Annotated in this window: 48 protein-coding genes and 2 tRNA genes (1 of these 50 running past the window's edge); 39 read left to right on the top strand and 11 right to left on the bottom strand. The window is 65.7% G+C overall.

Annotated features, from left to right (window positions below):
- Positions 1 to 11: 11 nt before the first annotated feature.
- Positions 12 to 6,524, top strand: coding sequence for a DUF5979 domain-containing protein (locus D9V34_RS17860; protein WP_121689096.1), 6,513 nt, complete (start codon positions 12 to 14; stop codon positions 6,522 to 6,524).
- 76 nt (positions 6,525 to 6,600) lie between these two features.
- Positions 6,601 to 6,984 carry a VOC family protein gene (locus tag D9V34_RS13860; protein WP_121687186.1) on the top strand — a complete coding sequence of 128 codons (384 nt, stop codon included), beginning with the start codon at positions 6,601 to 6,603 and terminating at the stop codon, positions 6,982 to 6,984.
- Between the two features lie 57 nt (positions 6,985 to 7,041).
- On the opposite strand, the gene D9V34_RS13855 is transcribed toward D9V34_RS13860, so the two are convergent.
- Positions 7,042 to 8,379: an LCP family protein gene (locus tag D9V34_RS13855; protein ID WP_245991811.1), complete on the bottom strand. Its 1,338-nt coding sequence runs from the start codon at positions 8,377 to 8,379 to the stop codon at positions 7,042 to 7,044.
- A 104-nt stretch (positions 8,380 to 8,483) separates the two neighbouring features.
- Between D9V34_RS13855 and D9V34_RS13850 the strand changes: the two genes are divergently transcribed.
- Together D9V34_RS13850 and D9V34_RS13845 are read left to right on the top strand one after the other, a co-directional pair.
- Positions 8,484 to 10,280: an ABC-F family ATP-binding cassette domain-containing protein gene (locus D9V34_RS13850; RefSeq protein ID WP_121687185.1), complete on the top strand. Its 1,797-nt coding sequence runs from the start codon at positions 8,484 to 8,486 to the stop codon at positions 10,278 to 10,280.
- Positions 10,277 to 11,005, top strand: a complete 729-nt coding sequence (locus tag D9V34_RS13845; protein WP_183091794.1) for an endonuclease III domain-containing protein — start codon at positions 10,277 to 10,279, stop codon at positions 11,003 to 11,005. The genes D9V34_RS13850 and D9V34_RS13845 overlap by 4 nt, the downstream gene beginning before the upstream one ends.
- Before the next feature lie 141 nt (positions 11,006 to 11,146).
- Here the strand turns inward: D9V34_RS13845 and poxB are convergent, their stop codons facing one another.
- Positions 11,147 to 12,880, bottom strand: coding sequence for a ubiquinone-dependent pyruvate dehydrogenase (gene poxB / locus D9V34_RS13840; protein WP_121687183.1), 1,734 nt, complete (start codon positions 12,878 to 12,880; stop codon positions 11,147 to 11,149).
- Between the two features lie 102 nt (positions 12,881 to 12,982).
- On the opposite strand from poxB, the gene D9V34_RS13835 reads away from it, so the two are divergent.
- The 5 genes from D9V34_RS13835 to D9V34_RS13815 all read left to right on the top strand — a co-directional run bounded on the left by D9V34_RS13835 (position 12,983) and on the right by D9V34_RS13815 (position 17,723).
- On the top strand, positions 12,983 to 13,657 hold the full coding sequence (locus D9V34_RS13835) for a GntR family transcriptional regulator (protein ID WP_121687182.1): 675 nt from the start codon (positions 12,983 to 12,985) through the stop codon (positions 13,655 to 13,657).
- Positions 13,654 to 14,856, top strand: coding sequence for an MFS transporter (locus tag D9V34_RS13830; RefSeq protein ID WP_121687181.1), 1,203 nt, complete (start codon positions 13,654 to 13,656; stop codon positions 14,854 to 14,856). The genes D9V34_RS13835 and D9V34_RS13830 overlap by 4 nt, the downstream gene beginning before the upstream one ends.
- A gap of 104 nt (positions 14,857 to 14,960) precedes the next feature.
- Positions 14,961 to 15,866, top strand: coding sequence for a MetQ/NlpA family ABC transporter substrate-binding protein (locus D9V34_RS13825; RefSeq protein ID WP_121687180.1), 906 nt, complete (start codon positions 14,961 to 14,963; stop codon positions 15,864 to 15,866).
- 160 nt (positions 15,867 to 16,026) lie between these two features.
- On the top strand, positions 16,027 to 17,055 hold the full coding sequence (locus tag D9V34_RS13820) for a methionine ABC transporter ATP-binding protein (RefSeq protein ID WP_121687179.1): 1,029 nt from the start codon (positions 16,027 to 16,029) through the stop codon (positions 17,053 to 17,055).
- Positions 17,055 to 17,723: a methionine ABC transporter permease gene (locus D9V34_RS13815; RefSeq protein ID WP_121687178.1), complete on the top strand. Its 669-nt coding sequence runs from the start codon at positions 17,055 to 17,057 to the stop codon at positions 17,721 to 17,723. The genes D9V34_RS13820 and D9V34_RS13815 overlap by 1 nt, the downstream gene beginning before the upstream one ends.
- Before the next feature lie 107 nt (positions 17,724 to 17,830).
- Here D9V34_RS13815 and D9V34_RS13810 read toward each other — a convergent pair whose 3' ends face one another.
- On the bottom strand, positions 17,831 to 18,325 hold the full coding sequence (locus tag D9V34_RS13810; protein WP_030148377.1) for a MarR family winged helix-turn-helix transcriptional regulator: 495 nt from the start codon (positions 18,323 to 18,325) through the stop codon (positions 17,831 to 17,833).
- Positions 18,326 to 18,476: 151 nt separating this feature from the next.
- Between D9V34_RS13810 and D9V34_RS13805 the strand changes: the two genes are divergently transcribed.
- From D9V34_RS13805 to D9V34_RS13795, 3 genes are all read left to right on the top strand, one after another.
- Positions 18,477 to 18,548, top strand: a tRNA-Gln gene (locus D9V34_RS13805).
- A 63-nt stretch (positions 18,549 to 18,611) separates the two neighbouring features.
- Positions 18,612 to 20,051, top strand: coding sequence for a bifunctional UDP-N-acetylglucosamine diphosphorylase/glucosamine-1-phosphate N-acetyltransferase GlmU (glmU, locus tag D9V34_RS13800; RefSeq protein WP_121687177.1), 1,440 nt, complete (start codon positions 18,612 to 18,614; stop codon positions 20,049 to 20,051).
- 42 nt (positions 20,052 to 20,093) lie between these two features.
- Positions 20,094 to 21,071, top strand: a complete 978-nt coding sequence (locus D9V34_RS13795) for a ribose-phosphate diphosphokinase (protein WP_121687312.1) — start codon at positions 20,094 to 20,096, stop codon at positions 21,069 to 21,071.
- A gap of 82 nt (positions 21,072 to 21,153) precedes the next feature.
- Here D9V34_RS13795 and D9V34_RS13790 read toward each other — a convergent pair whose 3' ends face one another.
- Positions 21,154 to 21,426, bottom strand: coding sequence for a putative antibiotic biosynthesis monooxygenase (locus D9V34_RS13790; RefSeq protein ID WP_121687176.1), 273 nt, complete (start codon positions 21,424 to 21,426; stop codon positions 21,154 to 21,156).
- 92 nt (positions 21,427 to 21,518) lie between these two features.
- On the opposite strand from D9V34_RS13790, the gene D9V34_RS13785 reads away from it, so the two are divergent.
- The 8 genes from D9V34_RS13785 to D9V34_RS13750 all read left to right on the top strand — a co-directional run bounded on the left by D9V34_RS13785 (position 21,519) and on the right by D9V34_RS13750 (position 27,064).
- The gene (locus D9V34_RS13785) at positions 21,519 to 22,145 is read left to right on the top strand and encodes a TetR/AcrR family transcriptional regulator (protein WP_121687175.1); all 627 of its coding nucleotides are present in this window, start codon (positions 21,519 to 21,521) and stop codon (positions 22,143 to 22,145) included.
- Positions 22,146 to 22,203: 58 nt separating this feature from the next.
- Positions 22,204 to 22,764 carry a hypothetical protein gene (locus D9V34_RS13780; RefSeq protein WP_121687174.1) on the top strand — a complete coding sequence of 187 codons (561 nt, stop codon included), beginning with the start codon at positions 22,204 to 22,206 and terminating at the stop codon, positions 22,762 to 22,764.
- A gap of 41 nt (positions 22,765 to 22,805) precedes the next feature.
- Positions 22,806 to 23,078 carry a glutaredoxin family protein gene (locus D9V34_RS13775; protein ID WP_121687173.1) on the top strand — a complete coding sequence of 91 codons (273 nt, stop codon included), beginning with the start codon at positions 22,806 to 22,808 and terminating at the stop codon, positions 23,076 to 23,078.
- Between the two features lie 159 nt (positions 23,079 to 23,237).
- Complete coding sequence (gene manD / locus D9V34_RS13770; RefSeq protein ID WP_121687172.1) at positions 23,238 to 24,476, top strand: D-mannonate dehydratase ManD; 1,239 nt, start codon at positions 23,238 to 23,240, stop codon at positions 24,474 to 24,476.
- Between the two features lie 174 nt (positions 24,477 to 24,650).
- Entirely contained in the window at positions 24,651 to 25,343 is a 693-nt protein-coding gene (locus D9V34_RS13765) for a GntR family transcriptional regulator (protein ID WP_121687171.1), read from the top strand.
- Positions 25,344 to 25,511: 168 nt separating this feature from the next.
- Positions 25,512 to 26,267: a hypothetical protein gene (locus tag D9V34_RS13760; protein WP_147441587.1), complete on the top strand. Its 756-nt coding sequence runs from the start codon at positions 25,512 to 25,514 to the stop codon at positions 26,265 to 26,267.
- The gene (locus tag D9V34_RS13755; RefSeq protein WP_121687169.1) at positions 26,264 to 26,470 is read left to right on the top strand and encodes a hypothetical protein; all 207 of its coding nucleotides are present in this window, start codon (positions 26,264 to 26,266) and stop codon (positions 26,468 to 26,470) included. Before D9V34_RS13760 ends, D9V34_RS13755 begins: the two co-directional genes overlap by 4 nt.
- Before the next feature lie 381 nt (positions 26,471 to 26,851).
- The gene (locus tag D9V34_RS13750; protein ID WP_121687168.1) at positions 26,852 to 27,064 is read left to right on the top strand and encodes a hypothetical protein; all 213 of its coding nucleotides are present in this window, start codon (positions 26,852 to 26,854) and stop codon (positions 27,062 to 27,064) included.
- Positions 27,065 to 27,188: 124 nt separating this feature from the next.
- Here D9V34_RS13750 and gndA read toward each other — a convergent pair whose 3' ends face one another.
- The 3 genes from gndA to D9V34_RS13735 all read right to left on the bottom strand — a co-directional run bounded on the left by gndA (position 27,189) and on the right by D9V34_RS13735 (position 31,498).
- Positions 27,189 to 28,640 (bottom strand): NADP-dependent phosphogluconate dehydrogenase, encoded by a 1,452-nt coding sequence (gene gndA, locus D9V34_RS13745; protein ID WP_030148387.1) that lies wholly within the window; start codon positions 28,638 to 28,640, stop codon positions 27,189 to 27,191.
- Between the two features lie 361 nt (positions 28,641 to 29,001).
- Positions 29,002 to 30,414, bottom strand: coding sequence for a glucuronate isomerase (uxaC, locus tag D9V34_RS13740; protein ID WP_121687167.1), 1,413 nt, complete (start codon positions 30,412 to 30,414; stop codon positions 29,002 to 29,004).
- Between the two features lie 61 nt (positions 30,415 to 30,475).
- Positions 30,476 to 31,498 (bottom strand): LacI family DNA-binding transcriptional regulator, encoded by a 1,023-nt coding sequence (locus D9V34_RS13735; protein WP_121687166.1) that lies wholly within the window; start codon positions 31,496 to 31,498, stop codon positions 30,476 to 30,478.
- Positions 31,499 to 31,619: 121 nt separating this feature from the next.
- Here D9V34_RS13735 and D9V34_RS13730 point away from each other — a divergent pair, with 121 nt between their 5' ends.
- The 9 genes from D9V34_RS13730 (at position 31,620) to pth (ending at position 40,803) form a co-directional block, all read left to right on the top strand.
- A complete protein-coding gene (locus D9V34_RS13730; protein WP_121687165.1) occupies positions 31,620 to 32,972 on the top strand; it encodes a sugar ABC transporter substrate-binding protein in 1,353 nt (450 codons plus the stop codon).
- A 20-nt stretch (positions 32,973 to 32,992) separates the two neighbouring features.
- Positions 32,993 to 34,042 (top strand): carbohydrate ABC transporter permease, encoded by a 1,050-nt coding sequence (locus tag D9V34_RS13725; protein WP_121687164.1) that lies wholly within the window; start codon positions 32,993 to 32,995, stop codon positions 34,040 to 34,042.
- Positions 34,029 to 34,955 carry a carbohydrate ABC transporter permease gene (locus D9V34_RS13720; protein WP_245991809.1) on the top strand — a complete coding sequence of 309 codons (927 nt, stop codon included), beginning with the start codon at positions 34,029 to 34,031 and terminating at the stop codon, positions 34,953 to 34,955. Before D9V34_RS13725 ends, D9V34_RS13720 begins: the two co-directional genes overlap by 14 nt.
- A complete protein-coding gene (locus tag D9V34_RS13715) occupies positions 34,955 to 35,803 on the top strand; it encodes a sugar phosphate isomerase/epimerase family protein (protein ID WP_121687162.1) in 849 nt (282 codons plus the stop codon). The genes D9V34_RS13720 and D9V34_RS13715 overlap by 1 nt, the downstream gene beginning before the upstream one ends.
- Positions 35,800 to 36,966, top strand: a complete 1,167-nt coding sequence (locus tag D9V34_RS13710) for a Gfo/Idh/MocA family protein (protein ID WP_121687161.1) — start codon at positions 35,800 to 35,802, stop codon at positions 36,964 to 36,966. The genes D9V34_RS13715 and D9V34_RS13710 overlap by 4 nt, the downstream gene beginning before the upstream one ends.
- Positions 36,963 to 37,826, top strand: a complete 864-nt coding sequence (locus tag D9V34_RS13705; protein ID WP_121687160.1) for a sugar phosphate isomerase/epimerase family protein — start codon at positions 36,963 to 36,965, stop codon at positions 37,824 to 37,826. The genes D9V34_RS13710 and D9V34_RS13705 overlap by 4 nt, the downstream gene beginning before the upstream one ends.
- Positions 37,819 to 39,234 (top strand): mannitol dehydrogenase family protein, encoded by a 1,416-nt coding sequence (locus D9V34_RS13700; RefSeq protein ID WP_183091806.1) that lies wholly within the window; start codon positions 37,819 to 37,821, stop codon positions 39,232 to 39,234. Before D9V34_RS13705 ends, D9V34_RS13700 begins: the two co-directional genes overlap by 8 nt.
- A gap of 247 nt (positions 39,235 to 39,481) precedes the next feature.
- On the top strand, positions 39,482 to 40,066 hold the full coding sequence (locus D9V34_RS13695) for a 50S ribosomal protein L25/general stress protein Ctc (RefSeq protein ID WP_030148397.1): 585 nt from the start codon (positions 39,482 to 39,484) through the stop codon (positions 40,064 to 40,066).
- A 149-nt stretch (positions 40,067 to 40,215) separates the two neighbouring features.
- Positions 40,216 to 40,803: an aminoacyl-tRNA hydrolase gene (gene pth / locus D9V34_RS13690; protein WP_121687158.1), complete on the top strand. Its 588-nt coding sequence runs from the start codon at positions 40,216 to 40,218 to the stop codon at positions 40,801 to 40,803.
- 69 nt (positions 40,804 to 40,872) lie between these two features.
- Here the strand turns inward: pth and D9V34_RS13685 are convergent, their stop codons facing one another.
- Positions 40,873 to 41,229, bottom strand: coding sequence for a hypothetical protein (locus D9V34_RS13685; RefSeq protein ID WP_147441586.1), 357 nt, complete (start codon positions 41,227 to 41,229; stop codon positions 40,873 to 40,875).
- Positions 41,230 to 41,668: 439 nt separating this feature from the next.
- On the opposite strand from D9V34_RS13685, the gene mfd reads away from it, so the two are divergent.
- Both mfd and D9V34_RS13675 read left to right on the top strand, forming a co-directional pair.
- Positions 41,669 to 45,271, top strand: coding sequence for a transcription-repair coupling factor (gene mfd, locus D9V34_RS13680; protein WP_121687156.1), 3,603 nt, complete (start codon positions 41,669 to 41,671; stop codon positions 45,269 to 45,271).
- Positions 45,272 to 45,374: 103 nt separating this feature from the next.
- Positions 45,375 to 46,946: a glycosyltransferase family 39 protein gene (locus D9V34_RS13675; RefSeq protein ID WP_121687155.1), complete on the top strand. Its 1,572-nt coding sequence runs from the start codon at positions 45,375 to 45,377 to the stop codon at positions 46,944 to 46,946.
- Between the two features lie 51 nt (positions 46,947 to 46,997).
- Here D9V34_RS13675 and D9V34_RS13670 read toward each other — a convergent pair whose 3' ends face one another.
- A complete protein-coding gene (locus D9V34_RS13670) occupies positions 46,998 to 48,176 on the bottom strand; it encodes a Na+/H+ antiporter NhaA (protein ID WP_121687154.1) in 1,179 nt (392 codons plus the stop codon).
- Positions 48,177 to 48,327: 151 nt separating this feature from the next.
- On the opposite strand from D9V34_RS13670, the gene D9V34_RS13665 reads away from it, so the two are divergent.
- The 8 genes from D9V34_RS13665 (at position 48,328) to D9V34_RS13630 (ending at position 55,882) form a co-directional block, all read left to right on the top strand.
- Positions 48,328 to 49,113, top strand: a complete 786-nt coding sequence (locus D9V34_RS13665) for a MazG nucleotide pyrophosphohydrolase domain-containing protein (protein WP_245991808.1) — start codon at positions 48,328 to 48,330, stop codon at positions 49,111 to 49,113.
- 129 nt (positions 49,114 to 49,242) lie between these two features.
- Positions 49,243 to 50,520, top strand: coding sequence for a histidine--tRNA ligase (gene hisS, locus D9V34_RS13660; protein WP_121687153.1), 1,278 nt, complete (start codon positions 49,243 to 49,245; stop codon positions 50,518 to 50,520).
- A 52-nt stretch (positions 50,521 to 50,572) separates the two neighbouring features.
- A complete protein-coding gene (eno, locus tag D9V34_RS13655) occupies positions 50,573 to 51,853 on the top strand; it encodes a phosphopyruvate hydratase (RefSeq protein WP_030148405.1) in 1,281 nt (426 codons plus the stop codon).
- 268 nt (positions 51,854 to 52,121) lie between these two features.
- On the top strand, positions 52,122 to 52,577 hold the full coding sequence (locus D9V34_RS13650) for an FtsB family cell division protein (RefSeq protein WP_121687152.1): 456 nt from the start codon (positions 52,122 to 52,124) through the stop codon (positions 52,575 to 52,577).
- A gap of 42 nt (positions 52,578 to 52,619) precedes the next feature.
- Positions 52,620 to 53,138, top strand: coding sequence for a DUF501 domain-containing protein (locus D9V34_RS13645; RefSeq protein WP_121687151.1), 519 nt, complete (start codon positions 52,620 to 52,622; stop codon positions 53,136 to 53,138).
- 245 nt (positions 53,139 to 53,383) lie between these two features.
- Positions 53,384 to 54,844 (top strand): NAD(P)/FAD-dependent oxidoreductase, encoded by a 1,461-nt coding sequence (locus D9V34_RS13640; protein ID WP_121687150.1) that lies wholly within the window; start codon positions 53,384 to 53,386, stop codon positions 54,842 to 54,844.
- A gap of 87 nt (positions 54,845 to 54,931) precedes the next feature.
- Positions 54,932 to 55,007: transfer RNA gene (locus D9V34_RS13635), tRNA-Leu, on the top strand.
- Positions 55,008 to 55,132: 125 nt separating this feature from the next.
- On the top strand, positions 55,133 to 55,882 hold the full coding sequence (locus tag D9V34_RS13630; protein ID WP_121687149.1) for an ankyrin repeat domain-containing protein: 750 nt from the start codon (positions 55,133 to 55,135) through the stop codon (positions 55,880 to 55,882).
- 48 nt (positions 55,883 to 55,930) lie between these two features.
- Here the strand turns inward: D9V34_RS13630 and D9V34_RS13625 are convergent, their stop codons facing one another.
- Together D9V34_RS13625 and D9V34_RS13620 are read right to left on the bottom strand one after the other, a co-directional pair.
- Positions 55,931 to 56,836, bottom strand: a complete 906-nt coding sequence (locus D9V34_RS13625; RefSeq protein ID WP_183091793.1) for a prohibitin family protein — start codon at positions 56,834 to 56,836, stop codon at positions 55,931 to 55,933.
- Positions 56,837 to 56,950: 114 nt separating this feature from the next.
- Positions 56,951 to 57,349 carry the 3' portion of a DUF5684 domain-containing protein gene (locus tag D9V34_RS13620; protein ID WP_245991806.1) on the bottom strand. Its footprint extends 6 nt past the window's final position, so only the last 399 of its 405 coding nucleotides appear in the window; the start codon falls outside the window, past its right edge; its stop codon occupies positions 56,951 to 56,953.

Here is a 57,349-nt window from a genome sequence, read left to right as displayed (position 1 = left end):
CCTCCCTCCCGGTGGCCGAGGCGTTTGACCTGACCGGACTGCGCTTCAACACGAACCCCGCGGGCATCTCGGTGGTCGTCGCACTGGAGAACGGAACCACCCAGACGGTGCCCGTCGCCGCCGGAGAGCTGACCCTTGCGGCCCCCGCCAATGTGGTGGGATATGAGGTCACCGTGCCGGGGCTTCCCGCGCTGGGTAGCACCAATGTGGCCCAGCGTACGGTGAGTGTGGTGGGCGAGTACACCCTGCGTGATAACCGCCGCAGCGACGGCGAGCGCATCATCGGACCGGCCGCCAACATTCAGTCGGTGCGCGCCACGGCCGATGTCACCAACCGGGTGAGCGATGTGGCCCCCAATGCGCCGACCACCCTGGTTCAGCACACCCACCGCGACATCGTTGTGGCGGCGCTGCTGCCGTCCATTGCCCGCTCCACCGACTGGATTACCGCCTCGGGGGACCGGACCTCGGTCTATGAGTCCGGCGAGGGTTCCACGGTCACCGTGCGCCTATCCAACACCGGCGTGCCCGTGCTCTCCGAGGCGACCCTGCGGCTCACCGCGAACCAGACCAGCCGTACCGCCGACTTCTTCGACTATCAGCAGCTCACCGCGATCCCCGAGGTGGTGTTCCCCGCCGGATCCACCCGGGCGAGCATCCGTTACAACTATGCGACCGCACCGGTGGCCGGTGAGGCGCAGGAGTTTGTTGCCGGTGCGGTGGTGCCCGGACCCGAGGGGGACGAGCGCACGCTGGGGGAGATCATCGGCATCACCATCACGTTTTATGCCACCGACGGCGGCGGGATTAGCGGGAACTGTGCGCTGGATGATGACGGCTGTGCGGCACGGGTGATCCTCAGTTCGGCGCTGCGCGATACCCGGCTTTCCAACGGCCAACCGATCAGCGCGCCCTCCGGCAACCCGGGCACCACCCTGGTGGAGTTTGACGGCACCGTGGTGGCCACCGCGGCCACCGGTGCCCGGATTACCGAGAACCTGCCCACCGCGAGCATCACACTGGTCAAGCCGCAGTTCACCGCCAAGCTCAGCAAAAACCTGGGTTCCGATGCGGATCGGATCGTCTATCCGTTGACCGGTGAGGCACGAGCCGGAGACGTGTTTGACCCCGAAATCGACCCGCAGAACTACCGCGATCACGCGCTGCGGCTGAGCGCATCGACCAGCCCGTCGGCGGGAGCGACCGAGGATCAGGGACCAACCGGGCTCACCATTTCGGACCCGCAAACCACCCCGACAAACGCCAACCTGAAGAGCAACCCGTTTAATACGATCAAACTGTCGGCGCTCTCCTCGCAGGCAGCGGTCTGTACCGATGCGAACGGCGGCACCGTAGCCAGCACCACGAGCTACAAGGTGTGGGTCCTCGGTACCGGAACTTCGCCCACGGTCACCAAGGTTGACTACACGGACGGGATGGAGCTGGACCGGGTGGTGGGATTCGAAGTCACCATCCTTCCGGCCGAGCCGGCCGCGCGCTTCCCGGTGACCATCGACTGTGATCTGCCCGCCGGCACCACCGTCACGTTCCGCAATGAGCAGCTGAGCGGCCCGGTCAAGGTGGACCCCAATCTGATTGGGTCCTCGGACACCCCGGGACTCCTGACCGTGGGAAACACCGCCGAGGTGCGCACCGGGATCAACACCGCGACCGCCACCGGTGGCGACGCGATGTTCCTGCTGGATCTGGCCCGCGCCTCGGTGTTCAAGGACTACGCATCCGGGGCGAAAAAGTACGGCATTCAGGGGCAGGAGTCGCCGACCGCGTTCCTGCTGGCCGGTGTGCCCGAGAGCGAGCGCAGCGTGCGCGTGCGTATGACCGACGGTCCGCACTCGGGGTCCTCACTGGACGTCTTCGCCCTCACCGGTCTGCGTGATGCCCGGGTGGGACCGGACCAGAAGATGACCATCACCATGAATGATATCGACGGGAATCCGATCGGACCCGTGGGTGAGGTTGAAGCCAGCACCAGCCATAAGGGTGAGGAGCTGTCCGCGGAGGATATCGAGGACTCACAGAGTGCCGGATACCTGGATTTCCAGCGGGTGGACCGCGAGATTGAGTGGTCGGGATCCTGGGTTGGATTCGATTCGGCACGCGTCTTTAGCGTGCAGGTTGAGGTCACCCGGGCCGACCCCACCGTTGCGTTGCAGCGCTTCGGGGCGTTCTCGGTGGTGGCCGACATGAAGCTGCGCACGCACCTGCTGACAAACCCCGCGGCGATCGTGAACGGCTCGCTGGCCGGGATCATCAAGCGCAACCGCGCCACACTCACCTCGATGAATGAGCCCGGGGGATGGACCACCGGGATTGTTGGCACGGCCGACTTCACGGTGTACGCCGCCGATCAGCTCTTTGGGGACGCCACCGCGAGATGGCAGGGCACGCTGGCGGAGAACTACCTGGTCGCCCAGCACCAGAGTCCCTCCCATGTGGTGCTCACCGCGAGTAACAAGACCGCGCTGGGCGTGGACGGGGTGCCGCCCGCAAACCAGTGGTCGGCCACCGGCAGCATTGCCGTGGGCGTGGATAGCATCGCCGTGGGGGTGGGGAATGGGCCGGGAACCGCGACCAACGATCCCTTCGCGATCACCGACTTCACCGGTATCGAACTGGTGACCTGGCCCGATCGTGAGGGTGCTCCCAGCTCGGGCGGGCAGCCCGCAAATAACAAGGTAGCGGGCGTGATCCACTACCTCTTTGCCGACGGCACCACCCTGGATGTGCCCGCTCCGGTCAACGCGCAGCCCGCGACCCTGAACCCGCCCAGCGATCGTTTCGCGGACGTGGTCGGGGTGCATATCACCTGGTCCGAGGAGGGCAAGCGGGTGGGTCTCAATCGCCCGACCGCGGTCGTTCAGGGCGAGCTGCGGTTCTTCACGAACCTGCGTGACTACGTCCGTACCGGGTACACCTACCGGTTTGTCGCCGGTGTCCCGGATGAGCTGGCATCGGATCAGAGCATCGATGGGGCCACCCAGATCCCCGGTGAAACGGTAACTCAGCAGGCCAACCTGACCGCCAACTATGCGGCACGGATGGGCAATGTAACGCCGCTGGATCTGACCGTAGACAGCGCCAACCTGGCCATCGATGTGGCGGCCTCCTCGGTGAATGCGGCTGTGTCGGTGACCGGCACGGGAACGCTGAACCGCGACCTGCTGCCCAACCGAACCTGGGTATTGGTTACCCAGAACACCGGAAACATTCCGGTGCGCTCGCTGCGGATGGCTACCGCTGCCGAGTTCCTGGATGGTGCACACTGGCCCTCGGCGGATCCGGACGGATACACCCTTGAGCCCGGATCGGCCCTGGACGCCTTCGATGTCCAGCGAGTCCAGGTGAGATACCCGGTGGGTGCGGTCACGGCCCGGGTCTGGGTGCGGGGTGAGGACGGAAAGTGGAGCGACGCCATCACCGCGGCCGACAACGCCGACCTGACCCTGCCGAGTACCGGCGACGGGCCCAAAACCTGGGCCGAGGCCACCGGTTTCCGGGTGCAGTTCGACGGGGACGAGAACACCCGTCAGCGCATCCTCAAGCGTTCCATCGGTGCGCTCAATATCGAATCCAAGCTGCGCACCCACCTACGCAGCGACCCCACCGAGGTCTCACCGGCCACCGATCTGCCCAGCGGGGCCAGCCAGTGGATCGTGGGGATGACCGGTGGTGGTGCATCCTTCATGGACACCTTCACCGTCCCGCTCGCCGAGGTGACCAATGCGCGCGGCGAGACCCCGATCTATCCGGGAACTCCGGCGCCGCTGGTTCGCAAGTATGCGGGTCGATACGATCCGGTAACCAACACCGGAACCACCACCGCCAACGCGAACCCCGGATCCTGGGTCAACTTCTTTGTGGTGCTTCAGAACAACGCGAACGCCTCGAGTAACCTCTACGACCTCACCGCAATCGATGTGCTCCCACCCGAGCTCGCCTATAACGCGGTGTTCCCCTCCTCGGAGTGGCGGGTGACCTCGGCCCCCGAGGGTGTTTCGCGCACCCCGGAGATGACGCTGGTCCCGGGAGATCGAGATTCGATGCGCTGGACCTGGCCCGCGGATAACGTGCTGCGTCCGGGCGAAAAGATCGTGATCCAGGTGCCGCTGCAGATGAGTGACGGTGTGGCCTCGGGGAGTTCGGGGACCAACACCGCTCGGCTTGTGGGCAGCGGAATCCTCGGGGCGCTGCCGGCCTCGGTGTGCGCCGATGAATCCTCGGCAAACGCCAACTGTGTCTCCACCGCCAACGCGAACTTCCTGCAGAACGACTCGGTGCGCGCGGAGTCCTATATCAACGCGGAGATCGGCGGCTCGGAGACCGAGGCTCGCACCGTGTGTGATCCCTCCACCAACGCCGAGTGGCCCGATGGGGACTGGGTGCGCAATCCCTGCATCGCGCTCACCACGGCGGGGGCAACCCTGACCTACCGGGCGAAGCTGATCAACTCGGGAAACAGTGCGCTCAGCCAGTTCCGGTTTGTGGATGAGTTGCCGGCGATCGGCGACACGGGGGCGGTGCTGGAAACCGCGCGTAACTCGCAGTGGACGGCCGCCCTGGTCCCGGGATCGGTCAGGCTTCTCGGTGGCGCCGAGGCCGAGGCAATCGGTGCCCGTGGGGACGCCGTCATCTCCGCCGAGGGAGTGCGCTATTCCTCGACGGGTAACGCCTGCCGGGTTGCACCCGACGCGTTCGGCGGCGCACACACGCTGGCCTGTGACGCGGGTACCTGGAGCGGCACCGCGAGCACAACCACGCACGCCCTGGGGGCGGATATCGTGTTTGCCGACGATGCTCGGATGCTTGGTGGCGAGTTTGTGGTGGTGGAGTTTGATGTAACCGTTCCGGTGACCAGCACCACCCCTCGGGTGGCCTGGAACTCCGTTGCGGCCACCGGACGTGTCAATACCGCGAGTAGCTGGCTGCCGGCCGCCGAGTCGCCCCGCTCGGGTGCCCGCGCGCAGGACAGCGAGCTCACCCTGACCCTGGACCTGCGAGATGACCCGGTCACCCGCTGGCACCTGGGATCCACCGGCTATGAGCTTGACTACGCGTGTCTGGCACCGGGGGCCGAGTCTCCGGTCACCGGAACCGCGAGCTTTGCGGGGATCAGCGCGGTGGACCAGACGCTCTCGACCACGCTCACCGGGCTGCCGCTCGGTGCATCCTGCTCGATCGTGGACCAGCGCTATCAGCCCACCGGAACCACCGCCCCGGGCCAGTACGGTTCGGTTTCGGCGGGCACTACCGGGTACGGGTTTAGTACCGATCCCGAGGATGCTCTGGTGCTGGGCACCACCCTGGCCGACAACGTGATCGCCACCACCAACGCCTTTGCTGAGGCGGTGGTGACCCTCGCGGTCGAGGTGGATGGTGATGCAACCTTCCTCCCCGCGGACGCGCCGTTCGAGGTGGCGATGAGCTGTACCTTCGCGGGAATCACCGAGAACTATGGGCCCTTCAGCCTGGTTCCCGGAGACACCCAGCGTGTGGACGGGCTGCCGGTTGGTGTGACCTGTACCCCGGCGGAGACCAACTCACGCGGTGCGGCCACGGTCACGGCGACGCTCAACACCGAGGCGGTGCCGCTGGATGCTGACCGAGCCTTTGATGCCGAAACCCTGGAGCCGGGAACCCACGACGTGGTGTTCCTCAACACCTTCAACGCGGGTGGGGATCTGACCGTTCTCAAGCGCGTGGAGACGCCGAGCGTGACCACCACGGTGGGCGATGCACGCTTCACCGTGGTCTGCACCCTCGCCGGGGCACCGATCGCGCTGGGCGATGTGGGCACGTTCACGCTCGCCATCGCCGCGGGGGAGACCACCGCATCCCGGGCTATTGCCGGTCTGCCGGTGGGCGCTGAGTGTGTGGTGACCGAAACCGAGTCGGGCGGGGCGAATATCGCCGCCCCCGAACGCACGGTCACGATCCTGGATGGGGAACCGGTCACGGTCGAGATGCTCAACACCTATTCGCCGGCGTCACTCGAACTCACCAAGGTTCTCACCGGTCCGGGTGCAGGCGAGTCCCGGGTCCCGGGCAGCTTTGAGGCGCGGGCAACGTGTACTCGGGAGCTGACCGTGGGCGGTGCCGCGGTCACGGTGACCGATCACGATGCGCTCACGGTCCTTCGGCCGGGAACCGCCGTGCGGATTGATGCCCTGCCCGAGGGCAGCGTGTGTACGATCACCGAGCCCGATCTGCGGGGTGCGGAGAGCGTGAGCATCGACCCGGTGACTCCGGGGGTTGCCGACCAGCAGTCGGCGGCGAATACCGCCCGGGTTGCACTGGTGGGTCCGGGGGCCGATGGTCATCCGATCCCCACCGCGGTGCGGGTGACCAACACCTATGCGGCGACTCCGGTCGTTGCGGGTCCGGGAGGCTCGGCTCTGGGCTCGACCGGTGCCAACCACGCGCTGGGGCTGGGTGCCCTCGCCCTCGCCACACTGCTGGCCGGGCTCGGAGCGTTCTTCTTCCGCCGCCGCGGCCGCACCGAATAGCCTCCCTCCAAGACGCACGGCCCCGGGTGAGAACCCGGGGCCGTGCGCATGTGCGGGGTGCTGCCATACTCGGAGGATGAGTGGATTTCATCATGTCGAGGTGTGGATCGCGGACCGCGAGTCCCTTGGCGACTGGGCCTGGCTGCTGACCCGCCTCGGTTTCACCCGGGACAGCGTGTGGGCCGAGGGAGAGTCCTGGGGTGCCGGAGGCGCGTATCTGAGCCTCACCACCTCCCCGAACCTGTCCTCGCCCGTGCACGATCGTCGGCGGGCGGGGATCAACCATCTGGCCTTCCACGGTGGATCCCGGGCGGAGGTCGACGCGCTGGTCGCCGCGGCCCCGGCCCACGGTTGGCGGCCGCTGTATGCCGAACGCTATCCACACGCCGGCGGTCCCGACCACTACGCGGCCTGGTTGGAAAACGCAGACGGGTTCAAGGCCGAGGTGGTGGCCGCGTAGCCGGGCATACAAAAAGACCCACGGGAGAAATCCCGTGGGTCTTTTGTGGTGTCGTGACTAGTTCACGCAGGGGATGGAGCCGGCCTGCAGCGGCTCCTTCCAGTCGTGGTAGGTGTTGTCTGCCGGAGCCTCGGAGGACGGTGCGCCCGGGGTGGCCGGAGCCTCGGAGGCGGGCGCCTGCGGGGTTTCCGGAGTCTTCGGGGTCTCGGCGGTGCCCGCGCCGCCGGTGGCGGGGGTTTCCGGGGTGGCGCTGCCGGAGGGGGTGGTGCCGAGCAGCTGGGCCACGGTGGCGTGGATCTGGTCCAGGTCCACCAGGTTCACGTCCTTGCCATCGCGCTTGGCATAGCCGGTGATCGGCAGGGTGGTGAAGGTGATGTTTCCTCCGGCGAGGCTCGATGCCTGCTGGGCGAAGCTCAGGAATTCGAATCCGTCATCCACCGCGATGTACTGCTTGGCGGTGCCGACCAGGCTGGTGATCGTGGCGGGGTTGGTGAAGGTGCCCGCCTGCTTGAGCTTATAGGCGAGGGACACCATGAATGCCTGCTGGCGACGGGTACGGTCAAAGTCGGTCAGCTCCAGACCGGACTTGCCGGTGTCGCGCCGCTGACGCACAAAGCTCATCGCCTGCTGCGCGTCGATCTCCTGCATACCCGCGGGGAAGTTCGCCCCCGAGTACTTGTCCTCGGTGGCCTGGTTCAGGCACACCTGGATCGGCGCCACTGCCTGCGCGACCTGGTAGAAGGCCGCCATGGTGATCTCCACGAAGTGGTCGATCCGCACACCGCCGAGGAAGTTGGACACCGTGTTGATCTGAGCCTGACGTCCAGCGGTACGGGCCTCCTGATAGGCCTCATCGCGGTTCATGCCGCCGCGCACAAGCTCGCGCAGCTTCTCGTCCAGTGCGAGGCCGTAGGCCTCCTTGATCTTGGACATCTTTACCCCGTTGGGGTGACCGGCCAGCTCGGCGTAGTCGTCACGCGGGATCGAGATGCCCTGCGCCCGACCGCCACCGGCGGGGATGTGGATGAGCATCATCACGTTGGCGTTGTATCCGCCATCACCCTGGTCTCCGGCGTGGATCGCGTTGTAGATCTCCTCGGGGAACGGCTTGCCGTTCTGATCCACCCGACTGTCCAGACCCATGATCAGGATGTTGGTTTCATCGGTGTTCTGATCGGTGCCGAAGTCGGGCTTGCCGCTGGGCATCGAGATCGGAGACCGATGAATATTGTTGTTCAGGTCCTGATACACATACAGCGCGAAGGCACCGGTTCCGGCGGTCAGCAGCACCAGGGTGCTCACCACGGCGAGTGCGATCTGGCGGCGCAGACGTTTGCGCGGAGTCAGTCCGGCCGCGTGGCTCACGGCGGCGCGGGAAGAGTTCGGATCGGTCACGAGGCTCCAAATCGGGGGTGCACGGAGAATTCAGCCTATCGCGTGATGTCGAGTAATCTCTGTGACCGCGCGGGGAGAATGCCGGGGACGACTAAGCTTGAGGGGTGGCTCACCTGTTGGGAGCGGAATCGCTCCACCTAGAATTTCCCACCCGCGTAATCTTCGAGAAGGTTACTGCCGGGGTCAATGAGGGCGACCGGATCGGTATCGTCGGCCGTAACGGTGATGGCAAGTCCACGCTGTTGCAGCTGCTGGCCGGCCGGATCGAACCCGATTCGGGTCGGGTCACGCGTCGCCGCGGGGTGACCATCGGCTACCTCGATCAGCGCGACATCCTGGACTCGGACATGACCGTCGCCCAGGCAATTGTGGGCGACACCGAGGAGTACATCTGGGCCGGTGATCCGAAGATCCGCGACGTGATCTCGGGTCTGCTGTCGGATCTGCCCTGGACCGCCGAGATCGGCACCCTCTCCGGTGGTCAGCGACGCCGGGTCGCCCTGGCCGCGCTGCTGGTGGGTGACTGGGACGTGCTGTTCCTGGACGAGCCCACCAACCACCTCGACGTCGAGGGTGTGTCCTGGCTGGCCGGACACCTGAAGAACCGCTGGATCCCGGGCCAGGGTGGCCTGCTGGTGGTCACCCACGACCGGTGGTTCCTGGATGAGGTGTCCACCGACACCTGGGAGGTGCACGACGGCATCATCGAACCCTTCGAGGGTGGCTATGCCGCCTACGTGCTGCAGCGCGTGGAGCGCGACCGCATGGCCGCGACCATCGAGGGCAAGCGTCAGAACCTGATGAAGAAGGAGCTCGCCTGGCTGCGCCGCGGTGCCCCCGCACGCACGGCCAAGCCGAAGTTCCGGATCGAGGCCGCCAACGCCCTGATCGCCGATGTCCCGCCGGTGCGTAACACCGTGGCGATGAGCCAGATGGCGACCTCGCGCCTGGGTAAGGACGTCGTAGACCTGCTGGATGCCGGCGTGAAATACGGCGACCGGACGATCTTGAAGAGCGTGGAATGGCGCATCGCCCCGGGTGAGCGCACCGGAATCCTCGGTGTCAACGGTGCCGGAAAGTCGACCCTGCTGGGCCTGGTAACCGGCGAGGTGCAGCCCACCTCCGGTGTGGTCAAGCGCGGCAAGACCGTGAAGATCGCCGCACTGACCCAGCAGCTCGCCGAGCTGGAAGACATTCAGAACGAGCGCGTCTCGGCCGTGATCGGACGATACCGCACGAGCTATAAGGCCGGCGATAAGGAGATGACCCCGGGCCAGCTGCTCGAACAGATGGGCTTCGCCTCCGCTCAGCTGCAGACCCCGGTGAAGGACCTCTCTGGTGGTCAGAAGCGCCGTCTGCAGCTGCTGCTGATCCTGCTGGATGAGCCCAACGTGCTGATCCTCGATGAGCCCACCAACGACCTCGACACCGACATGCTCGCGGCCATGGAGGACCTGCTGGACACCTGGCCCGGCACCCTGCTGGTGGTTTCGCATGACCGGTACCTGCTGGAGCGGGTCACCGATCAGCAGTATGCGGTACTGGATGGCGACCTGCGTCACCTGCCCGGCGGCGTGGACGAGTACCTGCGCATCCGCAACGCGACGCCCGCGTCGGCGAGTAAGCCCGAGGAGCTGACCTCCCAGGCCAGCTCGGCCCCGGCAAAGCCCGGCCTGAGCGGTGGCGAGCTGCACCGCGCGCAGAAGGAGCTGGCCTCGATCGAGCGTCGGATCCAGAAGGCAACCGCCGCAATCGATGCCGCCCACGCACGCCTGGCCGAGCACGACCAGAGCGACTACGCGGGCCTGGGCAAGATCACCGAGGAGACGCAGAAGCTGTCTGCCGACATCTCCAGCTTGGAAGAGCGCTGGCTTGAGCTTTCGGACCTGCTGGGTTCGTGAGTTTGGCTGTTCCGCCCGCGCAGCGTCTCATCTTTGAGACGCTGCGCGGGCGTTTTGACGCCGAGGGATGGTGGCCGGCGAAGTCGACCTTCGAGATGATGGTGGGCGCGATCCTGGTGCAGAACACCGCCTGGCGCAACGTGGAAACCTCGATTCGGGCGCTGCGGGAGCGCGCACTCTTGGATCCGGCGGCGCTCGCCGCGATTCCGGCCGAGGACCTGGCCGAGGTGATCCGGCCCAGCGGCTTTATGACCGCCAAGTCGCGCTCGGCGGTGGCACTCGCGCGCTGGACGGTGGAGACCGGGGCGCTGGAAACCGGGGCGCTGGATGCCGGGGCGCTGGAGACCGTTGCCGCGGGGAGCACCGAGCCGGGTGGGCGCACGCCCTCGGGCATCACCGACCGCACCGATGCCGACCTCCGCGAGGAACTGCTCGCGCTGCCGGGCATCGGGCCCGAAACCGCCGACGTGATCGGCCTCTATGCCTTTGATCGCCCGGCCTTCATCTGGGACACCTACGCCCGCCGGATGCTCACCGCTGTGGGCTATCCAGTGCCCGGCAGCTACCCGGCCGCCCGTCGCGCGCTGACCGCGACGGTTGAGGCCGCCGGATTCAGCGTGTCCGAGTATCGGGAGTTTCACGGTCTGATCGTCGAGGCGGGCAAACACGCCCGCTCCCTGGGCGGCTGGGACGTGCTGGCGGCAGAGCTGTTCCCCGCGCGCTAAAACACCCGTGGGCACCCCGGTAATTCGGGGTGCCCACGGGCGTACAGTCGACTAGTTGAACAGTCTCCGGAACAGGTTGGTTTCGGCGAGGTCCAGCAGTTCCTCGCCGTTGTCCGGGTGAAGGACTGTATCGTGCGCTGGCTAGTTGAAGAGTCTGCGGAACAGGTTTGTCTCGGCCAGGTCGAGCAGTTCCTCTCCGTTGCCGGAGAGGATTGTGCGCAGCGCGTACAGGGTGAAGCCCTTGGCTTGGGCGGCGGTCACGGTCGGCGGGATCGAGAGTTCCTGACGCGCGGTCATGACCTCAACCAGCGCGGGACCGTCGTGTTCGAACGCGGTGCGCAGCGCGCCCTCAAGCTCGTCGGGGTTTTCCACGCGCTGACCGTGCAGACCGATCGCGGTCGCGACCTCGGCGAAGTCGGGGTTGTCGAGTCCGGTGCCGTAGGTCACAAACCCGGCGGCCTTCATCTCCAGTTCCACGAAGTTCAGCGAGGAGTTGTTGAACACCACGATCTTCACCGGAAGCTTGAGCTGACGCAGGGTGATCAGTTCACCCAGCAGCATCGCCAGCCCGCCGTCGCCGGAGAGCGCGACCACCTGGCGGTCGGGGAAGGCCGACTGGGCACCGATGGCGTGGGGAACCGCATTGGCCATCGTGCCGTGGTTGAACGATCCAATCAGCCGGCGCTTGCCGTTCATTTCCAGGTAGCGGGAGGCCCACACCACGGGGGATCCCACATCGGGGATGAACACGGCGTCCTCGCTGGCCAGGTCGCTGATCAGCTTGGCCACATACTGCGGATGGATCGGGGTGCGTCCGCGATCGTTGGTGGCCAGCTCATCGAGGCCCTTGCGTGCCTTCCGATAGTGCTTGAGGGAGGCATCGAGATGTTTAGAGTCGGTGCGTTCGCGCAGGATCGGGAGCAGCGCCTCGGCCGTGTCCTTGACCGAGCCCACCAGGCCCAGATCGATCGGGGTGTGCTGACCGAGGTTTTCGCCCCGGATGTCGACCTGAATAATCTTCGCCTTGGAGGGATAGAACTGACGGTAGGGGAACCCGGTCCCGAGCATCAGCAGCACCTCGGCGTTCTCCATCGCCCGGTAGCCCGAGGAGAATCCCAGCAGGCCGGTCATGCCCACATCGTAGGGATTGTCGTATTCGATGAACTCCTTCCCGCGCAGCGCGTGCACGATGGGTGCCTTGAGCCTGGCGGCCAGCGCGATGACCTCGTCGTGGGCACCCTCGGTGCCGGCTCCGGCGAGGATCGTGACGTCCTCGCAGCCGTTGAGAATCTCGGCCGCCTGCGCGAGCAGCGCATCGGTGGGCCGGGTGATCCTCGGCGCGTGCACGATGGGGGCCGAGCGGCGGGTATTCGGGGTGGACTGCAGCAGAATGTCGCCGGGGATGACCACCACCGCGACACCACGCAGCTCGATCGCCATCCGCATCGCCCGCTCAATCACAAACGGCACCTGCTCGGCCACACTCACCAGCTCGGTGTAGACCGAGGCCTCGCGGAAGAGTTCCTGCGGGTGGGTTTCCTGGAAGTAGCCGCTACCGATCTCGGCGCTGGGGATCTGGGCGGCGATAGCCAGTACCGGCACCCGACTGCGGTTGGCGTCAAAGAGCCCGTTGATGAGGTGGGTGTTGCCGGGGCCGCAGCTTCCCGCACACACGGTGATTTCCCCGGTGAGGGCGGCCTCGGCTGCCGCCGCGAACGCCGCGGCCTCCTCGTTTCGTACGTGCTGCCAGGCGATGGTGCCGTCCTTGCGCAGGGCGTCGGTGAACCCATTGAGTGAATCTCCGGGGAGCCCGTATACCCGGCTGACTCCCGCATCCTTGATCGTTTCGACGATGGTTTCGGCAATGCTTGGCATTAAAAATCCTCCCGCGCTACATGATCGTTATCCCTTTCCACCCTACTCGCGACCGCTCCCGTTGATGCATGCATCAATGCATGGTTCTGCTAAAGTGGGCGGGTGACCGAATCAATCCTGCTGCCCTGGGAGGGTGATCACGGCCGCTCAGTGGCCATGAAAATCGCCGCCACGACCGCCAAAAGTATCGTCCAAGGCGGGTATGGTCCCGGCGACCTGCTCACCGAGGTAACCCTCGCCGACTCCCACGGTGCCAGCCGAACCCCCGCCCGCGAAGCCATGCTGCAACTGCACACCTGGGGTCTGGTGCGCCTGATGCCCAAAAAGGGTGCCCTGGTCACCGCGGTATCCGCGAAGGAACGGCGGGATCTGCTGGATGTGCGGGCGATGTGCGAGACCCGCGCGGTCGAGCTGTTGGCCGATGATGACGCGGGAAAGCTTGCGCTCCTGGATCGCCTATATGCGTGCATCGCCGCCCAGCAGGAGGCCCTCGTCGAGGGTGACCTGCTGCGCTTCGCCCAGAACGACGTGGCCTTCCATCTGCGCATCATCGAGGCCGGGGGCAACCTGGTGGTGGGGGAGATGCTGAACAGCCTGGGACCGCGCCTGGCCCGTCTGATCTACCAGGCGACGATCGAGCGCCCCGCCGCAGCCGCCGGATTCCGCGAGGAGCATGTTCGCCTGGCTGCGATGATCGCCGCCGGAGACACCGAGAGCTTTGGCACCGCCGTGCGTGCCCACATCGACCGGGGAACCTCCACCGGAGGCGTCGCGTGACCCGTGCACCCTGGTGGCGTGTTGCCCCGGCCGTCTTTTTACTGGCCTGGGGTGGGAACCACTTCACGCCGCTGCTTCACCTCTACGAGGAACTCGGACGCTATGCCGCCTGGCAGGCGAACCTCCTGCTGGGAATGTACGTGCTGGGGCTGGTCCCCGGACTGCTGATCGCGGCCGCCCTCTCCGACCGCTTCGGGCGCAAACCCGTGCTGGTGACCGGGGTTCTGCTGGGAATTGCTGCCAGCGTCATGCTGGGCCTCGGGCTGCACTCGTTTGTCCTGCTGTGTGCCGGGCGTGCGCTCGCCGGCGTGGGGGTGGGCATCGCGATGTCGGTGGGCTCGAGCTGGATCAAGGAGCTCTCGGCACCCGACATCGATCCGAGCGCCGCCCGCGGCTCGGGGGCACGCCGACCCACCCTCACCCTGACCATCGGGTTCGGCCTGGGTGCCGCGGTCACCGGAATCCTGGCTCAGTGGGCCCCGGATCCGTCCCAGCTGCCCTATGTGGTGCATGCCGTGCTCAGCATTGTGGCCCTGGTTCCACTGATTCGCGCCCGAGAAACCCTGACCGCGGGTCCCGAAGCGGGGACCCACTGGTGGCAGGATCTGCGCATCCCTGCCTCGGGTGGCCCGGCATTCCGCCGCGTCATCGTGCCCGCTGCACCCTGGGTTTTTGCCGCCGCAGGGATCGCCTATGCGATCATGCCGGCCATCGCCGCCCGCCAGATGGGGGAGTGGACCACGCTCTACGCCACCATTCTTACGGTCCTGACCCTGGGTACCGGCGCGCTGGTGCAGCCCTATGTGGCCAAGCTTGATGGGCGCACCCGGGGTCAGGCGCTGAGTATCGGGCTGGCCCTGATGTCGCTGGGTATCGTGCTGGCCGTGGTAGCCGCGATCCTCGGGAGCCCGATCCTGCCCTTCTTCGTGGCACCCGTCCTGGGCTGCGCCTACGGGATCACCGTGGTGGCCGGCCTGACCCGGGTGCAGGCGATTGCCACCCCGCAGGACCTGGCCGGTCTCACCGGCGTCTACTATTCGCTGACCTATTCAGGATTCTTACTGCCGGCTGTGCTTGCGGCACTGCTGCCGGTCATGAGTTACACCGTCTCATTGGCGATAGTGGCCGTGATCTGCGTAATTTGCCTCGTGATTGTGTACACCGGAAGCAAGCGGTTCCGCCCCGGAATCACGGGCTAAAACCGGTTCGTGTCTCGGTTTGTTACGGGCCGTTTTCGGCATCCAGCACGAGTTCCCTACGGTTGAGACATCGTGAGAAGTGCTCGCGGAGAAAGGAAGCCCAGATGTCTATCAAGCACAAAATCGCCGGAGTCGTCGCAGGAATGGCCGCGATTGCGCTGCTGGCTGGTTGCTCCTCCGCAGCCACCTCCGAGGGTGGATCGTCGGCAGATGCCGGCAAGACCGTCAAGATCGGTGTTGTTGGCGCCAGCGACCCGTACTGGGAAACCTACAAGGAAGAGGCCAAGAAGGCCGGCATCAACGTCGAGATCGTTGGTTTCACCGAGTACCCCCAGGTCAACCCGGCACTGGCCAACGGCGACGTTGACATCAACCAGTTCCAGCACCTGATCTACCTCGCCCAGTACAACGTGGGTGAGAACAAGGACCTGACCCCGATCGGTTCGACCGCAATCTACCCGCTGCCCCTGTACTCGAAGAAGTACAAGGATGTAAAGGACATCCCCGAGGGCGCGACCATCGCGATCCCCAAGGACGAGTCCAACCAGGCGCGTGCGCTGCTGGCCCTGCAGGGTGCCGGCCTCGTCAAGCTCAAGGATGGCGGCTCGATCGTCTCGATCGCCGATGACGTGGAGTCCGGCTCCAAGGTTAAGGTCATCACCGTGGACGGCTCGCTTGCCGCCGCCCAGCTGGATGACCCGGCCGTCGCCGGTGCCGTGATCAACAACGACTTCGCCACCAAGGCCGGAATCGATGTCAGCTCGGCCATCGCCAAGGACAGCGCCGAGGACCCCAAGTCCCAGGCCTACGTCAACGTGTTCGCGGTTCGCGCCGCCGACAAGGACAACGCCACCTACAAGAAGCTGGTGGAGATCTACCAGGACTCCGAGGCCGTGAAGAAGGGTGTGCAGGAGGCTAACAACAACAGCGCCGTGTTCGCCAAGATCCCGGCAGCCGACCTGGAGAAGACCCTCAAGGACGTCGAAAAGACCGTCAAGTCCTCCAAGTAGTAGGACATTACATACACCCGGGCGGTGATTGGAGACATGCTCTCCAATCACCGCCCGCGGGCGTCTGGGCCGTGATAGCGTCGCCGAGTCCTCGGTGAGTTGAGGCCACACACGTATTTTGGGCGGTTTTGCCGCAACCGCAGCAGCAAGGAGCGCAACAATGGCACTGGTCAGTTTGACCGACGTCACCAAGACCTATCCGGATCCCAATGATCGCAGGCGTCAGATCGCCGCCATCGACGGGGTTTCTCTGGATATTCAGTCGGGCGACGTCTACGGCATCATCGGCTACTCGGGGGCCGGGAAATCCACCCTGGTCCGGTTGATCAACGCGCTGGAATCGGCCAGCTCGGGCAGCATCCTGGTGGATGGGGCCGAGGTCACCACGATGCGCGAGGGCGAGCTGCGTAAGCTGCGTCTGGGCATCGGCATGATCTTCCAGCAGTTCAACCTCTTCAACGCCAAGACGGTGCGGGCAAACATCGCCTATCCGCTCAAGGTCGCGGGGGTGCCCAAGGCCGAGCGGAATCGTCGGGTCGAGGAGCTGCTGGCCTTTGTGGGGCTTTCCGAGAAGGCGAAGTCTTTCCCCGATCAGCTCTCCGGCGGACAGAAGCAGCGGGTGGGCATCGCCCGCGCCCTGGCTACCTCCCCGCGGATCCTACTGGCCGATGAGGCGACCAGCGCGCTGGACCCGGAGACCACCCACGAGGTTCTGGGTCTGCTCAAGAAGGTCAACCAGGACCTCGGCATCACGATCATCGTGATCACCCACGAGATGGACGTTATCCAGCAGATCGCCACCAAGGTCGCGGTGATGGAAAACGGCAAGGTCATCGAAAACGGCGAGGTCTATGAGGTGTTCTCGAACCCTCAGCACGCGGCGACCCGTCGCTTTGTCTCCACCGTGGTGCGCGGGATCCCGGTGGGTGAGGAACTGCAGACGCTGCGGTACCGTCACCCGGGACGCATCTTTACCGTGTCAATTCTGGACGGGGATACCAGCCAGGCTCGGGTGTTTGAGATCCTGACCCAGGCTGGACTCGGGTTTGAACTGATCTACGGCGGCATCAACGACATTCAGGGTCGCACCTTTGGCCACCTGACCCTCGCCGTGACCGGCGACGATGCGGCCATCGAGTCCGCCCTCGCCCAGATTTCCGCGCTGACCGAGATCGTGGAGGCTCGCTGATGGATGGCATCGATAACATTATTCGTAACTTCCCTAAGCTGGTTACCGCCACCGGGGAGACGCTCTACATCGTCGGTTTTGCGCTGTTGTTGGGTGGGTTCTTGGGGCTCGTCCTGGGCCTGATTCTCTATGTGACCCGACCCGGTAACCTGCTGCAGAATCGTCCGATCTTCACGATCCTCAACGTGATTGTGAACATCTTTAGGCCCATCCCGTTCCTGATCTTCCTGATGGCGCTGCAGCCGCTGACCCGAATCGTGGTGGGCACTGGAAACGGCAACACTGCGATGGTGTTCACGATGTCGATGGCGGCAATGTTTGGGATCAGCCGGGTGGTGGAGCAGAACCTGCTGACCGTTTCGCCCGGTGTGATCGAGGCCGCCCGGTCGGTGGGTGCCTCGCGGCTGCGGGTCATCTTCACGGTGATCCTGGGTGAAGCCCTCGGACCCCTGATCCTCGGCTACACCTTCGTTCTGGTGGTCATCGTGGACATGTCCGCGCTGGCCGGCACGATTGCCGGTGGCGGTCTGGGTACCTTCGCGCTGGAGAACGGCTACCGCCAGTTCAAGCCCGAGCTGACCTATGCGGCACTGGTTGTCGTGATCATCCTGGTGCAGCTGATTCAGTTCTTCGGCAACTGGCTGGCCCGCAAGGCCCTGCGCCGATAGATCGCATGCATCACAACGCCCGGGTGGCTTCTGTGGAAGCCCACCCGGGCGTTGCCGCGTTCGGCAGCGGGCACCACCGCGAGTGCTAACCCGGGCGAAGACCGGGGCTACTTGGAATCCACGCCCAGGCGGCGGAGCAGGATCGAGAGGGATTCCTGTTCGCGCTCGGTGATCGCCGAGAGCAGCTGCGATTCGGCGGCCAGCAGCGCCGAGATGGCCGCATCCACGGCGTCGCGTCCGGCGGCGGTCATGACCACCAGGATGCCGCGGCCGTCGTTGGGATCGGTCTCGCGCCGGACCAAGCCGCGGGCGACCAGACGGTCGATCCGGTTGGTCATCGTGCCGCTGGACACCAGGTTCTGGGTGAGCAGGGTTTTGGGACTCAGCGTGAAGGGGGCTCCGGCGCGGCGCAGCGAGGCTAGTACGTCAAATTCCCAGGGCTCCAGGCCCGGCTCGGCAAAGGCCGCGCGACGGGCCGCATCCAGCTGATGGCTCAGCCGATCCACTCGGGAGAGCACCCGCAGGGGCGCGAAATCGAGATCGGGGCGCTCGCGTTCCCACGAGCGCACGATCAGATCGACTTCATCCGGTTGTGCGGGCATCTCACTATTATCTCGACTTCGAGACAGTTGTGGGGGATTGACGGCAAATCCACACGCTTCGTGGCGACCGAAGTTGGCGCTTGTGGGCGTTGTCGTCGGCGACACTCGTCGGAATCTGGCAGACTGGGATCGCACACGTCCTACGACGTGTTCCGCCTTGGTGTAACGGCAGCACGGCAGCCTTTGGAGCTGTCCGGTCCAGGTTCGAATCCTGGAGGCGGAGCGCAGTGCACTCTTAGACGCCGCACTCTCGCAGGGTACGGTGTTCCCTTCAGAAAGGAATCGAGTGACCGATTCGCAGCTCGCCGTCATCGTTCTCGCCGCAGGGCAGGGCACCCGGATGAAGTCCCGTACCCCGAAGGTTCTGCACCCGCTGGGTGGACGCACGGTCGTGGGTCACGTCATCGAAGCGGCGCGCAGCCTGGAGGCTGCTCACGTCCTCGCCGTGGTGCGCCACGAGCGTGACCTGGTGGCCGCTTCGATCACCGAACAGCTTCCCGAAACCATCATCGTGGACCAGGACGAGGTTCCCGGCACCGGTCGTGCGGTGGAACTTGCCGTCGCGGCGCTGCCCGCTGACTTCGCCGGAGACGTACTGGTGCTCAACGGCGATGTGCCGCTGCTGACCGCCGAAACCCTTTCCGCGCTGATCGCCGATCACCGCGGGACCGGGGCCTCGGCCACCATTCTGTCGGCGATCCTCGACGATGCCACCGGCTACGGCCGGATCATCCGCACCGAGGCCGGCGACCTGGACCGGATCGTTGAGCACAAGGACGCCAACGAGGTCGAGCTGGCCTCCCGCGAGATCAACGCCGGCATCTACCTCTTTGGTCTGGCCGCGCTGCGCGAGCAGCTCGCCGCGCTGACCACCGATAACGCCCAGGGTGAGAAGTATGTGACCGACGTGCTCGGCCTGCTGCGTACCGCCGGTTCGGCGATTGCCGCGCTTCCGGTGAGCGACGCCTGGGAGGTGGAGGGCATCAACGACCGCGTGCAGCTTGCCGCCGCCGCCGCGCGCCTCAACACCGTGACCATCGAGCGCTGGCAGCGTGCCGGGGTGACCGTGCAGGACCCGCGCACCACCTGGATCGACGTCCAGGCCACGCTGGCCCCCGATGTGACCCTGAAGCCCGGCACGCAGATCCTCGGACCCAGCGTGATCGAGAGCGACGCCGTGATCGGCCCGGACACCACCCTGTTTGCCGTAGAGGTGGGCGAGGGGGCCGAGGTTAAGCGCACCGAGGCCAGCCACAGCGTCATCGGTGCCGGCGCGACCGTGGGGCCGTTTACGTTCCTGCGTCCTGGCACCGTCCTCGGGGCCAACGGCAAGATCGGCGGCTTCGTCGAGACTAAGAACGCCAAGATTGGCGCGGGCTCCAAGGTTCCGCACCTCTCCTATGTGGGCGACGCCACTATCGGTGAGGAAACCAACATTGGAGCGGGCACAATCTTCGCCAATTACGACGGCGTGAACAAGGCCGCATCCACCGTGGGATCGCATGTTCGAATTGGATCGCACAGTGTGGTCGTCGCTCCGGTTACAATTGGAGACGGTGCGTACTCGGGTGCGGGCACCGTGGTCCGGAAAGATGTTCCGGCCGGGAGCCTCGCCATCAACGTTTCACCGCAGCGCAACCTCGAGGGCTGGACCGAGTCCAAGCGTCCCGGAAGCGCGGCGGCACTGGCGGCCGAGGCCGCCAATTCCCCCACAGCAGATAACTGAATAACGCGAAACGTCGGTCAAGACCGGCAGGAAGCAGGAGTGGTGTCCGGCATTAAAACGAATGGTCAGAAGCGTCTGGTTCTGGTCGCGGGTCGCTCGCACCCCGAGCTCGCTGAGGCAGTAGCCGAAGCGCTCGGGTCCGAGCTCGTCCCGACCGACGCTCGTACCTTCGCCAACGGTGAGATCTACGCGCGGTTCGATGAGAGCGTGCGTGGTTGTGATGCATTTGTCATCCAGTCTCACACCGCTCCGATCAACGAGTGGCTGATGGAGCAGCTGATCATGGTTGACGCGCTCAAGCGCGCCTCCGCTAAGCGGATCACCGTGGTCGCCCCGTTCTACCCCTATGCACGTCAGGACAAGAAGGGTCGCGGCCGTGAGCCGATCTCGGCTCGCCTTGTCGCCGACCTGTTCAAGACTGCCGGTGCCAACCGCATCATGTCGGTGGACCTGCACGCCTCGCAGATCCAGGGCTTCTTCGACGGCCCGGTGGACCACCTGTTCGCGATGCCGGTTCTGCTGGAGCACTTCCGTGCCTCCCTCGACCGCTCCGAGCTGACCGTGGTGTCCCCGGACATGGGCCGCGTGCGCGTGGCCGACATGTGGAGTGACCAGCTGGATGCGCCGCTGGCGATCATCCACAAGCGTCGTGACCCGCTGGTGGCCAACCAGGTCACCGTGCACGAGATCGTCGGTAACGTCGAGGGTCGTGTCTGCCTTCTGGTGGACGACATGATCGACACCGGCGGAACCATCGTCAAGGCGGCTCAGGCTCTCAAGGACAACGGTGCGACCCGCGTGATCGTGGCCGCAACCCACGCCGTGTTCTCGGACCCGGCGAGCGAGATTCTGCAGTCGGCCTGCGTGGACGAGGTCGTGGTGACCGACACCCTGCCGATCCCCGAGCACAAGCGCTTCGACACCCTCACCATCCTCCCGATCGCGCCGCTGCTGGCACGTGCGATCCACGAGGTCTTCGAGGATGGTTCGGTTACCTCGATGTTCGACGGTGCCGCCTAGCATTTAGCCACATCACAAACGCCTCCCGCTCGATGAGCGGGAGGCGTTTGTGATGTGGTGGTGGGCGCTGTGCGTGTCCCCGTTAGTCCGCCAGTTCTGCCGGGGGAATGACCGCGACTGCCGGAACTAGGCCCGCGCGCCTCGACAGAATGCTTCCGTGCGCGCGCAACAGGTTGGGGACCACCAGGTAGACGGCCAGGGGAACCACGGCCGCGGTCAGCACCAGCGTGCGCAAGGGCAGAGGCCAGCCCGCGGAGAGGGGTTCGAGGGCGAACGAGCCGAGGGTGACCAGGGGGAAGATGGCGAGCCAGGTGAGCAGTGCGCGGACGTGGGTCGAGGGTGGTTTCTGTGACATTAATCAATCTCCAACTGTTTGGTTGCAGATTCGACAGTATCGCCTCGATCGGGTATCTGCAACCGTTTAGTTGGAATTGCTAGACTGGGGTCATGGCCTGGGATACCGAACGCACTCAAAAGCTCCTGCTCGATGCCGCGACGGCGTGCTTTAGTGAGTCTGGTTTGGCGGGCACCCGCATCGACGCCATTGCGCGGGCGGCCGGGGTGAATAAGGAGCGCATCTACAGCTACTTCGGCAACAAGGAGGCGCTGTTTGAGACCGTGCTTTCGCGCGAGTTGGAAACCTTCGTGGGGCAGGTGCACGTGTCCGGCGTCGGGGCCGAGGCCGTGGGGGAGTATGCCGGAGCCTTTTTTGATCGCTTCCATCAGAGCCCGCACCTGCCCCGATTGCTGGCCTGGGAGGGGTTGGAGCGGCCCGCCGCCCGGATGGGTGGCCACACTCGGCTGGCGAACTGTGTGGCCAAGGTGGATACCCTGTCCGTGGCCTTGCCCGGTGTATCGCGACCCCAGGTGGCCCAGCTGCTCCTGAGTATCATCATGCTCGCCGCCGCCTGGTGGACCATGCCGCAGATGAATCGCCTGGTGCTCGGTGGGAGTGAGGGGACCCAGGATGATCCCGAAACGGCGGCCGATCGGTTTGGTCGTGACCGGCATCGCCGGGCGGAGCTCGTGGTGCAGGTAACCGGTGCCGCACGCGCCCTCCTCGCGGGCGATTAGCGACACGTTTGATGGGCGCGCTCCATCGCGCCGGCGCACGCGCGTAGCGTGAATGGATGTGAGCGAGATTCGGTTCCGATTCGCGGTGGCCGCGGATGCCCCCAGGATTGTGGCGCTGGCCGCCCGAGTGTTTCGCGGGGCACCCAGTCGCGCGGGGTGGGCGAGCGAGGTGGGTATGTCCTCGTCGCGGCCGACGGATCTTCCGTTGGCGGCGCACTGGATCCGAGCCGAGAATCAGCGGGTGCTACTGGGGGAGGTAGAGGGTGTCCTGGTGGCCGCCGCGCATGTGCAACATGGACGCGGAGACGGAGCCCTGGCGTCTGTGGTGAATCTGAGGACCCAGGGTAATGGAGGGTTGCGTCTGGGGGCATTTTGGGTGACCCCCGCTCGCACTCGATGTGATGTGACCTCGGCGATGGTCGCGGAGTTGGATCGAATGCTGCGAGGCTCGGTGCGCGGGGAGGCTCGCGAACTGGTGATCGTGACTCCCGAGCCCGCACTCACCGCATACTTTCTGCGCCGCGGATTTATCCCCAGCGGAGAAATCTTTGATCTGCCGCCCGCCGGTCTTACTCTCCGGCCCACAAGGTTCGGTGGCGCGGTGGCGGTCGCTACCTGATCGCCCTGGCGGAGGCAGTGAAGCGGGCGTAGGGTGGGCTCATGACAAACGATGTAATCGCAAACGACCCTCAGATCACCATGTACGGTGCCGACTGGTGCCGTGACTGTGTGCGATCCAAAGCCCTACTGGATGCCCGTGGGGTGGCCTACACCTATGTGGATCTGGTTGCTGATGAGACCGGTGCCGAGCGCGCTCAGGCGATCTCCGGCCGGACCCAGATTCCGGTGGTGGTGTTCCCGGATGGATCGCATCAGGTTGAGCCGAGTGACCGCGATCTGGAGGCCAAGCTCACCGAGTTGGGTGTCCTCTAGCGCGTATCTGCCATACCAGCGTTTTCGTAACAGCGCATGCTTTCTCGATAAAGCATGCGCTGTTGTGTGTTCTGCGGCTCGCAATCACACAACTGGTATGGTAGTTTTCTTGTGGGCGGAATGACCGACCCGTCGCATCATCAAAGGAGTTGACCGCGCATGCGTATCGCCAGTGCCGAAATCATCGTCACCAGTCCCGACCGGAACTTTGTCACACTGAAGATCACCACCGAAGACGGAATCACCGGCCTGGGTGACGCCACCCTGAACGGTCGCGAGCTTGCCGTGGTCGCCTACCTGCAGGAGCACGTGGTGCCGCTGCTGATCGGTGCCGACGCGCACCGCATCGAGGACATGTGGCAGTTCCTCTACCGCGGGGCCTACTGGCGTCGTGGCCCGGTCACGATGGCCGCGATTGCCGCCGTGGACGTGGCTCTCTGGGACATTAAGGCCAAGGCTGCCGGCATGCCGCTCTACCAGCTGCTGGGTGGCGCCTCGCGCAACGGCCTGCTCGCCTACGGTCACGCCTCGGGCAAGACCATGCCGGAGCTGTTTGACAGCATCCGCTCGCACCAGGAGCAGGGCTACCGGGCGATCCGCGTGCAGACCGGTGTTCCCGGCCTGAAGTCGATCTACGGCATCGCCTCCAACGACACCTTCGACGCCAACACCGGCGTGCGCTACGACCACGAGCCCGCCCAGCGCGGTGCCTACCCGGCCGAGGAGGACTGGGATACCCGTGCCTACCTGCGCCACGTACCCACCGTGTTTGAGGCCGTGCGGAACGAGTTCGGTCCCGAGCTGCCGCTGCTGCACGACGGCCACCACCGGATGACCCCGATCCAGGCCGCCAAGCTGGGCAAGAGCCTCGAGCCCTACGACCTGTTCTGGCTCGAGGACTGTACCCCGGCCGAGAACCAGGAGGCCCTGCGCCTGGTTCGTCAGCACACCACCACCCCGCTGGCGATCGGTGAGATCTTCAACACCCAGTGGGACTACCAGCAGATCATCCGCGAGCAGCTCATCGACTACGTGCGCTCGGCCGTGACCCACACCGGTGGTATCTCGCACCTCAAGAAGATCCTCGAGTACGCGGCGCAGTACCAGATCAAGTCCGGTATGCACGGACCGACCGACATCTCTCCGGTGGGTATGGCAGCGGCCATGCACCTGGGACTGGCGATCCACAACTTCGGTATCCAGGAGTACATGAAGCACGGGGCCAAGACCGACCAGGTCTTCGAGCAGTCCTTCACCTGGGAGAACGGCTTCCTGCACCCGGGCAACAAGCCGGGTCTGGGTGTCGAGCTCAACAAGGACGAGGCGGGCAAGTACCCGTACGAGCAGGCCTACCTGCCCTATAACCGTCTGGCCGACGGTACCGTTCACGACTGGTAGGTCGCCGTCTGCGGCCCCGTGCCGCCACCCGCGAGATCGTGCATCTTGCGGGACCAGGATTCGATTGGTGGGTGTGGGTTTGCGCCGGGTGCACCCGCTAATCGAACAACTCTGTACACCCGAGGGCTCGGGATGCCGCACGGCATCCCGGGCCCTCCGGCCTAGGATTGAGCCATGACCTCCTCCACCGCTTCGGCACCACGTGCGTCCGCGCGGTCGATCGCCTACACCGAGATCCGCGAGCGGGTGATCCGCGGGACCTACGCCCCGGGCACCGGGCTGAGCGAGGCCGATCTGGCCGGCGAGCTCGGGGTGAGTCGTCAGCCCGTGCGTGAGGCACTGCTGCTGGTCGCCCAGGAGGGGCTCGTGGAGGTGCGCCCGCAGAGTGGGACCTACGTGGCTCGGATCGACTCGGCCGTGGTGCGCCAGGCGCAGTTCATCCGCGAGGCCATCGAGCTGGCCTCGCTCGAGGCGTGCCGCGACCGCGTGGGGGAGGCCCAGATAGCGCGGCTTCGCGACATTATCGCCCGGCAGCGCGAGGTCGAAGACCCCGAGGACTTCTACCCGCTGGATGAGGAGTTTCACCGCGCCCTCCTGAGCATCCCCGGGCACGAAACCGCCTGGGCAACCGTCGCCGGTGCCAAGGGGCACCTCGACCGCGTGCGCTATCACGGACTGACCGGGTTCCGCTCGGTCTCCGAGTACATCCGTGATCACGAGCGCATCGTCGACGCTCTCGAATCCGGCACCATTCCCGGTGCCGCCGCCGAGCTGCGCTCCCACCTGCGCTTCGTCCTGATCGACCTCGACGGCCTGGAGCGCAGTCACCCCGAGTACTTCGAGCCGGTGGGTCCCGCCCGGCGATAAGGGGCGTTCGTCCGGTGTTCTCGCCGCATTTCGTGGGCAAGAACCCTCCTCCACATAGGTGCGTGTAGACCACGTTCTCCACAGATTATGGTGTTCTCACCGCGCAGCTCTTCTGTCGCAGAGGATTGTGAATGGGGGTGATGAGTGATGACACTTAGGGCGGGCAACGTGCGAGGGGCAGCGCTACGCTTCCTGCTGTCGCCGTTTGCCGAGGCGATGACCTGCGTTGCCATTCTCTTCGGTGGGATGAGTTTCTCCACCGCACGCGGTGAGCCTATCGGCCTGATCATCGGTGGCATGCTGATCGCGATCGGTGTGTGCCCGCTGCTGGTACGAGGGTTCCAGTCCTCAGCCGAAGGCAACCTGTTTCGCATTGCGACGGCACAGACGGGCGATACCCTGACGCTGCTCCGCAGCACGGTTCGTCTGGCCACCGAGCTGGTTGTGATTTCGCCCGCAACTCGATCGCGACTCGGAAAGAATTACCTCGAAGACACCGTTTTCCGGCTGTGGCGCACGCGGTTCCGCGGGGACTCACGAGTGGGCATCGTCCTCTATGTCCTTAGCGAGGATGGGCAATTTTGGAAACCACGAGTGGGCGTCGGTGCCGGAATTTCCGGTGCACGGCTGCCGCCGATGCGCGTGCGTGGGCTCTCCCCGCTGGGCTGGATTGGCGAGATCACGCGGGAGAACACGGAGGGCGTCGTGAGATCACGGCACCGGCGAGACTCCGAACTGGTCATCCCGCTCCGCGCCCCCGACCGCGTTCTTGGTGCCCTGCGCATCATGGGGGTTACGGAGAACGATCACTCAAAAGAATTCCACGTAGCGTTGATGCCATACGCGGAAGCAATGGAATTTGCTATCGTCGCCGCGGAGCATCGGTCAATCGAAAGTAGGAAGGACACGGGACGAAGATCATGAGCGACATCGACGAGCAGCAGCCCGAACTGCAGACGCCTGCACGGGAACCATACTGGGCCGACCACGACACGGCAAAGGACTTTAGCGATGCTATTGAGCGCCAGGTTGCCGCGGGGATGCGCGCAATTGCGTTGGACATTCTTCATCTGCGCTGGCGTGGACTACGAAGGCGCCACGGGATTCACCCCAGTCAGCTTCGGTAGTGCGCGAACCGCGGAAGGCAGCCTGAGCATCCTCCACAGCGCACTCATCGCATCGAAGTTTCCACAGTTTCAACGATCAGGACCGTGGCCGGCTAGACGAAGCGAAAGATAGAGCTCGGAGGTGATTCGAGTGAATCGCGAAGTGCGTTGGGGAAGCAGATCGGTGCGATTCTTGCTGTCCCCGTTTGCCGATGCGCTAACGAGCCTGGCGATGCTGTTTGGGGGCATGTTCCTATCGACTCACGCACTGTTTATGACCGTGCCTTGCGCGTAGCGTTGCGGCCATACCTGGATGCGCTCGCCTACCTCCTTGACTCCGAACCGGTTCATCGAATAGGCGGTGCCCCCACCACTCCAATCCCCTGAGAAAGAGAGGCGACAATGTCCGAGGAAGAGCTTCGGGAAGACCTTGACACATCGATCATTGACGATGAGTTCCCCTACGAAGAGGCCAGCATCGAGGAACTCCGCGAGCGGTACCGGAGAGAACGAGACGAGCCGTTTGCGGCCTTCCTGGCCGACATCCTGCTCTTTCGGTGGCGCGGGCTACGGGAGCGTCATGGTTTGCAACGGGTCGGCTGGAAGGGCCGTTGAATTCGGAGCAAAAACGCGGCCCCGCCCGATGGGGCGAGGCCGCGAGATTACCCGTTTGCCAGTTCCAGAACCTCGATCCGGCACAGAACCTCGATCTGGCAGATGAGGGTGATGAGAACCGGAACTAGTGCGAGTCGGTGGCGCTGATCTCGGTACGGTCTCCCGACCACAGGGTGTGGAAGGTTCCCTCGATGTCGACGCGCTTATAGGTGTGAGCACCGAAGAAGTCGCGCTGACCCTGGACCACTGCGGCCGGCAGACGCTTGGCACGCAGACCGTCGTAGTAGGCCAGCGAGGAGGAGAACGCCGGGGCGGGGATGCCGGTCTGGGTGGCCGAAACCACAACCCGACGCCAGGCTTCCTGGCCCGCGGTGATCGCGTCCGAGAAGTACGGTGCGGTCAGCAGGGCGGCCAGGTTCGGCTGCTCGGCGTACGCGTCGGCGATGCGGTTGAGGAACTGGGCGCGGATGATGCAGCCCCCACGCCAGATGCGCGAGACGGCACCCAGGTCGATGTTCCAGTTGTACTCGGCGGCACCGGCGCGGATCGCGTCGAAGCCCTGCGAGTAGGCGACGATCTTCGAGGCGTAGAGTGCCTGGCGGACGTCCTCGATGAAGGCGTCGCGGTCGGTCACGGCCACCGGGTTTGCCGGACCCGGCAGACCCGCGGCGGCTTCGCGCTGCTCGGGGTGCGAGGAGAGCGAACGTGCAAACACGGCCTCGGCGATACCCGACACCGGGACGCCCAGGGCCAGTGCGTTCTGCACGGTCCAGACGCCGGTTCCCTTGGAACCTGCCTGGTCCAGGATCACGTCAACCAGCGGCTGGCCGGTCTTGGCATCCACCTGGCGCAGAACCTCGGCGGTGATCTCGATCAGGTAGCTCTCCAGCTCACCCTTGTTCCACTCGGTGAACACGTCGGCGATCTCGGCCGGGGTCAGACCCGCGTTGTAGCGCAGCAGATCGTACGCCTCGGCGATGAGCTGCATGTCGGCGTACTCAATACCGTTGTGGATCATCTTCACGAAGTGGCCGGCACCGTCGGTACCCACGTGGGTCACGCAGGGCTCACCCTCGGCGACCGCGGCGATCGAGGAGAGGATCGGACCCAGGGTCTCATAGGCCTCGGCGGTTCCACCGGGCATGATCGACGGGCCCTTGAGTGCGCCCTCCTCGCCACCGGATATCCCCGCACCCACAAAGTGGATGCCGGTCGGGCTCACGGCCTTTTCTCGGCGGATGGTGTCGGTGTAGAGGGCGTTGCCGCCGTCCACGATGATGTCGCCGGGCTCGAAGCGCTCGGTCAGCTGGTTGATTACGGCATCGGTGCCGGCGCCCGCCTGCACCATGATGATCGCGGTGCGCGGCTTCTGCAGCGAAGCCACAAACTCATCGATGGTCTCGCTGGCCACAAAGCCGGCCTCCGGGTGTGCCTCGACAACACCGCGGGTGCGCTCGGGCGAGCGGTTGAAAATTGCGACGGTGTTACCCTCGCGGCTCGCCAGGTTACGGGCGAGGTTGCTGCCCATGACCGCCATTCCGATCACGCCAATGTTTGCCTGTGCTGCTTCCGTCATGGTTACTCCAATTCGGGGATTATGGAAAGGGGATGCGCTGGACATGCCTGGAAGAGACGCAGAAACGCGCGGCTCCGAGCATGGGTTGTGATCAACTTAGCAAACCTCACATGCCCGGAAACGGTTTTGCCCATGCACCTTTGTTCAGTGCTGTGGGCGACCGTGCGGACCCCCGGAATACCGGGGATCCGCACGGTGTTGTCCGCCCACCGCAGAATCAGATGCGCACACCTGTGCGCCCGAATCGGCCAGGTTGAGATCCTGCCGAGAGGCGGAAGACCTCGCGCGGGACCCCTGGTGTGGACTGTTCGGTCTAGAGGCGGAAGACCTCGCGCGGGACCCCTGGTGTGGACTGTTCGGTCTAGAGGCGGAAGACCTCGCGCGGGATGCGGTCCGTGAGATCTCGGATCAGCACCGCCGCCTCATCCTCGCCCAGCTGATGGGTGGCCACCAGTCCGGCAAGGAATGCGGCATCCGCGCGGCGGGACATGTCGTGGCGGGCGGGGATCGAGCAGAACGCGCGGGTGTCGTCGATGAACCCCGAGGTTTTGGCAAAGCCGGCGCTGTCGGTCACGGCCGAGCGGTAGCGGGCGATGGCCGCCGGGGTGTCGATGAACCACCACGGCGCCCCCGCATACACCGAGGGGTAGAACCCGGCAAGCGGGCCGATTTCCCGGGAGAACACCGTCTCGTCCACGGTGAACAGCACCAGGCGGAAGGTGTCGTTGGTTCCGAAGTCCTGGAGCATGCGGCGCAGGGGGCGGGTGAAGGAGCCCTGGTCGGGGAGGTCGTGTCCGGTGTCGGGGCCGAAGCGTTCCAGGGTCGGCGTGTGGTGTCCGCGGATCACACCGGGGTGCAGCTGCATCACCAGGCCGTCCTCGGCCGCCATCTCGGCATAGCGGTAGAGCATGTTGCGGCGGTAGGCGACGGCGTCGGCCTCGGTCGCGGTTCCGGCCAGGGCGGCGGCGTGGATGCGTTCGGCCTCGGCGAGGGGGAGCGGCTCGGCGGTGGGTTCAAGCACGCCGGTGTCGGTGGCCGTGGCACCGTGGGTGATGAAGTGTGCGCGGCGGTTCCGCAGCGCGGCGATCAGGCCCGCGTAGGTGCCGGTGTCGATATCGGCGGCCTCGGCGATCGCGGTGAGGGCACCGCGCCAGGCCGGAGCCGAGGGATCCATATAGCGGTCGGCGCGGAAGGTTGGCAGCACGCGTCCGTGGAAGGTGGGATCCTCGGCCAGGGCGCGGTGGGCATCCAGCGAGTCGGCGGGATCATCGGTGGTGGCCAAGACCTCGATGTTGAAGCGTTCAAACAGCGCCCGCGGCCGCCACCCGGGCTGCGCCAGTTTGGCTGCGATCTGCGCATAGATCGAGTCTGCAGTGTCGGCGGAGGGGACCTCGGTGATCCCAAACACATCGTGCAGTTCGGTTTCGAACCAGTAGCGCACCGGGGTTCCGGCGAAGTGGTGCCAGTGGCTGGCGAACCTGCGCCAGATGTCGGATCCGCTCGCGGTGGAGGCCACGCCGCGGTCGGCCAGTCCCAGATCACCCAGGGCAACACCGTGGGCGTGCAGTAGCCGGGTGACGTAGTGGTCCGGGGTGATCAGCAGCTCGGCGGGATCCCGGAACGCCGCGTTTTCCAGCAGCAGGGTGGCATCCACGTGCCCGTGTGGGGAGAGGATCGGCGCACCCGCCACCTCCCCATAGAGTCGCCGGGCGATCGCGAGTGTGGTGGGGTCTGCCGGAAGCAGACGATCGGGGTGTGGGGTGAGCTGAGTCACGGGTGTCTCCCTGTCTTCATTGGCTGGGGTCGGTAACGCGGTGGTGCAAAACTGTGGGTGGCTAGTGCTCCCGGGCGGGGCCGGTGGACTTGCGCACGGTCAGGTGGGTGGGCAGCAGCATCGGCGGGGGCGGCGGAGCGTCCGCACCGGCTTCGAGCCGGGACAGCAGCATCGAGACGGCCATCCGGCCCGCGCGCTCGATCGGTGCGGTGAGCGTGGTGAGCGGGGGATTGCAGAAATCGGCCCCGAAGATGTCGTCGCAGCCGACCACGCTGATGTCCTCGGGGACGCGGACGCCGCGCTCGCGGAATCGCTCAAGCATCCCGATCGCGATCAGGTCGTTGAACACCACGCAGGCGGTGGATTCGCTGTTGATCATCGCCTCCGCTGCCGCCGCACCCGAGGCCATGCTCGGGGCGTATTCGCGGGTGCGCACGGGGTGGACGCCGAGCTTCTGCGCGGTCTTTTCCAGGCGCTGCCAGCGGCGCTCATTGGACCAGGACATATCGGGTCCGGACACGTAGGTGATCCGGCGGTGGCCGAGGGAGGCGAGGTGGTCGAGGGCCTGATCGATTCCGAACGGGGTGTCGATGATGACCGCGGGAATCCCGGGCACATGACGGTTGATCGCGACCAGCGGCATCCGCTCGGCGAGCGAGAGCAGCTGCTGGTCGGAGAGCCGGGATGCGGTGAGGATTGCCCCGTCGGCCGAGCGGCGCAGCGAGTCGATGGTGGCCGCCTCGGAGTCGCTGGACTCGGCGGTGTCCACGAGCATCTGCAGGTAGTTTGCCGCCTTGAGCTGCTGCTGTGTGCCACGAATCAGCCCGAAGTAAAACGGGTTGGTGATGTCGGAGACCAACACCGCGATCGAGCCGGTCTGCCCCGAGGTGAGGGCGCGGGCCTGGGTATTCGGGGTGTAGTTGAGGGCCCGGGCAATCGCCACGATCTTCTCCCTGGTCTGGGCATTTACTCGGCCCGGATTGGAGAGCGCGCGCGAAACGGTCGAGGCGGCAAATCCGCTTTCGCGGGCCACATCGTGAATCGTCGCGGGTCTGGTTGACGGCGACACCGGGTCATTACTCATATCCAGAGAAAACCACACTTGGCAATTTTTGGCAAACGGTTGCTGAAAGTTTGTCGTTTTGTCTAGAGTCGGTGCACCGGGGTTTTGAGCCACGGTTTCACCCACTCAAGGAGGAGCTCGGATGATGAAGAAAAAATTCGCCCTGACCACGGCGCTACTGGCGGCCGGCGCGATCACTCTCGCCGGTTGCGCGAGCGGCGGTGACGCACCCGGCGATGGCGCCGGCGCGCTGGACGGTAAGGGCAAGACCCTGAACGTTCTGACCGACGCCAACACGCTCTACCCGGAGGAACAGCAGAAGTGGTTCGCCGATGTGAGCGAAAAGTTCAAGGCCAAGACCGGTGCCGAGGTGAAGTTCGAAACCTTCGCCAGCGCCAACGATGAGCTGACCAAGATCCAGACCTCGGTGGTCTCGGGCCAGGGCCCGGACATCTACTCGCTGGGAACCACGTTCACCCCGACCGCCTACGCCACCGGCGCCTTCGTTAAGCTCGGTGACGAGGAATGGAAGAAGGTGGGTGGCCGCGACCGCTTCACCGAGGCCAGCCTGGGGATTTCCGGACCGGACAAGGACAACGAGGTGGGGATCCCCGCCCGAAGCCGTCCGTTTGTGATGGCCTACAACACCGAGATGCTCGCCGCCGCCGGCATCGACAAGCCCGCCGACACCTGGGACGGACTGCTTGAGCAGGCAAAGAAACTGACCCACGACGACGTGTACGGTCTGAGCATCGCCTACGGCGACAACTTCGACCCGTGGAAGTTCATCTGGGCGATGTCGACCCAAGCCGGGAACCCGATCATCGATGGCAAGAAGGTGCGCATGGATGATCCGGTCACCATCAAGGCCTATGAGACCTACTTCGGCTGGCTGACCCAGGACAAGGTGGTCAACCCGGCGGCGATCGGGTGGAAGGCCAGCCAGGCGCTCGCCTCGTTCGCCGACGGCAAGGCCGCGTTCATGCCGATGGTCACCGCGACCTCGATCAACACCCTGGAAGCCTCGGCCGTGGCCGGTAAGTACGCCTACGCGGTCATGCCGACCGTTCCGCCGGGGGAGACCAAGCGTCCCTCCGACGGTAAGGAAGCAGCCTCGATCCTCAGCGGATCCAACTTCGTGGTTGCCGACTACTCCAAGAACAAGGACCTCTCCTTCGCCCTGATCGAGATGCTCACCACCGCCGAGGAACAGAAGGTCTACTACGACACCTTCGGCGAGATGCCTACCAACGCCCAGGCAGCCGAGGCGCTGGAAAAGGACAACGAGAAGCTCGCCCCGATCGTTGCAGCCTCCAAGCTCTCCGTGGGCACCCCGTTCAGCGGTGCCTGGGGTGACGTGCAGCTGGGCTTGACCAACGTGGTGGTTCAGGCCATCCCGTCGCTCAACGCCGGATCTGTGAGCACCGATCAGATCACCTCCGCCCTGAAGACCGAGCAGGAAAAGGCTCAGTCCGCTCTGGATCGCGCGAAGTAAGACACCGGAAGAGATTCATCATGGTTACCACCCCCGAGGCGCGCACCCGCGCCGATGCGCTCGCGGCCACTGCCGCCGCGAGCGCCGATGCCACCCCGGCGCGCACTGCCGCGCGCCGGGGCGGGCACCCCGCCCCCTCCTCGCCTCCCAAGGGTCGCCCGCGTCGGGCCCGGAAGATCGGCGAGCGTGATCGCCCGCTCTGGATGCTCGCCCCCGGCGGTATCTTGATGGTGGTGGTGATCCTGGTCCCGCTGGTGCTGGGACTGGTGATTTCCCTGATGGATCTCGACCAGTACACGCTGCGGCAGTGGATCAGCGCCCCGTTTATCGGCATCTCCAACTATGTGGAGGCGCTGACCAAGTCCTCGCTGATCCAGTCCATCGGCATCAGCGTGGGCTACGCGGTCCTGGTGACCCTGATCTGCCTGCCGATCGGTGTCGCCGCGGCCCTGGCCACCCAGAACCGCTTCCGCGGTCGGGGCCTGGTTCGCTCGCTGTTCCTGGTGCCCTACGTGCTGCCGACCTTCGTGGTGGGTACCGTGTGGCGCACCATGCTCCAGCCCGACGGGGTGGGCAACGCGATGCTCAAGAACTTCGGCATCGACGGGGGCCTCTGGCTCAACGGACCGCAGTCCTACTGGGCGCTGGTGTTTGTGCAGATCTGGGCATCCTGGCCCTTTATCTACCTGCTGGTGCTTTCGGGTCTGCAGTCGGTGGACTCCGAGGTACACGAGGCATCGGCGCTGGACGGTGCCGGCTGGTGGACCAAGCTGCGCTACGTCATCCTGCCCTACCTCAAGGGCCCGATCACCCTGGCGCTGATCATCTCCTTCCTGCACTCGGTCAATAACTTCACCCTCCCGTTTGTGCTGTTTGGAATCCCCGCACCGGCGGATGTCAACGTCCTGCCCGTGCTCACCTACATCACCGGCTTCCAGAACTTCAGGTTCGGACTGTCGGCCGCGATGGCCGTGATCTCGCTGATCCTGATCGCGATTCCGCTCTTTATCTACCTGCGAGCAGTGAAGCTCGACACCGGAGAGGATGGTGGTTCCCGTGTCCGCAAGTAACACGATCGCCCCCGTACGCGTGACCCCGCACCGCGCCAGCGCCAAGGAGGGTGCCCGCCAGGCGCAGATCCACCGGCTGTTGCCCAAGCCCCTGCTGATCGTGATCCTGGCCGCGCTGCTGGTCTTCTCGATGGTGCCGGTGCTCTACATCTTCTTCGCCTCGATCAACTCCGACCTGGCCGTGGCCCGCGGGGCGTTCTGGCCCACCGAGCTGACGTTTGAGAACTACTCGAAGATCTGGACCACGGTGGACCTGGGCACCGGACTGGTGAACAGCGTGCTGGTGGCCGGCGGCGTCGCGATCGTCTGTGCCGGACTCTCGGTCTCCACCGCCTATGTGCTGGTGCGCTATGCCTTCCGCGGCCGCCTGCTGGTACTGCGCGGTCTGCTCGCGCTGCAGTCGATCCCCGGAACCCTGCTCCTGCTGCCGGTGTTTGTGCTCTTCTCCAGTGCGGCGAGCACGCTGGGTGTGCAGATCATCGGTACCCGCTGGGGCCTGTTCCTCACCTACCTGACCTTCGCGCTGCCGTTCTCCACCTGGGTCATGGTGACCTACCTGCGTGGCCTGCCGCGCGAGCTTGAGGAGGCTGCCCGCCTGGACGGGGCCTCACCCTTCAAGATCCTCACCCGGATTATCGTGCCGCTGAGCTGGCCGGGCATCGTCGTCTCGGGCATCTTCGCGTTCCTGCTGGGCTGGAACGACGTGCTCTTCGCCTCGGTGATGACACGCCCGGAGTCTCGAACCGTGGCCGTCTCGCTGCAGATTTTTGGGGCCACCCAGGAGGGCGGTGCCGTCCCGGTTTATGGCCAGATGATGGCCGCCGCGCTGGTGTGTGCGGTGCCCGTTGTTGTTCTCTACCTTATTTTCCAGCGCTACCTTGTTGGTGGCCTCACCGCAGGAGGAGTTAAGTAATGACCGCATCATCCACCCCCACCTGGACCCTGTCCGGGTTCGGGGACGAGATCCATGAGGATCCCCGCATTCAGATCGCCGTGCTGCAGGCGCTCGGTGCCCAGCACATCGAGGTCCGCAGCGCCTGGGGCATCAACATCGTGGAGCTTGACGATGCCCGGCTGGAGGAGCTGCGTGCGCTGCTCGCCGAACAGGAGATGGGGGTCTCGGCCATCGCCTCGCCGCTGGGCAAGGTGGATATCACCTCGGACTTCGACGCCGAGCTGGCACGCCTGGACCGCGCCATCAACGCCGCCAAGGTGCTGAACAGTCGCTACATCCGCATCTTCTCCTTCTACTACGGCGAGGGCGTGGACGTGGACTCGATCCGCGAGCCCGTGATCGAACGCCTGACCCGCTTTGCCGAGATCGCCCAGGCCGCGGGGATCGTGCTGCTGCACGAGAACGAGAAGGACATCTATGGCGACACCCCCGCCCGGGTGCTCGACCTGATCACCTCGGTGAACTCGCCGGCGCTCCGCGTGGCCTGGGACAACGCCAACTATGTACAGGTGGGAGCGGTGCCCTTCGATGACGGATTCGAGGACCTGCGCCCCTACCTGGAATACCTGCAGGTGAAGGACGCCCTCGCGAGCGACCACTCGGTGGTTGCCGCGGGCGAGGGTGATGGCCAGCTGCGCGAAACCCTCGGTGCCCTGGCATCCGACGGGTTTGCCGGCTTCGCCTCGCTCGAACCGCACCTGTCCGATGCATTCGCCACCGGCGGATTCTCCGGGGCCGCCGCCTTCGGGCGTGCAGCCCGTGCCTTTAGGGGCCTCACCGATGAACTGGGAGTAACACTCAAATGACCACCGCAACACCCACCCGTGCCGTCATCATCGGCTGCGGCGTGATCGGCACCCACCACGCCCGCGTCCTGGCGGCCCACGAGGCCTTCACCGTGAGCGCGCTGGTGGATGTCTTCCCCGAAGCCCTCACCACCCTCGCCGACCTGCTGCCCACCGAGTATCCGGTGGAGCGTCCGCGCACCTTCGCGACCCTGACCGAGGCGCTTGAGGCCGGAGACATCGACCTGGTGGTCATCACGACCCCCAGCGGTCTGCACGTAGACGCGGCCCGGGAAGCACTCGCCGCCGGCGTGCACGTGGTGATCGAGAAGCCGATCGACGTGGACCTGGTGCGCGCTCGCCGCATCGCCGACCTGGCCGATGAGGCCGCCGAGCGCGGACTGATCGTCAGCGTCATCTCCCAGCACCGCTTCGATCCGGCCAGCGTGCTGGTCAAGCAGGCCATCGATGCGGGCCGCTTCGGGCGGGTCACCTCGGGTTCGGCCACCGTGGCCTGGTGGCGCGGACAGGACTACTACGACAGCGGTAACTGGCGTGGCACCTGGGAACTCGACGGTGGCGGCGCGGTGATGAACCAGGGTGTGCACACCGTGGACCTGCTGCGCTGGACCCTCGGCACCCCGGTGGAGGTCTACGCCCGCACCGCACTGCTCGCCCACGAGCGGATCGAGGTTGAGGACATCGCGGTGGCCACGGTCGCGTTCGAATCCGGTGCCCTCGGCGTGATCCACTGCACCACGGCCGCCTACCCGGGGCTGAATACCCGCCTGCAGGTGCTCGGCTCGCGCGGCTCCGCGGTGATCGACAACGACCGCCTGGAGTACTTCCACGCGGCCGGCGGCGCCGACCTGATTCCCGGAACCGGGTTGAGCGCGGTGGGCACCGCGAACCAGGCAGCCGAGGTCATCGACGCCGGTCAGCTCTCCACCTCCCCGCGGGAGGACGGCGACTTCCTCGCCGCCCACACCCGGCAGTATGACGACATCGCCGCCGCGCTGCGGGACGGCCGTGACCCGGGCATCACCGCCCGCGACGCGACCCACTCGCTCGCACTCGTGCACGCGATGTACGCCTCGGCGACCCTGGGCACCGCGGTGCTGTTCGCCGACGTGCTCGCCGGAAAATATGACGACCTCACCCTGACGACGGGACGCGCATCATGAAGTATTCGGTATTCACCGCCTCGACCCCCGATTGGACCCCGGCAGAGGCCGCCCAGATCCTGGCCGCCCAGGGCTGGGACGGCATCGAGTGGCGCATCACCGACCAGGACGAGGCCACCCCGCCCGGATTCTGGGCCGGAAACCGCGCGACCTGGCCGATGACCGGACTCGAGGACCACCTCGATCAGATCCGCGAGATCACCACCGCCAACCGTCTGGAGTTCTCCGGCATCGGCGGGTACGCCCAGCTGGAAAACCGGGTGGATGCCGAGCGGATGCTCGCCGCAACCGCCGCCGTCGGCGCGACCCAGGTGCGCATCGCGATGCCGCGGGTGGATGGACGCAACTACGCGGACCTGTTTGCCCAGGCCCGCACCAACCTGGAATACATCGTGACGGTGGCCGAAAAGCACGGCGTCAAGGCGCTGGTTGAGCTGCACCACGAGACCATCACCCCGTCGGCCTCGGCCGCGCGCCGCCTGGTCGAGGGGCTGAACCCGCAGTTTGTCGGGGTGATCCACGACGTGGGAAACCTGGTCAACGAGGGCTTCGAAAACCACCTGGCCGGCTTCCAGCTGCTCGGGGAGTACCTGGCACACGTGCACATCAAAAACGCCCGGTGGGTGGTGGATCACGTGGAGCAGGACGGCACCCACGTCTGGCGTCATGAGTGGACCACCCTGCGCGCCGGACAGGCAGACCTCGCCGGATACGTACGCGATCTGGTGACCTTTGGCTATGACGGCTGGATCACCCTCGAGGACTTCTCCACCGAGGTCCCGCTTGAGCAGCGCACCGCCGAGAACCTCGCCTACGTGCGCGGCCTGGTCGAGGCCGCGCAGGCGGGTTCGCGTGACTAGCTCCGCCGCGGCCGGGGACCGGGTACCCACCCGGACCCGGCCGCACCCCCGCATCCGGATCGCCCACCTGGGCCTCGGCGCGTTCCACCGTGCCCACCAGGCCTGGTACACCGAGCTGGTGCAGCGCGAGAATCCGGGGGACTGGGGGATCGAATCGTTCACCGGACGCTCGCCCGCGCAGGCCGAGATTCTGGCGGCCCAGGATGGCGTGTTTACGCTGGTGGTGCGGGCGGCATCCGGGGACACGTATGAGCGGGTCGAGTCGATTGCCCGAGCCAGCGACGGTAATGACACCGCGCGCTGGCGTGCCCGACTGGCCGATCCGGACACCGCGATCCTCAGCCTGACGATCACCGAGGCGGGTTACCGGCGTGGCCCGGACGGGACCCTGAATCTGGCCGATCCCGATGTGGCGGCCGATATCGAGGTCCTGAGGGCGGCGGTTTCGGCTTCGAACCCGGCCCGAGATCAAGGCGGACCGGACGGACGCCGAGCCGCATCCGCTCCGGGCTGTGTGAGCGCACCGGGCCGGATCGTGGACGGGCTGCGTGCCCGCCGCGACGCGGATGCCGGGCCGATCGCAATCCTCAGCTGCGACAACCTCGCCGACAACGGTGCGGTCACCCGCGCGGTGGTGCTGGACCTGGCCACCCGGGTGGACCCGGCCCTGGCTGCGTGGATCCGGGACAACGTCTCGTTTGTGTCGTCGATGGTGGATCGAATCACCCCGGCCACCACCGATGCCGATCGCCGTGAGGTAGCCGAGCACACGGGACTCGCGGACGCCGCGGTCATCGTGACTGAGCCGTTTGCCGAGTGGATCATCGCCGGAGACTTCCCGGCCGGTCGTCCGGCCTGGGAGCAAGCCGGCGTGCGCTTTGTGGATGAGATCGAGCCCCATGAGCGGCGCAAACTCTGGCTCCTCAACGCCGGACACTCGATGCTGGCCTATGCGGGACTGGCGCGCGGACACCGGACCGTGGACGCCGCCTTCGCCGATCCCGAGCTCGCCGAACGCCTGGAGACCCTGTGGTCCGAGGCCGCCGAGGTGCTGCCGCAGAGTGAGCACGAGATCGATGCAGCCCGGGCCGCACTGCGTGAGCGCTTCTCTAACCCGCGAATCCGGCACCACCTGGCCCAGATTGCCCTGGGCGGTGCCCATAAGCTGCCGCCACGGATTTTTGACGTGGTGCGAGCACGCCGCGCCGCGGGGCTTGGCGTGGGTACCAGCGCGATCCCGATCGTGGAGGAGTGGATCGCCTATCTGGGCCAAGCGGACACCCCGGACGCCGAGTCCGCTCCGCTGGGTGCGGGGATTGAGGCGGGAAGCCTGGGTGTCGAGGACGTGCTGGGGATCCTGGCCCCGGACCTACGCGAGGTTTTTGGGCTGCAGGCGATTGAATCCTGACCGATCCCGAATCGCAAGGCGGCCGCACCATCCCTCCCGGATGGTGCGGCCGTCGCCGTCCCGGGCCCGACGATTCACACTCGCCGGGAAAACTCGGTTAGACTAGGCGCTGAACTTCGGCGAGGGCTGTCCTTCGGGATAAGCCGTTATCGACGCGGTGGGCAAGGCCTCGGCTTTTCCTCACGCTGATATGCGTTCGAGTTGAAACCATCCGGGTCCCCGAGGCCCGCCACATCAAGGAGTAATTATGGCTGACAACAGCGTAAACCTGGACGCCGAACTGCGTACCTCTTTCGGTAAGGGTGCCGCCCGCAAGCTGCGCGCCGCCGGCAAGATCCCCGCCGTCATCTACGGTCACGGCACCGAGCCCAAGCACGTGTCGCTGCCCACCCACGCCACCGGCCTGATCGTGCGTCACACCAACGCCCTGATCAACCTGAACATCGAGGGCACCGAGGAGCTCGTTCTCGTGCGCGAGGTTCAGAAGGACCCGGTTCTGCGCATCATCGAGCACATCGACCTGGCGGTTGTTGTGAAGGGTGAAAAGGTCGAGGTTGAGATCCCCGTTCACGTTGAGGGCGACTCGGCTCCGGGCACCCTGGCAAACGTTGAGACCAACACCCTGCGTCTGCTGGTTGCCGCAACCAACATCCCCGCGAACGTTGTGGTTTCGATCGCCGGTGCCGAGGAGGGACAGCACGTCCACGCCAAGGACGTCGTTCTGCCCGAGGGTGCCGAGCTCGTTGACGACGCAGACCTGCTGATCGTCCAGGTTGCCGCCGCTCCGGCCGCTCCCGCCGAGGACGAGGCCACCGAGGCTGCCGCCGAGTAGTTCTCGCGCTTACCTGCGCGCCCCGTTCTCCCTGGTGGAGGGCGGGGCGCGTTTTTTGGGTGGGGGAACCGCGCTACCCTGGACACATGACAGATTCGGCGCATCCTCGCCGCTGGTGGCACGTTTTTTTGGGAGCACGGACACAGAACATGGCTGCAGCAAACACCTGGCTGGTGATCGGACTCGGCAACCCCGGCCCACGCTATGAGCGCACTCGGCACAACATCGGACAGATGGTGATCGCCGAGCTGGCCGGCCGGCTCGGGCAGCAGCTCAAGCGGCACCGCAGTGCGGCCCTGGTGGCCGAGGGCTTCCTGGCCCCGGGCGGACCCAAGCTCATCGTGGCGACCCTGACCAGCTTCATGAACGTCTCGGGGAAGCAGACCGCGGCACTGGCCTCGTTCTACTCGATCCCGCCGGAGCGAATCATCGTCATCCACGATGAGATGGACATCCCCTTCGACAGCATCAAGCTGAAGATCGGCGGCGGGCACGGCGGCCACAACGGGCTGCGCGATATCGCCGCGGCCCTGGGAACCCCGGAGTTTATCCGGGTGCGTACGGGGGTGGGGCGTCCGGTGGGGCGGCAGGACCCGGCCGACTTTGTGTTGGCACCGTTCACCGCGGCCGAGCGGGAGACCCTGCCCATCCTCATTGCCGATGCCGCCGACGCCACCGAACTGGTGGCTACCGAGGGGCTGACCGCCGCACAGCAGAAGTTCCACAGCCGCGGCTAGGTCCCGGCACCACCCGCATTACGACCAACGGCCTCCTTCCGAGGAAGGAGGCCGTTGTGGATTCGCCGTTTAGTCGGTGACGGTGAGGTTTGCTACCCGGTCTCGGGCCGCGTTCAGGGTAAACCGGAAGCGACGGACCGTGGGCCCCTCGGGACTGTCGGTGTTGATGCGGTAGAGCAGCGTGATGCCGTGGGCGTCGCGCTCAACCCCAAAGTGCTGGGCGCTCACGCGGCGCTCGGTGAACTGGTGCGCCCAGCGCAGGAGTTCACCGTCGCCCACGTACTCGTCATTGTGATCGGTGATCCGGGCGTCCTCGGTGACCAGCGCCAGCAGCGGGGTCGGGTCGGGGAGCACCGCCGATGCGACAAATTCGGTGATGACCGCGGGAAGATCGGTTGCGTTTTCGAGGGTGGCCGAGAGGGTCATGCGGTTCAACTTTCGCCGGGGGACGGGGTGATGATCAACGCTGATCGGGTGGATGTTCACACCATGATTCCCTGCCTCCCCCGACAGTGGGTGAATCCTGGCACCAAATGAACCATAAGCTGTCGCATTTCACTGCATGGTTTTCGGCGTGGATGATGCATGCATGTTTGGTGTCGCGGTGGCGGGGATTCCTCTCCAAAATTGGCGTGTTTTCCACTTGGTAAGGGCGCATTGGGGAGGTGTTTATGCGGGAAACGAATGCTTGAGTGGAGTTTGGCAACGCGTCGCGCAGGGGCTCAGTTCGGGCGCTTTTGCTGGATAGCAGGCACTATCTAGAGACCTTGGGTGTAAAATCACTCGGCTGTTCGTCGATTGTGGTTTCGCTCAGGGCACAGGAACGGCGGATGCCGATGTCACCGGTGCCGTCTAGAATTACTCGGTGATGCTTTCGGGTCTGATTTCAGCGCTTTCTGGCGCGCCCTCATTTTCCGCTGCCCTGGACTATGCCCCGCGCGATGCCGATTTCTCGGTCGCCGAGGGCCTGACCGCCCCGCTGATTGCCGGGCTGGTTGAACGCCGTCGTGAGGCGGGTGCCCCGCCGGTGGTGCTGGCGATCACCGCGACCGGACGCGACTCGGAGTCGCTGATCGCGAGCCTCCGCGCGCTCCTGCCCGGTGGCGATATCGTCGACTTCCCGGCCTGGGAGACGCTGCCGCATGAGCGCCTGAGCCCGTCCACCGAGATCGTCGGTAGGCGTCTGGCCGCCCTGCGGGCACTGCGCACCTGGGATGGCGAGCGTACGCTGATCGTGGTGGCCTCGGTGCGTGCGGCCCTCCAGCCGCTGGCCGAAAACCTCGCCGATGCCGCCCCCATCTCGCTGGTTGCCGGGGCGCGCGGTCACGACCTCCAGGAGCTGGCCGCCCGGCTGGTTGAGGCCGCCTATGTGCGGGTAGACCTGGTGGCGCGGCGCGGGGAGTTTGCGCTGCGCGGAGGCATCCTGGACGTCTTCCCGCCCACGGCCGACCATCCTTTCCGAGTCGACTTCTTCGGTGATGAGGTCGAGCAGATCCGCCGCTTCTCGGTGGCCGATCAGCGCTCCCAAGAGGAGGACCTGCCGGGAATCGAACTGGCACCGGCCCGCGAGCTGCTGCTGACGGCCCCGGTGCGTCAGCGCGCCCGCGAGATGCAGCATGAGTTCCCCGGCATCTCGGGCATGCTGGAAAAGATCGGCGAGGGCATCCCGGTCGAGGGCATGGAGTCCCTGGCTCCGGCGCTGCTGGAACGCCTGGTCAACGTGGGCCACTACCTCCCGGCGGGAACCGCGGTCGCGGTGGCCTCGCCCGAGCGGGTCACCACCCGGGCGATCAGCCTCGCCGAAACCAACCGCGAGTTCCTGGCCGCCGCCTGGAGCGCGGCAACCGCGGGGGCCGGAGCGCCGATCGATCTGGGCGGGGGAGAGTTCATCACCCTGGGCACCCTGCGCGACTCGCTCAAGTATTCCCGCCCCGGCGAGCCCAATACCGACCACCCCTGGTGGACGTTCAGCTCCTTCCAGCAGGGTCCCGTGGGCGGCGATATCGACATCGATGCGCTGCTTGAGGTACGGGTAGAGGCCGAGACCGTGCCGAGCTTCGCCGGAAATGTCGAGGGGGCGATCGCCCACGTGGGTGAGCGCCTGCGCGCGGGCTGGTCGGTTGTGGTGACCGCCGGCGGACAGGGCCTTCTGGAGCGTGCCCGCGACGTCCTGAGCGAAGCCGGCCTTGCCGCCCGCATCGTGACCGAGCTGCCCGCCGAGCTGGAAACCGGTGTCGCGTTCCTGGTCCAGGCGAGCCTGGACCACGGCTTCGAGATGACCGAGATCAACCTGGGCCTGATCAGCGAGGCCGAGTTCTACGGTCGCGCGGTGGGCTACGACTCCCGCGCGGTCAAGAAGCTGGCCTCGCGTCGCCGCAACGTGGTGGATCCGCTCCAGCTCAACCCCGGCGACCACGTGGTGCACCAGACCCACGGCATCGGACGCTTCGTGGAGATGACCCAGCGTACGGTCTCGACCGGCGGGCGCAACCCGATCAAGTCGCTGCGCGAATACCTGGTGCTGGAGTACGCCCCGAATAAGCGTGGCTACCCCGGCGATAAGCTCCTGGTACCCACCGATCAGCTCGACCTGCTCTCGCGCTACGTGGGCGGCGAGGCCCCGCAGCTGTCCAAGATGGGCGGTTCGGACTGGTCCCAGGCCAAGTCCAAGGCGCGCAAGGCCGTGCGAGACATCGCGGTGGAGCTGGTGAAGCTCTACTCGGCCCGGATGAACAGCGTGGGCCACGCGTTCGGGCCCGACACACCCTGGCAGCGTGAGCTGGAGGAGGCGTTCCCGTACCCCGAAACCCCCGACCAGCTGACCACCATCAGCGAGGTCAAGTCCGATATGGAAAAGCCGATCCCGATGGATCGTCTACTCTCCGGCGACGTGGGCTTTGGTAAGACCGAGGTTGCCGTGCGCGCGGCGTTTAAGGCGATTCAGGACGGCAAGCAGGTCGCGGTGCTGGTGCCCACCACGCTGCTGGTCAAGCAGCACTTCGAGACCTTTGCCGAGCGTTATGCGGGCTTCCCGATTCACCTGCGCGCGCTCAGCCGTTTCCAAACCGCCAAGGAAGCCAAGGAGATCATCGCCGGGCTCGAGTCCGGGACCGTGGATATCGTGATCGGTACCCACCGCCTGCTCACCGACAATGTGCTCTTCAAGGACCTGGGCCTGGTCATCATCGATGAGGAGCAGCGTTTCGGTGTCGAGCACAAGGACAAGCTGAAAAAGCTCAAGACCAATGTGGACATCCTGGCGATGAGTGCAACCCCGATCCCGCGCACCCTGGAGATGGCGGTGACCGGGATCCGTGAGATGTCGACGCTGGCGACCCCGCCCGAGGAGCGTCAGCCGGTGCTGAGCTTTGTCGGTCCCTATAACGACAAGCAGGTCGCGGCCTCGATCCGGCGTGAACTGTTGCGTGAGGGCCAGATCTTCTTTGTCCATAACCGCGTGCAGAGCATCAGCCGGGTGGCCTCCCACCTGGCCGAACTGGTGCCCGAAGCGCGCATCGCGGTGGCGCACGGAAAGCTTTCCGAGCATCAGCTGGAGCAGGTGGTGGTCGACTTCTGGGAGCGGAAGTTTGACGTTCTGGTGTGTACCACGATCATCGAAACCGGCCTGGATATCTCCAACGCCAACACGATCATCATCGACCGCGCCGATAAGTACGGTCTGAGCCAGCTGCACCAGCTGCGTGGACGGGTGGGGCGTGGGCGCGAGCGTGCGTACGCGTACTTCCTCTACGATCCCGCCAAGCCACTCTCCGAGACCGCGCATGATCGACTCTCCACGATCGCCGCCAATAACGAGCTGGGCTCGGGCATGCAGGTCGCGCTCAAGGATCTGGAGATCCGTGGTGCCGGAAACATGCTCGGTGGTGAGCAGGCCGGGCACATCGCCGGGGTCGGGTTCGACCTCTATCTGCGGATGATCGGCGAGGCCGTCAACACGTTCCGCGGCGAGGACACCACCGGTCCGACCGAGCTCCGTCTTGAGCTGCCGATCGATGCCCACATCCCCGAGGACTATGTGGATAGCGAGCGTCTGCGTCTGGAGGCGTACCAGAAGCTTTCCAGCGCGGCTTCCTCGGCCAAGATCACCGATGAGGATCGGATCGACCTGGTGGTTGAGGAGCTGCAGGATCGCTACGGGACCCCGCCGCTTGAGGTGCGCAACCTGATCGCGGTCTCCAAGCTGCGGCGCCGGGCCCAGGCTTCGGGGCTCTCGGACGTGATCACGATGGGACCCAACCTCCGCATCGCCCCGGCGCACCTGCCCGATTCGCTGCAGGCACGCCTGCGCCGGATGTATCCGCAGGCCAAGCTGCTGGCCGGCGGCGACGCCCTGGTGCTGCCGCAGCCGCGGATCGACGGCGAGGCTCTGTCCGATGGTGACCTGATCGACTGGGTCTACACGCTGCTGGACGCGCTGTTCCCGATCACCCGGGCGACCAAGGAGTAGCACGCGTTCCGCGTGTCTCGGGAAGACTCGGGACACGCGGGACGAACCGCCTGACAACCACCGGTTCGGCGGTTTCTCGGGTGCCGCGTGGTTTACTGGGTCGGTGCATCACAACGTCTCCGCCCCGCCCCTTTCCACGCCGGCCCGGCGCACCCTGCCGTGGCCGATCCTGCTGTTGCTGGGTGTGATCGCGGTCGCCATCTCGGTGACCGGTTCCTGGATCCCCTCGCTGTGGGGCGACGAGGCCGCGAGCATCATGTCGGCCCAGCGGGACTGGGGATCGCTCTGGGCGATGCTCGGCACCGTGGATGCGGTGCACGGGCTGTACTACGCGTTCCTGCACCTCTGGATCGACGTCTTCGGGGCGAGCCCGTTCTCGGTACGCCTCCCCTCGGCCCTGGCCGTGGGCGGCGCGGCGATTCTGCTCGCGCGCTTTGCCACGCTGCTGGCCGGACGCGGGGTGGGCATCGTGGCGGCGCTGCTGTTTGCCACCGTGCCCCGGGTGACCTACTACGGCACCGAAACCCGCGCCTATGCCTTCACGATGCTGCTGGTCATCTGGCTGCTGTTTGTGCTGGTGCGCCTGGTGGCCCGCCGAGAAACTCGGGTACTGCCATGGGTCGGATTTGCCGCGCTGTTTGCGCTGTCCAGCGTGGTGTTTATCTACACGGTGCTGTTTGTGGTGGTCTTCGCGATCATCGTGCTGATGATGCGCCCGGGCCGCAAGGTCGTCCTGCGCGCCGCCGTGTGGAGCGCACTGGGCGGGATTCTCGCGGTTCCGGTGCTGATCTATGCGTATCTTGAACGTGAGCAGGTCGCCTACCTGCACTCGCGTGATGGGCTGACGATGTCGGCGCTGTTTGAAACCCCGTGGTTCTCGCAGCAGCTGCCCGCGCTGATCGGCTGGGGCCTGATTCTGGTCGGCCTGGTGCTGGCAATCCTCGCCCGGGTGCGCCGCGGATCCGATGCCGCCTGGAGTGTGCGTCTGCGCGCCCTCTACCGTCCCGAGGACCCCGCCCTGCCGGGCGTGCTGACCGTGGCGATCCCCTGGCTCGTGGTGCCCTCGGTGCTGCTGGCGCTGGGCACCGCGGTGACCCCGCTGTACTCCCCGCGCTACCTTGCCTTCACCGCGCCGGCAATCGCGCTGCTGATGGCCGTGGGCCTGGTCGCGGTGACCCGACTCCTGCGTGCCCGCTGGCTGATCCCGATCCTGGTGGTCGCCGTGATGCTCGGCTCGCTGCCCACCTACCTCGGCCAGCGCACGCCTTATCCGCGCAACGGCGGGGTGGACTGGAACACGCTCTCGGAGACCGTGGCCGCCCATGCGAAGCCCGGGGAGTCGATCATCTTTGATCAGACCGCGATCAACGCCCGCAAACCCCGCCTGGCCAAGTATCTCTACCCCGAGGCCTTCGAGGGGCTCAAGGACGTGGGGCTAAAGACCCGCTTCGATCAGACCGACGGTCTCTGGGACAAGGCTTACTCGACCTCCGAAACCATCAAGCGTCTTGACGGCGCGCAGACCGTGTGGCTGGTGCGGGCGGGGGAGCGGTTCTCCACCGACCGGGCCAAGAGCGACGCCTACGTCACCGAGCTGGAGGCCGCCGGCTACACCGCGACCGAAACCCACGACCTCCACCGCTCGATCCTGGTGCGGTACGAACTCACCCGCTAATAGACAGGGCCCCGGAAATCTCCGGGGCCCTTCTGCGTTACCGAGCCGCGCCTATGCGGCGACCGATGTTCGGCGACGCATCACGGTCAGCGCGATGGCGGCGGCGATGGCCGAGACGACCGAGCCCAGCAGGACCGCCAGGATGCCCTGGTCGGAGAGGGCGAGGTCGTTTTCAAAGGCGAGCGTGGTCATCAGCAGGGAGACGGTGAACCCGATGCCGCCGAGCAGGCCCACCGCGACGATCTCATGGGTGCGCATGCGCTCGGCTGTGGGGGTCGAGCCGTTGCGGCTCAGCAGCCAGGCACCGAGTAGGCCGCCGAGCGTGATGCCGATTAGCTTGCCGATCGGCAGCGCGGCCAGGATGCCCCAGAAGGGGGCGGAGAGCTCACCCAGCGGCACGTGGGGGATGACCACCAGGGTGGCCGAGAAGGCAAAGATCGGCAGGACCAGTCCCGCGCTCCACGGTTCCAACCGGTGACCCAGCTTATGGCCCACGCCGGCGGGCAGGATGAGTCCGAAGGCGACTCCGGCCAGGGTCGCGTGCACACCCGAAAGCTGGGTGAGGACCCAGGTGGCGATGCCCAGAATCACCAGCAGGATGCCCAGCATGATCCGAGCCTCACGCGAGGTTGCGCGACCGAGTGCGCGGGCCACGATCGCCGCGACCACCAGCACGATGACCGCACCGGCGAGGGCAAGCAGGTCGGGGCTGCCGCCGAAGAAGATCGCAATAATCAGGATGGCGATCAGATCATCCAGCACCGCCAGGGCCAGCAGGAACACCCGGATTCGCGGGGGCAGACCGCGTCCGAACATGGCCAGCACCCCCAGCGCAAATGCGATATCGGTCGCGGTGGGGATCGGCCAGCCGCCGGGCTGCCCGGCGGGCGCGGCAATCAGCAGGTAGACCAGGGCGGGCACCACCACACCACCCACCGCGGCGATGGCCGGGTGCAGGGCGCGCTGCCAGGAGTTCAGCTGCCCGGCGGTGAGCTCATGGCGCAGGTCGATGGCAACCACCAGGAAGAAGATGGCCAGCAGGCCGTCGCTGATCCAGTGCCCGATGCTCAGGGTCAGCGAACCGACACCCACCTCGGTGTGCTGGAGATCGAGGAGGTCCGGGCCCAGGGGCGAGTTCGCCAGGATGATCCCGGCGAGGGCTGCCCCGAGGAGGAGGAGTGCGCCCGTGCGCTCGCTGCGCAGGGCGGGTTTGACGTGGGAAAGAATCATGCTGTCCGATCGTGATGTGCGCAGATGCGCCGAATACTAACCGTGATCCGTTGGGATCTCCGGGCCGACCAGACTTCCCGGCACTCCACCCACAGAATATCAGTTGACCGCCTTGTAGGCTGGGATTCCGCGACCCGAGCCGGAGGATTCGATGCCCACTCCCCAGAACCCCGCCGATCGGGTTGCCGCCCTGGCGGTTGTCCCCGCCGCCGAGTTTCCCGGTGTTGCCGCGTATGCCGATGCGGGGGCCGAGCTGTCAGCCTATGCCGCCGCGATGCACCAGACCCGTCTCGACTGTGTCTGGACCGAAGCAATGACCCACGCGGGCCTGCGCCGCTACCTGCTTGAGGAGACCCACGAGCTGCTGGAGGCCCTCGATGAGGCCGATCCGGTGCACGTGCGCGAGGAACTGGGCGACCTCCTGCTGCAGATTGTGTTCCACGCCGAGATCGCCGCCGGGGACCCGGACGCGGGCTTTGACCTGGCGGATGTGGTGCGTGATGCCCGGGAGAAGATGGTTCGACGTCATCCCCACGTGTTTGGGCCCGAGGGGGCCGCCGACGTGGACGAGGTCCTGCGGGTGTGGGGCGCGGCCAAGGCCGCCGAGAAGTCCGAGCGGACGGGGATCCTGGACGGGATCGCCCCGACCCTGCCCGCCCTCGCCCGGGCGCAGAAGGTGGCCGCGCGGATCGCCCGGGCCGGGGCGAGCGCCGAATCGAGCGACACCCTGCCGTCCGGGCCGAACAGGACTCAGCCCGCCGTGGCGAGCCACACCGTGCCCGCCGATCCGAGCGACACCCTGCCGTCCGAGGTATTCGCAGACGAGCAGAGCCTGGGCGACTACCTCTATGCGCTTGCCGCCGAGGCTCAGGCGCGGGGGCTGGATGCCGAGTCCGCACTGCGCACCGTCGCAACCCGCCGGGCGGAGCGCGCCTAGCCGCCGAGGCCAATGATGCGTCGCCGATCCGGATGCCGGGTCCGCGGCGCGAGCCTCAACGGGTGAAGCCCGGGTGAACGGGCGTGCGCCGAAATCCTGCGGCGGGTTCACTCATGCCAAAATGGGAGCATGGCAACAGTTAGTGCACCGCGCGGCATGCGCGATTTCCTCCCCGCCGAGAAGGCACGTCGTGAGCACGCGCTCTCCGTGATCCGCCGGGTTTACCGTCGTTTTGGCTTCGATGAGATCGAAACCCCGGTACTGGAAAACTACGACCGCCTGCATTCGGGTCTGGGCGGCGACAACGAGAAGATCTCGTTCAACGTGCTCAAGCGCGGCATCGGTGCCGAGGAGTTGCGCGCCGCCGCCGAGAGCGATGACCTCTCCAGCCTGACCGACCTGGGCCTGCGCTTTGACCTGACCGTTCCGCTGGCCCGCTACTATGCGACCCACCGCGCCGAGCTGCCCAGCGTGTTCCGCTCGGTGCAGATCGCCCCGGTCTGGCGCGCCGAGCGTCCGCAGAAGGGCCGCTATCGCCAGTTTGTGCAGTCGGACATCGACATCATCGGTGAGGCCGGGATCCTGGCCGAGATCGAGCTGATCGGCGCGACCACCGAGGTCCTGCGCGAGCTGGGCATCACCGGCACCCGGGTGCGGATCAATGATCGCCGCCTGATCACCGGGATGCTGGAGGCCTTTGGCTTTGCTCCCGAGGAGTTCTCCGGTGTGCTGATCACCATCGACAAGCTCGACAAGATCGCCGCCGCCGGCGTGATCGCCGAGCTGCGTGAGCGCGGGGTGACCGCCGCGGCGATCGACGCCCTGGCCGTCTTCCTGGAAACCGAGCACGCGGACACCGCGGAATTCTCGGCCGAGTCGATCGCCGCCCGTCTGCCCGCGGGCGTGGACCCCGAGGTGATTGCCGAGCTGGCTCAGATCGGTGCCTCGACCGAGAGCGATCTGGTTTTTGACCCGTTCCTGGTGCGCGGCATGGGCTACTACACCGGTCCGATCTTCGAGATCGAGCACGCCGACTTCGGCTATGCCCTTGGCGGCGGCGGTCGCTATGACGGCATGATCGGCCGCTTCCTCGGACAGGAGGTGCCCGCGGTCGGCTTCTCGATCGGCTTCGAGCGTATCGTGGACCTCATCGAGGCAGACGCGGCATCCGCCGAGGAATCCCTCGTGCTGATCTATGACCGAAACGTGGACCCCGCGGCGCTCATCGCGCTGAAAAACGAGGTGGCCGCCTCGGGCACCCGGGTGCGGTTGGACAAACGTGCAAAGAACTTCCGGGCCGTCCTGGAGCGGGCTGCGGAGGCGGGCTACACCGCCTATGCGACCGTATCGGCGGAGACCAGCGGGGCGTCCGATCTGGACGTTAAACCGCTCGGCGCGGCCGAATAGGCCGGATAGACTGACAACTAGCAGTACACACCCTGATCAAGGAGAAAACATCGTGGCACTTGTTGAATTCGTGAACGCTCGCGAGATTCTGGACTCGCGCGGAAACCCGACCGTTGAGGTTGAGGTTGGACTGGACGACGGTTCCTTCGCCCGCGCAGCGGTGCCGTCCGGCGCCTCCACCGGCGCCTTCGAAGCCTATGAGCTTCGTGACGGCGACAAGGCTCGCTACGGCGGCAAGGGTGTGCTGAACGCCGTCAACGCCGTGATCGAGGAGCTCGCCCCGGCCATCGAGGGTCTGCCCGCCGATGACCAGCGCGTGATCGACGCCGCCCTGATCGCGGTTGACGGCACCGACAACAAGAAGCGCGTGGGCGCCAACTCGATCCTGGGTGTGAGCCTCGCCGTTGCGCGCGCCGCAGCCGACGCCTCGGGCCTGCCGCTCTACCGCTACCTCGGTGGCCCGAACGCGCACGTGCTGCCCGTTCCGCTGATGAACGTGATCAACGGTGGATCGCACGCCGACACCTCGGTCGACATCCAGGAGTTCTTCCTGGTTCCCCAGGGTGCCGCCACCTTCTCCGACGCACTGCGTTGGGGCACCGAGATCTACCACGTCCTCAAGGGCGAGCTGAAGTCGAGCGGCCTGGCCACCGGCCTGGGTGACGAGGGTGGCTTCGCCCCCGACCTCGCCAGCAACCGTGCTGCACTCGACTTCCTGATCGCCGCAATCGAGAAGGCCGGCTTCACCCCCGGTAAGGAGATCAGCCTGGGCCTCGACGTCGCCTCGAGCGAGTTCTACCGCGAGGGTGCCTACCAGTTCGAGGGCAAGGCACGCACCGCCGCCGAGATGACCGCCTACTACGCCGACCTGGTCGCCAACTACCCGATGGCCACCATCGAGGACCCGCTGGACGAGGACGACTGGGAGGGTTACTCCATCCTGACCGCCGAGCTCGGCAAGAAGGTTCAGATTGTTGGTGACGACCTGTTCGTGACCAACCCCAAGCGTCTGGCCAAGGGCATCGAGCGCGGCGACGCCAACTCGCTGCTGGTCAAGGTCAACCAGATCGGTACCCTGACCGAGACCCTGGATGCCGTGTCGATGGCTCAGCGTGCCGGTTACACCGCGATCCTCTCGCACCGTTCGGGTGAGACCGAGGACACCACCATCGCCGACCTGGCCGTGGCCACCAACGCCGGTCAGATCAAGACCGGTGCGCCGGCTCGTTCGGAGCGCGTTGCCAAGTACAACCAGCTGCTGCGTATCGAGGAGGAGCTGGAGTCGGCCGCCGTTTACGCCGGTGCTTCGGCCTTCCCGCGCCTGAAGTTCTAATTCTGCGGCAAACGTACTCATTTCGGCGGGCCTGGCGGCCTTCCTGAAAGCTTTCGGTACGCGGGAGGGTCATCCGAGGTTCTGGATGATCCGCCCGTAAGCTGAACGCAGTACTACCGGTACTCCCGGTCCTGGTCCCCTCGGGGACGCGGGGCCGGGAGTCCGTTTTTCTCGGGTTCCTTCCCCTCGGCGACGTTGCGGAGAGGGCCCCGAGTTCCGGGTCCGCATCGTGACGGCCCGCGCATCGACCAGCGAAGGGAATACCGCCATGACCGAGACCGGAAGCAGTGCCCAGTCCGGGTGGATGCGTCGTCTTCGGCTGTCCGGGTTTGCCGCCATTATGCTCGGCGTGATCGCGCTGGGTGTGGTGATCATCGCGCCGAACCTGAAAACCTATGTCGAGCAGCGTCAGCAGATCGCGATCTACCAGAAGCTGGTGACCGACGATAAGCACACGGTGAAAAACCTGATGGCCGAACGTGAGCGCTGGAACGACAAGACGTATATCGAAACCCAGGCGCGAGACCGGCTCTACTACGTCAACCCCGGTGAAACCACGTACACGGTGCGCAACGATCTGGATCCCGCGGTTTCCGGGAAGGAACCCGATCCGGTCAGCGACAAGGTGAAAACCGGAGACGCGAACTGGTCGGAAAACCTGCTCGGTTCGTTCCTGAGCGCAGGTCTGGGTAAGGTTGCGGTGGGGAATACACCCGAAAAATAGGTGTATCCCGCACCAGAGTGACCAGCCGTAGGAGAAAAACGCATGACCACCCCGCCCTTTGACCCGGTAACCGACGAGGATATTGCCATCGTCTCGGCCCAGCTTGGCCGTCCGGCACGCGATGTGGTGGGAATTGCCGCACGCTGCGTGTGTGGGGCCCCCACGGTGGTGTCGACCAAGCCGCGCCTGAGCGATGGTACCCCGTTCCCGACCTTCTACTACCTGTGCCACCCGGCCGCGACCGCAGCAATCTCGCAGCTTGAGGCCGAGCACGTGATGAACGAGTACAACGACCTGCTGGCCGAGGATGAGGACCTGCGTACCCGCTATGCGGCCGCCCACGAGGCATTCCTCGCCGACCGCTACAGCATCGAGGACATCCCGGAAGTACACGGTATCTCCGCCGGCGGCATGCCCGTGCGCGTGAAGTGCCTGCACGCCCTCGCCGGTCACGCCCTGGCCGCCGGACCGGGCGTCAACCCGATCGGCGATCTGGCTCTTGAGCGCGCGACCTGGTCGCCGAATGTCTGCGAGTGCCCGGACTACTCGGCCGCCGAATAACACTCTTCGGGACACGCGCGATGGTGCGTGTCCCAAGGGAGCAGCCACTGGTCCAACAGGCCCGCACATTAGTGTTTCACCGACTGCACATCCGCCCGTTTACCGCGTGAACGCGGGGTTAACGCCGGGGCAGTGCTATCGTTGAATCTGCTTGGTGCCAGTGCTGCTGCCGCAAGCCCCTCGGACGCTCCCGTGTCGGAACGCCTCGATTTGCAAACACCCCTCGCTACAGGAGAAATCTCACAGTGCCTAAAATTCTGATCGTCGGCGGCGGCTACGCGGGTTTTTATACCGCGTGGAAGCTGGAAAAGCACCTTCGGGCCGGGGAAGCAGAGGTCACCATGGTCGACCCGCTGCCCTACATGACCTACCAGCCGTTCCTCCCCGAGGTTGCGTCCGGTTCGATTGACCCGCGTCACGCGGTTGTCGCTCACCGTCGTCACCTGAAGAAGACCCACATCGTTACCGCGAAGGTCACCTACATCAACCACGCCGAGAAGAAGGCGACCATCCAGCCGCCCGTCGGCGAGGCGTACGACTTCGAGTACGACCAGATCGTGATCACCGCCGGTGCCGTTTCGCGCACCTTCCCGATTCCGGGTGTGGCGGATGAGGCGATCGGCCTCAAGACCATCGAGGAAGCCGTCGCGATCCGCGACCGCATGCTGCACAACTTCGACCTGGCCTCGCAGATGCCGGCCGGTCCGGAGCGCGACCGCCTGCTGACCGTCACCGTCGTTGGTGGTGGATTCGCCGGTATCGAGGTCTTCGCCGAGCTGCGCAGCTTCGCCTCGGACCTGCTGTCGCAGTACACCGAGCTGACCTTCGATGACGTGCACTTCAACCTGGTTGAGGCCGCCCCGCGGATCATGCCCGAGGTGTCGCTGGAGACCAGCCACTGGGTGCTGAAGAACCTCGCCGAGCGTGGTGCCAAGGTCTTCCTGGAGACCCAGTTCTCCTCCTGTGTCGACGGCAACGTTGAGCTCTCGGACGGCACCAAGTTCGAGTCGGACCTGATCATCTGGACCGCCGGTGTCATGGCGACCCCGCAGATCGTCCGCAACACCGACCTGGAGATCGAGGCTCGTGGCCGTCTGGTCACCCGTCCCGACCTGCGTCTCGGTACCGAGGATGCTCCGGTTGAGGGTGCCTGGGGTGCCGGTGACGTCACCGCCGTTCCCGACCTGTCCGGTGGCGGCGTGGGTGGCATGTGCGTGCCCAACGCTCAGCACGCCGTGCGTCAGGGCCGTCTGCTGGCCAAGAACCTGGTTGCCGTCCTGCGTGGCGAGAAGCCCAAGGACTACTTCCACAAGAACATGGGTGCGGTTGCCGGTCTCGGTATCGGCATCGGCGTGTTCCAGTCGGGCAAGTTCTCGATGAAGGGCTTCCTCGCCTGGGGTGCTCACCGCGGATACCACGGTCTGGCCATGCCGACCTGGGAGCGCAAGTGGCGCGTCATCTGGGGCTGGTGGCACAACGTGTGGCTGGGTCGCGACATCGTTGGCCTGTCGGCCACGCTGACCCCGCGTCGCGCGTTCGAGGAGTTCGCTTCTCGCCCGAAGCCGCCGGTAGAGGCAGCTCCGGAGGCGCCGAAGGCCGAGGCCCCCAAGGCTGAGAAGCCCGCGAAGGCCGAGAAGCCTGCCAAGGCTGAGGCTGCCAAGGCCGAGAAGAAGGCCGACAAGGCCGAGGCACCGGCCGCCAAGTAGCTGCCGTCATTCAGGGGGTTCGATCCACGGATCGGATCCCCTGAATGCGTCCACCGAGTTGAGTGCCCTACACTGTTGAGCACTCACGCCCCCATAGTCCAATGGCAGAGACAGGCGACTTAAAATCGCTCCAGTGTCGGTTCGAGTCCGACTGGGGGTACCAAAGGGCCCGGGATCATGATGATCCCGGGCCCATTGTGCTACCCGGTGATTTAACAATCGCGGTTGATATGAATAAGGGTGAGGGTCCGAAGATCTGACCATCGCCCTGAGGAAAGGATCGCGAACATGTCACGAGCACGTCGTATCATCCGAGTTGCGCCTGCCCTGGGAGTCGGTCTGGCCGCGGCGCTGATCTTGACCGGCTGTGTCGCCAGGTCCGCGGCGCCCGCCTCGAGTGGTTCCACCACCCCCGCGCACACACAATCCGCTGCGGAGACCGAGGCCACCGCGGCCCTGTTTGACGCGGTGGCTCGGGACGATGCGGCCGAGGTCACCCGGCTGATTGCCGCCGGGGCTGATATTGAGGCGCGAAACGGCAGTGATCAAACACCGCTGATCGCAGCGACCAAGGCCAACCGGATCGCCGCCGCGCGCGCCCTGATCGAGGCCGGGGCCGATGTGAATACGAAGGACGGGATCCAGGACAGCGCCTACCTGTACGCCGGTGCCGAGGGATTTAACGAGATCCTCACGCTCACCCTGGCAAACGGTGCCGACCTGGCTAGCACCAACCGCTACGGCGGCACCGCGCTGATTCCCGCGGGCGAGCACGGCCACGTCGAGACCATCCGGCTGCTTCTGGATGCCGGGGTGGATCCCGACCACATCAATAAGCTCGGCTGGACGGCGCTTCAGGAAGCGGTCCTGCTGGGCGCCGACGGGCCCGACCACCAGGAAAGCGTGAAGCTGTTGATCGCCGGTGGAGCGGACGTGAACCTGCGCGATTCAAAGGGCAATACGCCGCTCAAAAATGCCGAAGACCGAGGGTCACAAAACCTCGCGGCGCTGATTAGGGACGCCGGCGGACACCGCTAGCAAAATCCCCCGCACCGGTTGGTGCGGGGGATTTTCGGTGCGAGCACACTATTTGCTGACGTTCACCAGACCGTTGAACCCGTCGGGGACTACCACCAGGTTGCCACCCTTACCGAGCTCCTTGAGGGTGTCCAGGTAGCGCTGCTTGAGCACCGGGTCGGTCAGCGATTCGGCGAGTTTGCGGTTCGCCTCCGACTCGGCCTCGGCCTGCACGATCTTCTGCTTGGCCGACACTTCGGTTGCCTCCAGCTCCGCCTTGGCCTTTTCGACCTCGGTGCGGGCGTTTTGGGCATCGGCAAAGCGCTTCTGCACGTCCTCGGGGTAGCGAATCTCCTGCAGTGAGACCGAGTCCACCAGCACACCCTTGGACGTCCAGCGCTGCTCCAGATAGTCGGTGATTTCCTTCTCAACCTTGGCACGGGAGTTCAGCAGGTCCAGGGTGCCATAGGCGGTGGGGACGGTGCGTACGCCGGCCCGGATATCGTTGACGATGAACTTGGAGATGAAGTTCTCCTGGCTGCCGTACTGCTTATAAACTGCGCTTACGGCATCGGGCTTAATCGAATAACGCACGCTGATGTCGATATTCGCCGAGACGCCCTCGCGGTCCTGTACCGTCACCTGGGAGCCCTGCAGGTCCACCTCATCGTTCTCGGTGCCGGCAAAAACCACCTGCTGATTGCGAATGTCGTAGGAGATGGTGTCCTGCCAAGGGGCATGGAACCCGGCACCAGCCTCGGTGACCTGCCCCTGCACCTCTCCGGTGAAGGAACGGATGACCTTGGCCTGCCCCTCATCGTTGGTATAAAACGATGTGAAAAATAGCATGCCCACGCCCAGGACACCGGCGATTCCGGTCACTCCCAGAGCGAGGGACCGACGATTCGGGGTGGCAAATAAGACGATGGCGGCCACGATAGCCACCACCAAAAAGAGCAGGGCAACAACAAACATCGGGTGACTTTCTGGGTTGATTAGCGGTCGGAACTGCGACCGATCAGGAACGAAGGAAGGGTACACACGACGTGAGGCCGGGACCATTCGGCCCCGGCCTCACGCAAATGGAGCTTAGGCGTTCTGGGTGTAACGTGCCTGGCCGAAACCGAGGATCAGGTAGCCGATGAACGGGAACAGGAACAGCAGGAAGAACGAGAACGCCCCGCCCTTACCGAACTTCCGGCCCAGATCGAAGGCCACGATGATGGCCATCACGATGTTGACGATCGGGATGAGGTACAGCAGCACCAGCCATCCGCTGCGACCAACGATGCGCAGGGTGATGATGACGTTGACGATCGGGATGATCGCCAGGATACCCGGGCGTCCAGCCTTGCTAAACACGGCCCACAGACCGATGACCGAGATGACGTAGAAGATGAATCCGCCGGTACCGGTCGTGGTGGTGATCTGGTTCAGACCGTCCTGCACGTCGGTGTTGATTTCCGCGGGGAGGAGCGAGAGGTGAGA

Origin of the sequence: Mycetocola lacteus (assembly GCF_003667575.1) — a bacterium.
Taxonomy (GTDB): domain Bacteria; phylum Actinomycetota; class Actinomycetes; order Actinomycetales; family Microbacteriaceae; genus Mycetocola; species Mycetocola lacteus.
The sequence above is the reverse complement of the archived record's forward strand: the minus strand, read 5'-3'. Positions and strand labels throughout refer to the sequence as shown.

Bases quoted from the DNA above. Each gene is read 5' to 3' on its own strand.
- D9V34_RS13860 (WP_121687186.1), top strand. From the start codon at position 6,601: ATGAGTGGATTTCATCATGTCGAGGTGTGGATCGCGGACCGCGAGTCC.
- poxB (WP_121687183.1), bottom strand. From the start codon at position 12,880: ATGCCAAGCATTGCCGAAACCATCGTCGAAACGATCAAGGATGCGGGA.
- D9V34_RS13825 (WP_121687180.1), top strand. From the start codon at position 14,961: ATGTCTATCAAGCACAAAATCGCCGGAGTCGTCGCAGGAATGGCCGCG.
- D9V34_RS13820 (WP_121687179.1), top strand. From the start codon at position 16,027: ATGGCACTGGTCAGTTTGACCGACGTCACCAAGACCTATCCGGATCCC.
- D9V34_RS13815 (WP_121687178.1), top strand. From the start codon at position 17,055: ATGGATGGCATCGATAACATTATTCGTAACTTCCCTAAGCTGGTTACC.
- D9V34_RS13810 (WP_030148377.1), bottom strand. From the start codon at position 18,325: ATGCCCGCACAACCGGATGAAGTCGATCTGATCGTGCGCTCGTGGGAA.
- D9V34_RS13790 (WP_121687176.1), bottom strand. From the start codon at position 21,426: ATGTCACAGAAACCACCCTCGACCCACGTCCGCGCACTGCTCACCTGG.
- D9V34_RS13785 (WP_121687175.1), top strand. From the start codon at position 21,519: ATGGCCTGGGATACCGAACGCACTCAAAAGCTCCTGCTCGATGCCGCG.
- D9V34_RS13775 (WP_121687173.1), top strand. From the start codon at position 22,806: ATGACAAACGATGTAATCGCAAACGACCCTCAGATCACCATGTACGGT.
- manD (WP_121687172.1), top strand. From the start codon at position 23,238: ATGCGTATCGCCAGTGCCGAAATCATCGTCACCAGTCCCGACCGGAAC.
- D9V34_RS13765 (WP_121687171.1), top strand. From the start codon at position 24,651: ATGACCTCCTCCACCGCTTCGGCACCACGTGCGTCCGCGCGGTCGATC.
- D9V34_RS13755 (WP_121687169.1), top strand. From the start codon at position 26,264: ATGAGCGACATCGACGAGCAGCAGCCCGAACTGCAGACGCCTGCACGG.
- D9V34_RS13750 (WP_121687168.1), top strand. From the start codon at position 26,852: ATGTCCGAGGAAGAGCTTCGGGAAGACCTTGACACATCGATCATTGAC.
- gndA (WP_030148387.1), bottom strand. From the start codon at position 28,640: ATGACGGAAGCAGCACAGGCAAACATTGGCGTGATCGGAATGGCGGTC.
- D9V34_RS13735 (WP_121687166.1), bottom strand. From the start codon at position 31,498: ATGAGTAATGACCCGGTGTCGCCGTCAACCAGACCCGCGACGATTCAC.
- D9V34_RS13730 (WP_121687165.1), top strand. From the start codon at position 31,620: ATGATGAAGAAAAAATTCGCCCTGACCACGGCGCTACTGGCGGCCGGC.
- D9V34_RS13725 (WP_121687164.1), top strand. From the start codon at position 32,993: ATGGTTACCACCCCCGAGGCGCGCACCCGCGCCGATGCGCTCGCGGCC.
- D9V34_RS13715 (WP_121687162.1), top strand. From the start codon at position 34,955: ATGACCGCATCATCCACCCCCACCTGGACCCTGTCCGGGTTCGGGGAC.
- D9V34_RS13710 (WP_121687161.1), top strand. From the start codon at position 35,800: ATGACCACCGCAACACCCACCCGTGCCGTCATCATCGGCTGCGGCGTG.
- D9V34_RS13705 (WP_121687160.1), top strand. From the start codon at position 36,963: ATGAAGTATTCGGTATTCACCGCCTCGACCCCCGATTGGACCCCGGCA.
- D9V34_RS13695 (WP_030148397.1), top strand. From the start codon at position 39,482: ATGGCTGACAACAGCGTAAACCTGGACGCCGAACTGCGTACCTCTTTC.
- pth (WP_121687158.1), top strand. From the start codon at position 40,216: ATGGCTGCAGCAAACACCTGGCTGGTGATCGGACTCGGCAACCCCGGC.
- D9V34_RS13685 (WP_147441586.1), bottom strand. From the start codon at position 41,229: ATGACCCTCTCGGCCACCCTCGAAAACGCAACCGATCTTCCCGCGGTC.
- D9V34_RS13670 (WP_121687154.1), bottom strand. From the start codon at position 48,176: ATGATTCTTTCCCACGTCAAACCCGCCCTGCGCAGCGAGCGCACGGGC.
- D9V34_RS13665 (WP_245991808.1), top strand. From the start codon at position 48,328: ATGCCCACTCCCCAGAACCCCGCCGATCGGGTTGCCGCCCTGGCGGTT.
- hisS (WP_121687153.1), top strand. From the start codon at position 49,243: ATGGCAACAGTTAGTGCACCGCGCGGCATGCGCGATTTCCTCCCCGCC.
- D9V34_RS13650 (WP_121687152.1), top strand. From the start codon at position 52,122: ATGACCGAGACCGGAAGCAGTGCCCAGTCCGGGTGGATGCGTCGTCTT.
- D9V34_RS13645 (WP_121687151.1), top strand. From the start codon at position 52,620: ATGACCACCCCGCCCTTTGACCCGGTAACCGACGAGGATATTGCCATC.
- D9V34_RS13630 (WP_121687149.1), top strand. From the start codon at position 55,133: ATGTCACGAGCACGTCGTATCATCCGAGTTGCGCCTGCCCTGGGAGTC.
- D9V34_RS13625 (WP_183091793.1), bottom strand. From the start codon at position 56,836: ATGTTTGTTGTTGCCCTGCTCTTTTTGGTGGTGGCTATCGTGGCCGCC.